General features: G+C 59.7%; 52 protein-coding genes. 29 read left to right on the forward strand and 23 right to left on the reverse strand.

The window, feature by feature from the left end; translation table 11 throughout:
• Positions 1-1,465: 1,465 nt before the first annotated feature.
• The 3 genes from PseuLF5_RS07080 (at position 1,466) to PseuLF5_RS07090 (ending at position 3,160) form a co-directional block, all read left to right on the forward strand.
• On the forward strand, positions 1,466-1,825 hold the full coding sequence (locus PseuLF5_RS07080; protein ID WP_340133285.1) for a DUF6124 family protein: 360 nt from the start codon (positions 1,466-1,468) through the stop codon (positions 1,823-1,825).
• A 260-nt stretch (positions 1,826-2,085) separates the two neighbouring features.
• Positions 2,086-2,724: a DUF6036 family nucleotidyltransferase gene (locus tag PseuLF5_RS07085; RefSeq protein ID WP_177413067.1), complete on the forward strand. Its 639-nt coding sequence runs from the start codon at positions 2,086-2,088 to the stop codon at positions 2,722-2,724.
• Complete coding sequence (locus PseuLF5_RS07090; RefSeq protein ID WP_128615569.1) at positions 2,708-3,160, forward strand: hypothetical protein; 453 nt, start codon at positions 2,708-2,710, stop codon at positions 3,158-3,160. Before PseuLF5_RS07085 ends, PseuLF5_RS07090 begins: the two co-directional genes overlap by 17 nt.
• A 78-nt stretch (positions 3,161-3,238) precedes the next feature.
• Here PseuLF5_RS07090 and nagE read toward each other — a convergent pair whose 3' ends face one another.
• The 7 genes from nagE to PseuLF5_RS07125 form a co-directional block, all read right to left on the reverse strand.
• Complete coding sequence (gene nagE, locus PseuLF5_RS07095; protein WP_123464916.1) at positions 3,239-4,954, reverse strand: N-acetylglucosamine-specific PTS transporter subunit IIBC; 1,716 nt, start codon at positions 4,952-4,954, stop codon at positions 3,239-3,241.
• A gap of 35 nt (positions 4,955-4,989) precedes the next feature.
• A complete protein-coding gene (ptsP, locus tag PseuLF5_RS07100) occupies positions 4,990-7,503 on the reverse strand; it encodes a phosphoenolpyruvate--protein phosphotransferase (RefSeq protein ID WP_340133286.1) in 2,514 nt (837 codons plus the stop codon).
• A 34-nt stretch (positions 7,504-7,537) separates the two neighbouring features.
• Positions 7,538-8,560, reverse strand: coding sequence for an SIS domain-containing protein (locus tag PseuLF5_RS07105; RefSeq protein ID WP_186745025.1), 1,023 nt, complete (start codon positions 8,558-8,560; stop codon positions 7,538-7,540).
• Positions 8,541-9,647 (reverse strand): N-acetylglucosamine-6-phosphate deacetylase, encoded by a 1,107-nt coding sequence (gene nagA, locus PseuLF5_RS07110; protein WP_123464922.1) that lies wholly within the window; start codon positions 9,645-9,647, stop codon positions 8,541-8,543. Before nagA ends, PseuLF5_RS07105 begins: the two co-directional genes overlap by 20 nt.
• Before the next feature lie 56 nt (positions 9,648-9,703).
• A complete protein-coding gene (locus tag PseuLF5_RS07115; protein ID WP_128615566.1) occupies positions 9,704-10,435 on the reverse strand; it encodes a GntR family transcriptional regulator in 732 nt (243 codons plus the stop codon).
• Positions 10,436-10,718: 283 nt separating this feature from the next.
• Positions 10,719-11,234: a L,D-transpeptidase family protein gene (locus PseuLF5_RS07120; protein WP_123464926.1), complete on the reverse strand. Its 516-nt coding sequence runs from the start codon at positions 11,232-11,234 to the stop codon at positions 10,719-10,721.
• A 47-nt stretch (positions 11,235-11,281) separates the two neighbouring features.
• Positions 11,282-11,833, reverse strand: a complete 552-nt coding sequence (locus PseuLF5_RS07125; RefSeq protein WP_123464928.1) for an NUDIX hydrolase — start codon at positions 11,831-11,833, stop codon at positions 11,282-11,284.
• A gap of 147 nt (positions 11,834-11,980) precedes the next feature.
• Here PseuLF5_RS07125 and PseuLF5_RS07130 point away from each other — a divergent pair, with 147 nt between their 5' ends.
• The 5 genes from PseuLF5_RS07130 to purT all read left to right on the forward strand — a co-directional run bounded on the left by PseuLF5_RS07130 (position 11,981) and on the right by purT (position 15,272).
• The gene (locus PseuLF5_RS07130; protein ID WP_123464930.1) at positions 11,981-12,580 is read left to right on the forward strand and encodes a CoA pyrophosphatase; all 600 of its coding nucleotides are present in this window, start codon (positions 11,981-11,983) and stop codon (positions 12,578-12,580) included.
• A gap of 50 nt (positions 12,581-12,630) precedes the next feature.
• Positions 12,631-13,155: a gamma carbonic anhydrase family protein gene (locus PseuLF5_RS07135; RefSeq protein WP_186745029.1), complete on the forward strand. Its 525-nt coding sequence runs from the start codon at positions 12,631-12,633 to the stop codon at positions 13,153-13,155.
• Positions 13,152-13,367: a DUF1289 domain-containing protein gene (locus PseuLF5_RS07140; RefSeq protein WP_123464933.1), complete on the forward strand. Its 216-nt coding sequence runs from the start codon at positions 13,152-13,154 to the stop codon at positions 13,365-13,367. Before PseuLF5_RS07135 ends, PseuLF5_RS07140 begins: the two co-directional genes overlap by 4 nt.
• 155 nt (positions 13,368-13,522) lie before the next feature.
• A complete protein-coding gene (locus PseuLF5_RS07145) occupies positions 13,523-13,990 on the forward strand; it encodes a VUT family protein (RefSeq protein WP_128615564.1) in 468 nt (155 codons plus the stop codon).
• A 100-nt stretch (positions 13,991-14,090) separates the two neighbouring features.
• Positions 14,091-15,272 carry a formate-dependent phosphoribosylglycinamide formyltransferase gene (gene purT / locus PseuLF5_RS07150; RefSeq protein ID WP_102900595.1) on the forward strand — a complete coding sequence of 394 codons (1,182 nt, stop codon included), beginning with the start codon at positions 14,091-14,093 and terminating at the stop codon, positions 15,270-15,272.
• Positions 15,273-15,386: 114 nt separating this feature from the next.
• Here the strand turns inward: purT and PseuLF5_RS07155 are convergent, their stop codons facing one another.
• The 3 genes from PseuLF5_RS07155 to PseuLF5_RS07165 form a co-directional block, all read right to left on the reverse strand.
• On the reverse strand, positions 15,387-16,703 hold the full coding sequence (locus tag PseuLF5_RS07155; protein WP_128615563.1) for an MFS transporter: 1,317 nt from the start codon (positions 16,701-16,703) through the stop codon (positions 15,387-15,389).
• A 291-nt stretch (positions 16,704-16,994) separates the two neighbouring features.
• The gene (locus PseuLF5_RS07160) at positions 16,995-18,227 is read right to left on the reverse strand and encodes a transporter associated domain-containing protein (protein ID WP_123464943.1); all 1,233 of its coding nucleotides are present in this window, start codon (positions 18,225-18,227) and stop codon (positions 16,995-16,997) included.
• 12 nt (positions 18,228-18,239) lie between these two features.
• Positions 18,240-19,052 (reverse strand): cytochrome C assembly family protein, encoded by an 813-nt coding sequence (locus tag PseuLF5_RS07165; protein ID WP_123464945.1) that lies wholly within the window; start codon positions 19,050-19,052, stop codon positions 18,240-18,242.
• Between the two features lie 210 nt (positions 19,053-19,262).
• On the opposite strand from PseuLF5_RS07165, the gene ffh reads away from it, so the two are divergent.
• The 6 genes from ffh to PseuLF5_RS07195 all read left to right on the forward strand — a co-directional run bounded on the left by ffh (position 19,263) and on the right by PseuLF5_RS07195 (position 23,400).
• Positions 19,263-20,639, forward strand: a complete 1,377-nt coding sequence (gene ffh, locus PseuLF5_RS07170; RefSeq protein WP_123464947.1) for a signal recognition particle protein — start codon at positions 19,263-19,265, stop codon at positions 20,637-20,639.
• Positions 20,640-20,950: 311 nt separating this feature from the next.
• The gene (gene rpsP, locus PseuLF5_RS07175; RefSeq protein ID WP_003198088.1) at positions 20,951-21,202 is read left to right on the forward strand and encodes a 30S ribosomal protein S16; all 252 of its coding nucleotides are present in this window, start codon (positions 20,951-20,953) and stop codon (positions 21,200-21,202) included.
• 5 nt (positions 21,203-21,207) lie between these two features.
• Positions 21,208-21,744, forward strand: a complete 537-nt coding sequence (gene rimM / locus PseuLF5_RS07180) for a ribosome maturation factor RimM (protein WP_085688896.1) — start codon at positions 21,208-21,210, stop codon at positions 21,742-21,744.
• A gap of 2 nt (positions 21,745-21,746) precedes the next feature.
• Positions 21,747-22,499 (forward strand): tRNA (guanosine(37)-N1)-methyltransferase TrmD, encoded by a 753-nt coding sequence (gene trmD, locus PseuLF5_RS07185; RefSeq protein ID WP_090281920.1) that lies wholly within the window; start codon positions 21,747-21,749, stop codon positions 22,497-22,499.
• Positions 22,500-22,544: 45 nt separating this feature from the next.
• Complete coding sequence (rplS, locus tag PseuLF5_RS07190) at positions 22,545-22,895, forward strand: 50S ribosomal protein L19 (protein WP_003175895.1); 351 nt, start codon at positions 22,545-22,547, stop codon at positions 22,893-22,895.
• Between the two features lie 91 nt (positions 22,896-22,986).
• On the forward strand, positions 22,987-23,400 hold the full coding sequence (locus PseuLF5_RS07195; protein ID WP_041063151.1) for an acyl-CoA thioesterase: 414 nt from the start codon (positions 22,987-22,989) through the stop codon (positions 23,398-23,400).
• A gap of 118 nt (positions 23,401-23,518) precedes the next feature.
• On the opposite strand, the gene PseuLF5_RS07200 is transcribed toward PseuLF5_RS07195, so the two are convergent.
• Positions 23,519-25,327, reverse strand: a complete 1,809-nt coding sequence (locus tag PseuLF5_RS07200; RefSeq protein WP_340133287.1) for a cation:proton antiporter — start codon at positions 25,325-25,327, stop codon at positions 23,519-23,521.
• A 108-nt stretch (positions 25,328-25,435) separates the two neighbouring features.
• Here PseuLF5_RS07200 and xerD point away from each other — a divergent pair, with 108 nt between their 5' ends.
• From xerD to PseuLF5_RS07235, 7 genes are all read left to right on the forward strand, one after another.
• Positions 25,436-26,332, forward strand: coding sequence for a site-specific tyrosine recombinase XerD (gene xerD / locus PseuLF5_RS07205; protein WP_267799559.1), 897 nt, complete (start codon positions 25,436-25,438; stop codon positions 26,330-26,332).
• A 218-nt stretch (positions 26,333-26,550) separates the two neighbouring features.
• Positions 26,551-27,282 carry a bifunctional protein-disulfide isomerase/oxidoreductase DsbC gene (gene dsbC / locus PseuLF5_RS07210; RefSeq protein WP_064120585.1) on the forward strand — a complete coding sequence of 244 codons (732 nt, stop codon included), beginning with the start codon at positions 26,551-26,553 and terminating at the stop codon, positions 27,280-27,282.
• A gap of 131 nt (positions 27,283-27,413) precedes the next feature.
• Positions 27,414-28,718 carry a homoserine dehydrogenase gene (locus PseuLF5_RS07215; RefSeq protein ID WP_123464955.1) on the forward strand — a complete coding sequence of 435 codons (1,305 nt, stop codon included), beginning with the start codon at positions 27,414-27,416 and terminating at the stop codon, positions 28,716-28,718.
• Between the two features lie 109 nt (positions 28,719-28,827).
• Positions 28,828-30,237: a threonine synthase gene (gene thrC / locus PseuLF5_RS07220; protein ID WP_123464957.1), complete on the forward strand. Its 1,410-nt coding sequence runs from the start codon at positions 28,828-28,830 to the stop codon at positions 30,235-30,237.
• A gap of 120 nt (positions 30,238-30,357) precedes the next feature.
• Complete coding sequence (locus PseuLF5_RS07225) at positions 30,358-31,731, forward strand: transporter substrate-binding domain-containing protein (RefSeq protein WP_186745045.1); 1,374 nt, start codon at positions 30,358-30,360, stop codon at positions 31,729-31,731.
• Between the two features lie 118 nt (positions 31,732-31,849).
• Complete coding sequence (locus PseuLF5_RS07230; RefSeq protein ID WP_340133288.1) at positions 31,850-32,254, forward strand: response regulator; 405 nt, start codon at positions 31,850-31,852, stop codon at positions 32,252-32,254.
• A gap of 167 nt (positions 32,255-32,421) precedes the next feature.
• Complete coding sequence (locus PseuLF5_RS07235; protein WP_123464963.1) at positions 32,422-32,703, forward strand: DUF3509 domain-containing protein; 282 nt, start codon at positions 32,422-32,424, stop codon at positions 32,701-32,703.
• A 175-nt stretch (positions 32,704-32,878) separates the two neighbouring features.
• On the opposite strand, the gene PseuLF5_RS07240 is transcribed toward PseuLF5_RS07235, so the two are convergent.
• Together PseuLF5_RS07240 and PseuLF5_RS07245 are read right to left on the reverse strand one after the other, a co-directional pair.
• Positions 32,879-33,838, reverse strand: a complete 960-nt coding sequence (locus PseuLF5_RS07240) for a TIGR02285 family protein (protein ID WP_411353413.1) — start codon at positions 33,836-33,838, stop codon at positions 32,879-32,881.
• Entirely contained in the window at positions 33,786-34,985 is a 1,200-nt protein-coding gene (locus PseuLF5_RS07245) for a CaiB/BaiF CoA transferase family protein (RefSeq protein WP_340133289.1), read from the reverse strand. The genes PseuLF5_RS07240 and PseuLF5_RS07245 overlap by 53 nt, the downstream gene beginning before the upstream one ends.
• Positions 34,986-35,131: 146 nt before the next feature.
• On the opposite strand from PseuLF5_RS07245, the gene PseuLF5_RS07250 reads away from it, so the two are divergent.
• From PseuLF5_RS07250 to PseuLF5_RS07260, 3 genes are all read left to right on the forward strand, one after another.
• Positions 35,132-35,674: a YaeQ family protein gene (locus tag PseuLF5_RS07250; protein ID WP_340133290.1), complete on the forward strand. Its 543-nt coding sequence runs from the start codon at positions 35,132-35,134 to the stop codon at positions 35,672-35,674.
• Positions 35,675-35,729: 55 nt separating this feature from the next.
• Positions 35,730-37,439 (forward strand): single-stranded-DNA-specific exonuclease RecJ, encoded by a 1,710-nt coding sequence (recJ, locus tag PseuLF5_RS07255; protein ID WP_123464969.1) that lies wholly within the window; start codon positions 35,730-35,732, stop codon positions 37,437-37,439.
• A gap of 256 nt (positions 37,440-37,695) precedes the next feature.
• The gene (locus PseuLF5_RS07260) at positions 37,696-38,802 is read left to right on the forward strand and encodes an NADH:flavin oxidoreductase/NADH oxidase (protein WP_123464971.1); all 1,107 of its coding nucleotides are present in this window, start codon (positions 37,696-37,698) and stop codon (positions 38,800-38,802) included.
• 202 nt (positions 38,803-39,004) lie between these two features.
• Here PseuLF5_RS07260 and PseuLF5_RS07265 read toward each other — a convergent pair whose 3' ends face one another.
• Entirely contained in the window at positions 39,005-40,633 is a 1,629-nt protein-coding gene (locus PseuLF5_RS07265) for a glucan biosynthesis protein D (protein ID WP_322376415.1), read from the reverse strand.
• Between the two features lie 403 nt (positions 40,634-41,036).
• On the opposite strand from PseuLF5_RS07265, the gene PseuLF5_RS07270 reads away from it, so the two are divergent.
• The gene (locus PseuLF5_RS07270; RefSeq protein ID WP_123464975.1) at positions 41,037-41,222 is read left to right on the forward strand and encodes a hypothetical protein; all 186 of its coding nucleotides are present in this window, start codon (positions 41,037-41,039) and stop codon (positions 41,220-41,222) included.
• Positions 41,223-41,272: 50 nt separating this feature from the next.
• Here the strand turns inward: PseuLF5_RS07270 and PseuLF5_RS07275 are convergent, their stop codons facing one another.
• Positions 41,273-41,785: a BRO-N domain-containing protein gene (locus tag PseuLF5_RS07275; RefSeq protein WP_340133291.1), complete on the reverse strand. Its 513-nt coding sequence runs from the start codon at positions 41,783-41,785 to the stop codon at positions 41,273-41,275.
• A 300-nt stretch (positions 41,786-42,085) separates the two neighbouring features.
• Here PseuLF5_RS07275 and PseuLF5_RS07280 point away from each other — a divergent pair, with 300 nt between their 5' ends.
• Both PseuLF5_RS07280 and PseuLF5_RS07285 read left to right on the forward strand, forming a co-directional pair.
• Positions 42,086-43,339, forward strand: a complete 1,254-nt coding sequence (locus PseuLF5_RS07280) for an AAA family ATPase (protein ID WP_340133292.1) — start codon at positions 42,086-42,088, stop codon at positions 43,337-43,339.
• On the forward strand, positions 43,336-43,968 hold the full coding sequence (locus PseuLF5_RS07285) for an RloB family protein (protein WP_123464979.1): 633 nt from the start codon (positions 43,336-43,338) through the stop codon (positions 43,966-43,968). Before PseuLF5_RS07280 ends, PseuLF5_RS07285 begins: the two co-directional genes overlap by 4 nt.
• Positions 43,969-44,012: 44 nt before the next feature.
• Here the strand turns inward: PseuLF5_RS07285 and PseuLF5_RS07290 are convergent, their stop codons facing one another.
• The 8 genes from PseuLF5_RS07290 to PseuLF5_RS07325 all read right to left on the reverse strand — a co-directional run bounded on the left by PseuLF5_RS07290 (position 44,013) and on the right by PseuLF5_RS07325 (position 54,227).
• A complete protein-coding gene (locus PseuLF5_RS07290) occupies positions 44,013-45,494 on the reverse strand; it encodes an APC family permease (RefSeq protein WP_322376418.1) in 1,482 nt (493 codons plus the stop codon).
• A gap of 217 nt (positions 45,495-45,711) precedes the next feature.
• Positions 45,712-47,136 (reverse strand): gamma-aminobutyraldehyde dehydrogenase, encoded by a 1,425-nt coding sequence (locus PseuLF5_RS07295; protein WP_186745061.1) that lies wholly within the window; start codon positions 47,134-47,136, stop codon positions 45,712-45,714.
• Positions 47,137-47,302: 166 nt separating this feature from the next.
• Entirely contained in the window at positions 47,303-48,130 is an 828-nt protein-coding gene (locus PseuLF5_RS07300; protein WP_186745063.1) for an ABC transporter permease, read from the reverse strand.
• Complete coding sequence (locus tag PseuLF5_RS07305; protein ID WP_123464987.1) at positions 48,120-49,055, reverse strand: ABC transporter permease; 936 nt, start codon at positions 49,053-49,055, stop codon at positions 48,120-48,122. Before PseuLF5_RS07305 ends, PseuLF5_RS07300 begins: the two co-directional genes overlap by 11 nt.
• Before the next feature lies 1 nt (position 49,056).
• Entirely contained in the window at positions 49,057-50,094 is a 1,038-nt protein-coding gene (locus PseuLF5_RS07310; protein ID WP_340133293.1) for an ABC transporter ATP-binding protein, read from the reverse strand.
• 395 nt (positions 50,095-50,489) lie between these two features.
• Positions 50,490-51,641: a putative ABC transporter substrate-binding protein YdcS gene (gene ydcS, locus PseuLF5_RS07315; protein WP_186745068.1), complete on the reverse strand. Its 1,152-nt coding sequence runs from the start codon at positions 51,639-51,641 to the stop codon at positions 50,490-50,492.
• An 83-nt stretch (positions 51,642-51,724) separates the two neighbouring features.
• Positions 51,725-53,212, reverse strand: a complete 1,488-nt coding sequence (locus tag PseuLF5_RS07320; protein ID WP_222833580.1) for a gamma-aminobutyraldehyde dehydrogenase — start codon at positions 53,210-53,212, stop codon at positions 51,725-51,727.
• 100 nt (positions 53,213-53,312) lie between these two features.
• The gene (locus PseuLF5_RS07325) at positions 53,313-54,227 is read right to left on the reverse strand and encodes a LysR family transcriptional regulator (protein WP_123464995.1); all 915 of its coding nucleotides are present in this window, start codon (positions 54,225-54,227) and stop codon (positions 53,313-53,315) included.
• A gap of 219 nt (positions 54,228-54,446) precedes the next feature.
• Here PseuLF5_RS07325 and PseuLF5_RS07330 point away from each other — a divergent pair, with 219 nt between their 5' ends.
• Positions 54,447-55,169 (forward strand): tellurite resistance TerB family protein, encoded by a 723-nt coding sequence (locus PseuLF5_RS07330; protein WP_123464997.1) that lies wholly within the window; start codon positions 54,447-54,449, stop codon positions 55,167-55,169.
• Between the two features lie 272 nt (positions 55,170-55,441).
• A complete protein-coding gene (locus PseuLF5_RS07335; RefSeq protein WP_340133294.1) occupies positions 55,442-56,494 on the forward strand; it encodes an acyltransferase family protein in 1,053 nt (350 codons plus the stop codon).
• Positions 56,495-56,539: the final 45 nt, after the last annotated feature.

Genomic DNA, 56,539 nt, shown 5'->3' on the forward strand with positions numbered 1-56,539 from the left:
CACTCGCACACGCAACTGGAAGCTGGCAGATGCCGTTTACTTAAATCCTGAGCGCCCTGAAATTAAGGGCGCAATGGACTAGCAACCGTAAGACCAAGGCGACAGTTACCTTGACACGTACCGGACGCCTAAAAAGTAACCAAAAACGCTTGCCCCAACGTTCGGCCCACTCGCTGAGGCTCGGGGTTCCTTCGCTCCGGGACTCATCCGGGCGCATCGCCTCCGGTTTGCTTCGCTGCACCTCCTCTCGATGTGTTTGGCTGCGCCAAACGGTCGCTGCGCTCCCACCTCCGGATCAATCCCTCCACTCAGCCTGCCGACGGGGCCGGTGGATCAAGATCAAGAGCAGGCGAGCTGACACTCGGCCTATTGAGTGGTGAAGAGCGGGTGTTCGGCGTTGGTTTTGTGGTGGATTCGCCCCTCATCGGAACGCCGCCCGCCCAGCCCTCTCTCGAGGGAGAGGGAGTCGATTTTTGGGCTTTTCAGGATCTGAATTCGACTCGGTATTTCACGTCGGCGTACATCCACCAAACACCTCGGTCAGTCCCCTCTCCTCTGGGTGAGGGGAGGGTGAGGGGCTTTTGATCTGTTTCAGAATCTGAATTCGACTCGGTGTTTCACGTCGGCGTACATCCACCAAACACCTCGGTCAGTCCCTTCTCCTCTGGGTGAGGGGAGGGTGAGGGGCCTTTGATCTGTTTCAGAATCTGAATTCGACTTGGTATTTCACGTCGGCGTACATCCACCAAACACCTCGGTCAGTCCCTTCTCCTCTGGGTGAGGGGAGGGTGAGGGGCTTTTGATCTGTTTCAGAGTCTGAATTCGATTCGGTATTTCACGTCGGCGTACATCCACCAAACACCTCGGTCAGTCCCCTCTCCCTCTGGGAGAGGGCTAGGGTGAGGGGCTTTTGATCTGTTTCAGAATCTGAATTCGACTCGGTATTTCACGTCGGCGTACATCCACCAAACACCTCGGTCAGTCCCTTCTCCTCTGGGTGAGGGGAGGGTGATGGGCTTTTGATCTGTTTCAGAATCTGAATTCGACTCGGTATTTCACGTCGGCGTACATCCACCAAACACCTCGGTCAGTCCCCTCTCCCTCTGGGAGAGGGCTAGGGTGAGGGTTTGTTTTTGTCTGTTTAATGATGTGTCGAATAACCAGAACCTTCCCACAAGGTTTTCAGGTTGTCCGTCGGACGTCGGGTCTCTAGTCTTTGGTTGTCACCGCAAATCGGTGAACGGGTGTGAGAACCCGGTAAGAGGTTTTAATCAAACGTCAGTAGCACCATAATCGCCGCCAGCTGATTTGCTGCCGGTGATGTTCTATGGCGGCTGTGTGCGGGCGGACTTCGGTTCGGCCGGGTTGATCTCTTACCGGTTTCTCACTCCGCACATAGCTGCCACCTCTTCGTCGCGTGAGAAACGACCAGTGATGGCTCAATCATTGATTAGAGATCATTGCAATGACTAAGCCCGTACCCGATCCACCCGAAACCAAAACCCCACTCGAAGAAGCCCTCCGCGCCGAAGACCAGGCCCGAAACCGCGAAGCCATCAAACGCGCCCTCGACTTCTACCTGTGCCCCGAACCCGCAAAGCCCTGCCGACCGAGCACCATGTTCATGGTCTGCCCCCAGGTCGACACCGAAAGCCTGCTCGCCCACGCCTGTGAGTCATTAGCCTCGGCAAGCACCGCCGCCAGCAACTTCGCCAATGAGCTAAGCGGTTCGCAGCGCAGCACGGTATTAGGCATCCAGCAAATCGTCATGCTCGCCGAACTGGCGGTAAACCGAGCGCTGGATCGAGTCGACCCACAAACCTGACGTCCGCGTCATCGTTCATCGCCAGCAGGCTGGCTCCCACAATTGAAACGCACTCCCTTGTGGGAGCTGGCTTGCCAGCGATGAGGCATTAACAGGCGTCAGACGAGCTTCAGAGCGCAATCAAACCGGGGAATTTTCCTACCACTCTTTCAGGTTGTCCCTCGGAAGTCGCATCCATACCTTGATCTGTCTCTGGCAAACAGCGAGCAGGGCAACAAGTTGCGTCGCTTTAGCCATCGACATGACTCTGAGGTTCAAAAATGGAATTGCTGCCCGTAGTCACTCCCCGTATCAACACGAATACTGCATTGGGGAAGGCATTGGTTTCGATGTTCAAATCAGTCGAAGCAGAATTGACGCAGGAAAATGCCGATCCGGGGGCAGTCAAAATCATCGTCTTTGGTGGTTGCGCCGTACATCTCTACACAAATCATCGTATTTCCATGGATGTCGATGCGGAGATTTATGAAGCTTGCCTTCCGCCAGGGTTCGACCTTCAAGCGCTTCTTGCTCAAGTTCCGGAGCCTTTTATCGACGAACGCTCTGCTCGAGTGATGGAGCTGAACTACGACCTTCAATACAACACTAGTTTTGGCCCGATCCATGAAGACTACTGGGTGCGAAGTATTCCCATGACTGAGTTTCCGGAGACGTCCCCGCTCCAGATTCACATCGCTGCTCCGGTGGATATTGCAATTACAAAACTTGGCAGGGCTACCGATCACGACGTTGCGGACATCAAGGCGCTTCTTAGAGCTGGTTTCATTCTGACGAGTGATTTCCGGCGTCTGGCATTGCAAGCAATTGATGTATATGTTGGCAACAAAGAGCAACCTGCCTCAGTGCTCTTCAATATCTTGCAGGACTACCTGGAGGAACCAGATGTCGAACTCTCTTGATGATCATGTCCTTTCTTCGGCATTGGATACGTTGGTCAGAAGACCGCTGGATCAAGCGGATGGGACGGCGCTGGTCGATGCAGCCAAAGAGGTCTGGTATTCAAAATCCGATCTTGAGAGTGAGATATCAACATTTCTCAAGTTTCACAGCGATGAAGTCGAGCTGCGGCGAGCGGCTTATCTGCTGGAGCGATTTACGCGTTTCGCATGTGTATCGGATAGCCGCGTGTTGGAAACGCTCCATGCACTCGAGCTTTTCAACGCCAAAACACCCAAGCAACACGTCGTTTCTCAACCAGCTGTTTTATTACGCAATCGCCGCGACGAGTTGGCGGTTGCTTGGGGTTTGACGGAAAGTCTGGGTTTGAAGATTCAGGCGCTCATGCCGTACCAGACTCGGCATTACGAGGCGGAACAGCGCGCAAGAATGCCCTGAACTTGAGCAGCATGAAAAAACCCGGCCAACGCCGGGTTTTTTGTATCAGTTATTTCGAGTAGAGCCTGATGCAAAGGCTCAGACCTTGGCACTGACCTCGCTGCGATTGACCAACGCCTCCAGCGCTCCACTCAAACTCGCCGCCTTATCCCCCACCAGCAAATGCCAAACCCCACCCTCCAACTGGCTGACACCCTGACAACCCAGCTCTTTCAGCTGCGCCTCGGACAACGCCTTGCCATCCGCCAACAGCAAGCGAATCCGGCTCATGGCAATGCAATCCAGTTGCAGCACGTTGTCACCACCACCCAGCGCATTCAGCCATTGCTGAGCTTCGGTGCCTGCGACCACGACCGCTTTCGGCTCTTCGACAACCGCAACAGGTTCAGCAAGAACCGCACGCCCCAACGCCGGCATCGCCAGGCGAATCTCATCAGCAATGCTGTCGGCCAGCGGACCGACCACCACCTGCAAACTGCCACCCTTGCCCGGACGCACAACGGCCATCGCACCCAATGCTTTCAGGTCTGCATCGGACGCCTTGTTGCGATCCACCATTTCCAGTCGCAACCGCGTAGTGCAGGCGCCGACAGTCACAAGGTTGTCTGCACCACCGAGTGCCTTGATGTAAGCCCCGGCGCGTTCGTTTTCCGCGAAAACCGCTTTTTCAGCCGTCGCCACATCCTCACGACCCGGCGTCTTCAAATTGAAGCGACGAATGCAGAAATCAAACACCGCGTAATACACCACGGCGTAAGCCAGCCCGACCGGAATCACCAACCAGCCATTGGTCGAGCGCCCCCAACCCAGCACCATGTCGATGAAGCCGCCAGAGAAGGTAAAACCCAAATGGATGTTCAGCGCATTGGTGATCGCCATCGACAACCCGGTCAGCAGCGCATGCAGCAGATACAGCAGCGGCGCCAAAAACATGAAGGCGAATTCGATCGGCTCGGTCACCCCGGTCAGGAATGATGTCAGCGCCATCGACAGGAAGATCCCGCCCATGACCTTGCGCCGCTCCGGCAGGGCGTTGCGGTACATCGCCAGACACGCGGCGGGCAGGCCGAAGATCATCATCGGGAACATGCCGGTCATGAACTGGCCGCCCTTCGGGTCGCCGGCGAAGTAGCGCGACAGGTCACCCGTCACCAGAGCACCGGTCGTTGGATCGGTGAAGTTGCCGAACACGAACCACGCCATGTTGTTGAGGATGTGGTGCAGGCCAGTAACGATCAGCAGGCGGTTGAACACGCCAAACACGAACGCGCCGATGCTGCCGCTTTCCATCATCAGCGCACCGAAGGCATTGATGCCGTGCTGGATCGGCGGCCAGATGTAGCCGAACACCACGCCCAAACCGACGGCGGCGAAGCCAGTGACAATCGGCACAAACCGCCGGCCACCGAAGAACGCCAGGTATTCCGGCAGCTTGATGTCCTTGAAGCGGTTGTACAGCGCGCCGGCCATCAGGCCGCTGACGATCCCGGCGAGCATGCCCATGTTGATGCTCGCGTCGAGCACCTTGAGCGTGGAGATCATCACCAGATAACCGATCACCCCGGCCAGACCGGCGGTGCCGTTGTTGTCCTTGGCGAAACCGACGGCGATGCCGATGGCGAAGATCATCGCCAGGTTGGCGAAGATCACTTGCCCGGCGTCGTGGATGATCGCGATGTTCAGCAGGTCGGTGTCACCCAGACGCAGCAGCAGGCCGGCAATCGGCAGGATCGCGATCGGCAGCATCAGCGCACGGCCGAGGCGCTGCAGGCCTTCGATGAAGAGTTGATACATGGTGCTTCTCCCTGCTCTTTATAGAGAGCTTGTTGTTAGTGCAGAGGCCAATGCTGGTGGCAGGCGTGACGCACCGCAGCGGCGCTGTTCAGTTTGAGCAGGTCATGGCTGAGGCGTTGGCATTCGGCCTCGTGCAACTGGCGCACGCGGTCCTTGATTTCACCGATCTGCACCGGGCTGACCGACAGTTCCGTCACGCCCAGGCCGATCAGTACCGGCGTCGCGAGCGGGTCGGAGGCGAGGGCGCCGCACACGCCGACCCAGCGCTTGTGCACTGCCGCGCCTGCGCAGGTCATGGCGATCAGGCGCAGCAGCGCCGGGTGCAAGGCATCGACCCGGGCGGCGAGGCCGGCATGGTCGCGGTCCATGGCCAGGGTGTATTGCGACAGGTCGTTGGTGCCGATCGAGAGGAAGTCGGCGTGCTCGGCGAGTTGTTCGGCTTGCAGCGCGGCGGCGGGGACTTCGATCATCACGCCGATTTCCGGGCGCTGGCTGATGTTCAGTTCCAGGCACAACGCATCGACGCGTTGACGAATTTGCAGCAGTTCGTCGACTTCGGTGACCATCGGCAGCAGGATCCGGCAGCGGCGCAGCGGGCTGACTTGCAGCAGTGCGCGCAGTTGCTGATCGAGGATTTCCGGGCGCGCCTGAGCCAGACGAATGCCACGCAGGCCGAGCACCGGGTTGGCTTCAATTGGCAACGGCAGGTAGTCGAGTTGCTTGTCGCCGCCGACGTCGATGGTGCGGATGATCACCGAGTGTTCGCCCATCGCATCCAATACGCCTTGATAGGCCGCACGCTGTTCTTCGACATCCGGCGCGGTCTGACGATCGACGAACAAAAACTCAGTCCGCAGCAGGCCGACGCCATCGGCTCCGTTTGCAAAGGCATCTGCCGCTTCACCGCTGGAGGCGACATTGGCGACGACTTCGATGTGCACGCCATTCCGGGTTTCGGCAGGCAGGTTAGCCTTGGCTTGTTGCGCGTCGCGACGTTGTTGGCGGTCGATCTGCGCCTGCTGAACTGCAGCCAAGCGTTCAGCGTTGGGGGACAGTTCCAGGCGACCACCGTCGGCATCAAGCACGACCGGTTGACCTTGCGGCTGATCAAGCAGTGCCGAACCCAGAGCCACCATGCATGGCAAACCTTTGCCGCGAGCCAGAATCGCCACGTGCGACGTCGCGCCGCCTGCGGCCATGCACAAACCGGCAACACCCTGGGCGCTGAGTTGCAGCAGATCCGACGGCGTCAGTTCATGCGCAGCGACGATGGCGCCGGCCGGCACCTCGTAATGCCAGGCTTCGCCGAGCAACGCGCGCAGCACGCGTTGCTTGAGGTCGCGCAGGTCATTGGCCCGTTCGGCCAGCAGCGCGCTGCCGGTGCGTTGCAGCACCTCGCACTGGGCATCGATCGACTGGCTCCAGGCGTGAGTCGCCGCTGCGCCTTGAACGATGGAATGCTGCGCAGCGTCGAGCAGGGCCGGGTCTTCGAGCAGCGCCAGATGCGCGGCGAAGATCGCCTCTTCGTCGACATTCTTGTGTTTTTTCGCTTGCGCGAGGGTGGCATGGATTTCGCTGCTAACCTGATTCAACGCCGACTCAAGGGCTTGCTGTTGCTGCAGCGAATCATGATTGCCCGCATCCGCCGGCAAAGTGATCGTGTTCAGGCGAAACAGCGGCCCGCCAACCAGTCCCGGCGCAGCACATACACCGTGCAACACGCCAGCCTCGGGCGGGCGCTTAAGAGTGGCAACACTGACCGGCGCCGCTGCATGATGATCATCCGGCAGCGCTGTGGCCAACGCGCTGAGCAACGCTTGCAACGCCGCTTCGGCATCCGGCCCCTGACAACTGACCTGCACTTCGTCCTGTTCGCCAACCGCCAGGCCCATCAGCCCGATCAGGCTGTTGCACGGCGCCGATTTGCCGGCGAAGTGCAACTGCGAGTGGCTTTTGAAACCTTGCGCAGTCTGCCGAATCAGCGCGGCCGGGCGTGCATGCAAACCGCCACGATGCGCCACCGACACCTGCCCATGCACCTCAGTCCCGCCAGGTTCCTCAACATTCGCTGCCGCACTGTTGCGGGCAATGATGTGCAGCAACGGGTCGCCGACCTTCACCGCTTTGAGGGTGATCGGGCGAACCTCGAAGTCTTGACTGTTGGTCAGGATCAACAGACTGACCAGGCTTTTGCATTGCTGGCCGACCTTGTCCAGGTCGTAGCGCAACAACGGCTGCCCCTTGCTGACACGGGTGCCGTCCTTGACCAGCATCGAGAAGCCTTCGCCGTTCAGTTCAACGGTGTCGAGGCCCAGGTGCAGAAGGATTTCCGCGCCGTTGTCGGCGCGTACTGTCAACGCGTGACCGGTGCGCGCGACATGGATGATCAGCCCGGCGCACGGCGAATACAGAGTGTCGTTCAACGGGTCGATGGCGATGCCGTCACCCATCGCGCCACTGGCGAATACCGTGTCCGGGACTTTGGCGAGCGTGAGCACCGGGCCGCTGAGCGGGGCGCTGAGGGTCAGCTCTTTATTGTTGTTGTGCATGGCTCGGTCTCATCAGGTGTGCAGTCATTCGGACTTAGTGCGTGCGGGTCACTTTGCTCAGATGGCGCGGCTGATCCGGGTCCATGCCGCGGGCCACGGCGAGGCCGGCGGCCATCACGTAGAAACTCTGGATCGCCAGAATCGGATCGAGGGCCGGGTGTTCGGCGCGGCTCAGGGTCAGGTCGCGATCGAGGACGTCGTCCGGCGCGGCGAGCAATACACGGGCGCCGCGCTGGCGCATTTCCGCCGCCAGACTGATCAGACCGGCCTGCTCGGCACCGCGCGGAGCGAAGACCAGCAGCGGGTAGTGTTCGTCGATCAGTGCCATCGGACCGTGACGGACTTCGGCGCTGCTGAACGCTTCGGCCTGAATCGCCGAGGTTTCCTTGAATTTCAGCGCGGCTTCCTGGGCGATGGCAAAACCGGCGCCACGACCGATGACCATCAAACGCTCGCAATCGCGCAGCGCTTCGATGGCCATGCTCCAGTCCTGTTTCGCCGCTTCGCGCAGGCCTTCAGGCAGGGCGTTGCCGGCCTCGAGCAATTCGTTGTCCTCTTTCCAGTGCGCGATCAAACGAGCGCTGGCGCTGAGGGTGGCGATAAAACTTTTGGTCGCGGCGACGCTGCTTTCAGTCCCGGCGAGCAGTGGCACGCTGAATTCACAGGCCGCTTCCAGTGGCGAATCGGCGGCGTTGACCATCGACACGCTTAACGCGCCACGCTTGCGCAACAGACGCAAGCTGTTGACCAGATCCGGGCTCTGCCCCGACTGGGAAAAGGCGAACGCGACCTGACCGCTGACCTTCAGTGGCGCCTGCTGCATGGTCACCACCGACATCGGCAACGACGCCACCGGGACGCCAAGTTGCTGCATGGTCAGGTAGGCGAAGTAGCTCGCCGCGTGGTCGGAGCTGCCGCGCGCGACAGTCATCGCCACTTGCGGCGGCTGACGACGCAGGCGCCCGGCGATCTCGATCATCTGTGGGTCGAGCTGTTGCAGTTGGGCTTGCACGGCCTCGAACGAGGACAGCGCCTCTTCAAGCATTTTTGAAGTCAATGTCTTCTCCTTCGACCATGACGGCGGTCAGTGTGAGTGAGCGATCCAGCCGCACGCAGTCGGCCCAGGCGCCTGGTTCGAGGCGCCCGCGTTCAGTGATGCCGAGATAGTCGGCGGGAAATTGCGACAGGCGCTGCGAGGCCTCGGCGATCGGCAAACCGATCTTCACCAGGTTGCGCAGCGCTTGATCCATGGTCAGGGTGCTGCCGGCCAGCGTGCCGTCGGGCAGGCGCACGCCGCCCAGGCATTTGGTCACGGTGTGGCTGCCGAGCTTGTATTCACCGTCGGGCATGCCGGCGGCAGCGGTCGAATCGGTGACGCAGTACAGGCACGGGATCGAACGCAAGGCCACGCGGATCGCGCCGGGGTGAACGTGCAGCAAGTCCGGGATCAGCTCGGCGAATTTGGCGTGGGCCAATGCGGCGCCGACGATCCCCGGCTCGCGGTGATGCAGCGGGCTCATGGCGTTATACAAATGGGTGAAACTGGTGGCGCCGGCATCGAGGGCGGCGACGCCTTCCTCGTAGCTGCCGAGGGTGTGGCCGATCTGCATGCGGATGCCGCGGCTGCTCAGTTCACGAATCAATCCGTCGTGGCCGGCGATTTCCGGGGCGATGGTGATCACCCGGATTGGCGCCAGCGCCAGGTATTCCTCGACTTCGGCCATCAATGCGGTGTGGGCGAAATTCGGTTGCGCGCCGAGTTTTCCCGGATTGATGTACGGGCCTTCGAGGTGTACGCCGAGGACGCGGGCGGCACCTTTCGGACGTTGTTCGCAGAATGTTCCGACATCCTTGAGGACGCTGGAGATCTCCGCGCTCGGCGCAGTCATGGTGGTGGCCAGCAGCGAAGTGGTGCCGAAGCGCACGTGGGTGCGGGTGATGGTTTCGAAGGCGCTGGCACCTTCCATGATGTCTTTGCCGCCACCGCCGTGAACGTGCAGGTCGATAAAACCCGGCAGCAGATAGGGCAGGTCGTTGTCGGCCGGATCGCAGGGCACGCCTTCGATCGACACGACTTTGCCGTGTTCGTGGATCAGCCGGCCGCGAACCCAGCCGTGAGCGGTGAGGATGTTGTCTTCGGACATTTCGGTTCTCGCTTTGGGCCGCTCTCAGCGGCGCAGCTCTTGATCTACGAAGCTTTTTATCGACGAAGCTCTGCAACAAAGTCGTAGTAGTCGTTGCGGCAATAGGTGTCGGTGACTTCGATCGGCGTGTTGTCTTCGAGGTAGCCGACCCGGGTCATCAACAACATGGCGGTGCCGGGTGCGATGCCGACCAAGGCGGCGAACTCGTCCGAGGCGTTGATCGCCTGGATGTGCTGCAGGGCGCGGACGATCGGTTTGCCAATGCCGTCGAGGTATTCGTAGAGCGAATCGCCGACCAATTGCGGCTTGGGCATGATCGAGGCGGGCAGGGTGCTCATTTCGATGGCCATCACGGTGTCGTCGGCCTTGCGCAGGCGTTTCATGCGCGCCACCTTGTCGTTCGGCGACAGGCTCAGGCGGATCAGTTCTTCGTGGGTCGGCAGGGTGATTTCGCGCTCCAGCCACTGCGAGCTGGGTACAAACCCCTTGAGGCGGAGCATTTCGCTGAAGCCCGAAAGGCGCGACAGCGGCTGTTCGAGGCGCGGCGTGATGAAGGTGCCGGAACCTTGCAGGCGGCGGATCAGACCTTGATCGAGCAGCACTTCCAGCGCCTTGCGGGCGGTGACCCGGGAGATACCGAGCTGCTCGCTGAGGTTGCGCTCTGACGGCATCGCCTGTTCGGCCTTCCACTGCCCGGCATGGATCGCTGCTTCCAGATTGCGCGCCAGCTGCAGGTACAGCGGCGTCGGCTGGGAGTCATTCGGGCGTAGGGCCTGGAGGTCATTCATGCAGGTCATTTCCGGTGCGAGTATTGGATTGTTGTGGCTCGCTTGTGGGGCGGAAATTAATACCACTTGAATACCATGTCAACGCACGGAATTGACCTGTGGCCCAATGAAATGGCGGGTTATGGCTGGGTTGTCTTGAAGTGGTATTAGAGGTGGCGTGCAAAAAGCAAAAGATCGCAGTCTGCGGCAGCGCCTACAGTGGGAAGTGGTATCAACCCTGTACGCGCTGCCGCAGGCTGCGATCTTTTGATTTATTTTTTTGTGGGTGACCAGCGGTCGCTGGTTACGGGCGAATCTCGATCATCGTACCGTCCGGCACCAGGCCCCAGACTTCGCGCATGTCCATGTTGCGCATGGCGATGCAGCCGTCGGTCCAGTCCAGGGTGTGGAACAGGTCTTCGGGGGTTTCTTCCGAATCCGGGGTGCCGTGGATCATGATCATCCCGCCAGGCTCGACACCTTCACGCCGGGCGCGCGCCGAATCGCTGATGTTGGGGTAGGAGATGTGCATCGCCAGGTTGAATTTTTCGCTGACCTTGCGCCAGTCGATCCAATAGAAACCTTCCGGGGTGCGTTTGTCGCCTTCAATCAGCTTCGGACCCTTCTTCGCGCCCTTGCCCAGGGAAATGCGATAGGTCTTGATCGGCTTGCCGTCGGCAATCAGTTGCAGTTGATGCGCCGATTTGAGCACCAGGATTTTTTCGATCATCGGGCTATTCGACGGCGTCACGGTGGTCACGAAAGACGCTTGGGAGACTGAGACGAACGACAGGCAAAACAGAGCAAACAACCAGCGCATTGAAACAATTCCCCAGGGAGTGACGCAGATATTTTATTAATAGAAGCTCAGGTGATCGCAGGCTGAGTCAACGGCGGTATCGATTCGGAACGAACCGGGTAGGTTTCGGCGCGCCGATCAGCGAAGAAGCATTCTAAGGTACGCCCCACCGTGCGGAAAGCCAGCTCGTCCCAGGGAATGTCGGCTTCGTCGAATAGTTGCACTTCGAGGCTCTCGGGGCCGGCGGCGAAGTCCATATCCACCAGTTCGGCGCGAAAGAACACATGCACCTGGCTGATGTGTGGCACGTCGATCAGGGTGTAGATACTCAAGTTGCGTACCCGGGCGCAGGCTTCCTCGGCGGTTTCGCGGATGGCGGCCTGCTCGATGGTCTCGCCGTTTTCCATGAAACCCGCCGGCAACGTCCAGTAGCCGAGGCGCGGCTCGATGGCACGGCGGCAGAGCAGCACTTTCGTGCCCCAGGTCGGTACGCACCCGGCGACGATATTGGGGTTCTGGTAGTGAATGGTCTGACAGCTGTCACAGACAAATCGCAGCCGCGAATCGCCTTCGGGAATGCGCTGGGTGACCGGGTTACCGCACTGGCTGCAAAATTTCATACTCGGGTTCCTGAATGCTGCGCCTATCTTGGCGTGCAGCGAGGCCGGTCGGCAAGTTGTCGTTTCGCGACATGGCGAGATTCGGGGGCTTGGGCACGCGCATTGATTGGTGCATGATGCAGGGTAAGGCACAGATCGAGAACACTCATGCTGGATGAGCTACTGCATAGGGTAAGTAACCACACACCGCGCACGCTGGAGACCGATAAACGTTTCCCCGAGGCCGCCGTGCTGGTGCCGATCACCCGCAGTGACGAGCCGGAACTGGTCCTGACCCTGCGGGCCAGCGGGCTGTCGACCCATGGCGGCGAAGTCGCCTTCCCCGGTGGACGCCGCGATCCGGAGGACCCGGACCTGATCTTTACCGCCCTGCGTGAAGCCGAAGAAGAAATCGGCCTGCCCCCCGGACTGGTCGAAGTCATTGGTCCCCTGAGCCCGCTGATCTCCTTGCATGGCATCAAGGTCACGCCCTATGTCGGCGTAATTCCCGACTATGTCGAGTACCTGGCCAACGACGCCGAGATTGCTGCCGTTTTCACTGTCCCCCTCGAGTTCTTCCGCAAAGACCCCCGCGAGCACACCCATCGCATCGACTACCAGGGGCGCAGCTGGTACGTGCCGAGCTATCGGTTTGGCGAGTACAAGATCTGGGGGCTGACGGCGATCATGATCGTCGAGTTGATCAACCTGCTCTATGACGCCAGGATCAGCCTGCATCAACCGCCCAAAACATTTTTGAATACGTGAAACACCCCTGAAGCCATCGCTCGAATGGCCCGGCCCTGAGGAAAAACACGATGAAATACCGCCTGGGCGACGCCCGTGTCGACACCCATCCACAGAGCTGGGTCGCGCCCAATGCCGTGCTGGTGGGCAAGGTCAGACTGGAAGAGGGCGCCAACGTCTGGTTCAACGCCGTGCTGCGCGGTGATAACGAACTGATCCTGATCGGCAAGAACAGTAACGTTCAGGACGGCACGGTGATGCACACCGACATGGGCTTTCCGCTGACCATCGGCACCGGCGTGACCATCGGTCATAACGCCATGCTGCATGGCTGCACCGTTGGCGATTACAGCCTGATCGGCATTAACGCGGTGATCCTCAACGGCGCAAAGATCGGCAAGAACTGCATCATCGGCGCCAATTCGCTGATCGGCGAAGGCAAGGAAATCCCTGATGGTTCGCTGGTGATGGGCTCGCCGGGCAAGGTGGTGCGTGAGCTGACCGAGCCGCAGAAGAAGATGCTCGAAGCCAGCGCCGCACACTATGTGCACAATGCACAGCGTTACGCGCGTGATCTGGTTGAGCAAGAAGAATGAACACACCCGAAAGACCCGTCGCTTCGCCATGCGTGAATATTTGTGCGCTGGATGAGGACGACATTTGTACTGGCTGCCAGCGTACGGTCGCGGAGATCACTCGCTGGGGGCGCATGACCAATGACGAGCGCCGCGTGGTGCTGGGGTTGTGTCATGAGCGGGCGAAGGCGAGTGGCTTGATCTGGATGATTCCTGGAAAATCAGGCGCCTGACCGGCCGCCTTCGCGAGCAAGCTCGCTCCCACATTTGAAATGCATTCCACTGTGGGAGCGAGCTTGCTCGCGAAGAGGCCCGCACAGCCGCTACTTCTTATTGGCCCACAACAATCTCTGAAGTAACCTGTGCGCCAATCTGACAGGTCGCCCCCATGATTTTCCTCATCGCCTACATCAGCAGCGTCGTGCTGATCAATTTCGCCTTCTCCACCGCGCCGCACCTGGACATCATCTGGTCGGCCTGGGGTGGCCTGGTGTTCGTGTTGCGCGACATGGTGCAGGCCCGTTTCGGCCACGGCGCCCTCGTGGCGATGCTGGCGGCGCTGGTGCTGTCTTACGTGACGTCCGATCCATCCATTGCCCTGGCCAGCGCCACCGCGTTCGCGGTGTCCGAAATCATCGACTGGCTGGTGTTCAGCATCACCAAACGCCCGCTGCGCGACCGCTTGTGGATCAGCTCGGCGTTGAGCATTCCCCTCGATACTTTCATCTTCTTCGGCATGATCGACCTGATGACTCCGCCGGTGATCATCACCGCGCTGGCCTCGAAGTTCGCCGGTGTCACCGCCGTTTGGCTGATCATGGCCTGGCGCGAGCGCAAACAGGCTGTCGCCAGCTGAAGCCAAACCCTCGGGTTCATGTAAAATGCCGCGCTTTCTCCCCATGGAAAGCGCGTCTGGCGTTGCTTTCCTCGATGATCCGCTTCTTTGAGGACCTGAGATGACCCGTATCGGAACTCCATTGTCGCCGACCGCGACCCGCGTATTGCTGTGTGGCTGTGGTGAGTTGGGCAAGGAAGTGGTGATCGAGCTGCAACGCCTGGGCGTTGAAGTGATTGCCGTCGACCGTTACGCCAACGCGCCGGCCATGCAGGTTGCCCACCGCAGCCACGTGATCAACATGCTCGACGGTGCTGCCCTGCGTGCGGTGATCGAGGCCGAGAAGCCGCACTTCATCGTGCCGGAAATCGAAGCCATCGCCACCGCCACCCTGGTCGAACTGGAAGCCGAAGGCTTCACCGTGATCCCGACCGCCCGTGCCGCGCAACTGACCATGAACCGCGAAGGTATCCGTCGTCTGGCCGCTGAAGAGCTGGACCTGCCGACCTCGCCGTACCACTTTGCCGACACCTTTGAGGATTACAGCAAGGCCGTTGAGGACCTGGGCTTCCCGTGCGTGGTCAAGCCAGTGATGAGTTCTTCGGGCAAAGGCCAGAGCCTGCTGCGCAGCGCCGATGATGTGCAGAAAGCCTGGGATTACGCGCAAGAAGGCGGCCGGGCCGGCAAGGGCCGGGTGATCATTGAAGGCTTCATCGATTTCGACTACGAAATCACCCTGCTGACCGTGCGCCACATCGGTGGCACCACGTTCTGTGCACCTGTCGGTCACCGTCAGGAGAAGGGCGACTATCAGGAGTCCTGGCAGCCGCAGGCGATGAGCCCGATTGCCCTGGCCGAGTCCGAGCGCGTTGCCAAAGCGGTCACCGAAGCACTGGGTGGTCGTGGTCTGTTCGGCGTCGAGTTGTTCATCAAGGGCGATCAGGTGTGGTTCAGCGAAGTTTCGCCGCGCCCGCATGACACCGGTCTGGTGACCCTGATTTCCCAGGACCTGTCGCAGTTTGCGCTGCACGCACGCGCCATTCTCGGCCTGCCGGTGCCGCTGATCCGTCAGTTCGGCCCTTCGGCTTCGGCGGTGATTCTGGTGGAAGGGCAGTCGACCCAGACTGCCTTCGCCAACCTCGGCGCCGCGCTGAGCGAGCCGGATACGGCGCTGCGTCTGTTCGGCAAGCCAGAAGTCAATGGTCAGCGTCGCATGGGCGTGGCCTTGGCGCGGGATGAGTCGATCGAGGCTGCGCGAGCCAAGGCGACCCGCGCTGCTCAGGCTGTTGTGGTAGAGCTGTAAACCGAGGCGCGTCTATCGCGGGCAAGCCCGCTCCCACAGGTTTTTTGGTTGTGCACGAAATGTGCGATCAACGGAGAACCCTGTGGGAGCGGGCTTGCCCGCGATAGCGATCTGTCAGGCAACCTGATTCAGATCGTTGCCACGCGTTTCCTTCAGGCACAGCACCGCTATCAGGCTAAGCACTGCCGCCGCCGATACATACCCGCCGACATAACTCAAACCGCCCATCGCCACCAGTTTCTGCGCGAAGAACGGTGCCGCCGAGGCGCCGACGATTCCGCCCAGGTTGTAAGCGGCCGATGCGCCGGTATAACGCACGTGAGTCGGAAACAGCTCGGGCAACAGCGCCCCCATTGGCGCAAACGTCACGCCCATCAAGAACAACTCGATGCACAGGAACAGCGCCACCCCCCAGGTCGAGCCCTGAGTCAGCAGCGGCTCCATCAGGAAGCCAGACAGGATCGCCAGCACGCCACCAATGATCAGCACCGGTTTGCGCCCGTAACGGTCGCTGGCCCAGGCGGACAGCGGCGTTGCTGCGGCCATGAACAGCACGGCAAAGCACAGCAATCCTAGGAACGTCTCGCGGCTGTAGCCAAGGGTGGACACGCCGTAGCTCAGGGAAAATACGGTCGAGATGTAAAACAGCGCGTAGCACACCACCATGGCCGCCGCACCGAGCAGGGTCGGCGCCCAATACTGGCTGAACAGCTCGACCAGCGGCACTTTCACCCGTTCCTGACGGGCAATGGCGTTGGCGAACACCGGGGTTTCGTGGAGCTTGAGGCGCACGTACAGGCCGACCATCACCAGCGCCGCACTGAGCAGAAACGGAATCCGCCAGCCCCAACTGCGGAACTGCTCATCGCTGAGGGTCATGGCCAGTGTCAGAAACAAGCCGTTGGCGGCAAGGAAACCAATCGACGGGCCGAGCTGCGGGAACATGCCGAACCACGCCCGTTTGCCTTTCGGTGCGTTTTCCGTCGCCAGCAGCGCCGCCCCACCCCATTCGCCGCCCAGGCCCAGGCCCTGACCGAAACGCAGCACGCACAGCAGAATCGGCGCCCAGGCCCCGATGCTGGCGTAACCCGGCAGCACGCCGATCAGCGTCGTACAGACACCCATCAGCAGCAAAGAAGCGACCAGCGTCGATTTGCGCCCGATACGGTCACCGAAATGGCCGAACAGCGCTGAGCCCAGGGGGCGGGCGAGGAAGGCGATGCCGAACGTGAGAAACGCCGAGAGCATCTGCGCGGTGCCGGACGTCTGTGGAAAGAACACCGGCCCGATCACCAGCGCGGCAGCGGTGGCGTAAACGTAGAAGTCATAGAACTCGATGGCCGTGCCGATAAAACTCGCCGTGGCCACGCGGGTGGCGGAGTTGGTCGGTTGGGCAGGCGCGGTGGCGCTGTAAGCGGTGCTGGTTGTCATGCGGTGATCCCTGACAGTCATGAGCTCCATTGGAGCGAATTATTATGGTCGAGCACCCAGGGATGTGGGATGAGGCGCGGTCGCTGTTTCAGGTAGGAACAGTCGCCGGAATGCAGAGGAAATGGCCGAAACCTTTCGGGTGCGGGGTAAGCACGAGGTTTGGCGGTGCTTGGGTAAGCGGCTTGATTATAGGAAGCGGGCTAACGATCAAACAAGAGGGATAAAAAATCACCGCAATCTGCAGTCCAGTGATTCTGTGGCGAGGTCGCAAGCGCCCTCGCCAAAAAAGCTTTAAACCTTGGCCGGCACCAGGCTCGTATGCCAGATCAACACCTTGCTCACCCGGTTCTCTTCGGTCTCGAGAATCTCCAGGCGATAACGTCCGATCTTCAAGCAAACCGCGCTCTCGGGAATCGTCTCCAACGCCTCGGTCACCAGACCATTCAGCGTCTTCGGTCCATCGCTCGGCAAATGCCAGCCCAGGCATTTGTTCAGCTCACGGATCGACGCGGTGCCGTCGATCACCATCCGCCCATCCGCCTGCGGATGAATGTGCGGGTTGTCGAGACTGTGCTCGCTTTCGAATTCGCCGACGATCTCTTCGAGAATGTCTTCCAGGGTGACGATGCCCAGCACTTCACCGTATTCGTCCACCACCATGCCCAGACGCCGCTGCTGCTTGTGGAAGTTCAATAATTGCAGTTGCAGTGGCGTGCTTTCCGGCACGAAGTACGGTTCGTAACTGGCGGCCAGCAGCGCTTCGCGGGTCAGATCACCGTTGTTCAGCAGATGCCGGATCTGCCGGGTATTGAGCACCGCTTCGACCTGATTGATGTCGCTATGGAACACCGGCAGGCGCGTGCGCTTGTTATGCCGCAGTTGTTCGATGATTTCTTCGATCGAGTCGTCGAGGTTGATGCCGTCGACGTCACTGCGTGGCACCAGAATGTCGTTGACCGTGATGTTGTCCAGCGCATGAATACCCGCAACCGGGTGTGCCCGGACCGGGTGTTCCGGATCGTCATAACGGTCGGCCGGCACTTCATCTTCACTCTGTTGCACCACCTGGGCCTTGCGCACAAACGGCGTCATCAACAGGCCGCTGAGGCGGCTGAACAGCCAGGCGAACGGATAAACGATCTTCAGCGGAACGCCTAACAGGGTATTGCCGAAGGCGAGCACGGCATCGGGGTAGCGTTGGGCAACCGTACGCGGGAAGTAATCGGCAAACACCAGCAGGATGGCACCGGCACCGAGGCACGCCGCCCAAGGGCCGTTTTCTTCACAGAGAAAAATTGCCAGCAACGTGGCAATGACCATCGCGAGGGCGCGGCACAGGGTGTTGCAGAGGATCAGGCTGTCGAGCGGGAAGCTCAGCTTCGCCAGTGGCTTATCGCTGGCACGCGAGGCGGCGCGTTGCGCGAGCAGGTGTTGCTGCGCGATTTCGACGGCGGTAAACAGCCCCGACCACAAAACCAGCAGAACAAATACCGCAAGCATCGGCCCTATGGGCAAACCGTCCATTTATGCCGCCCGTCAGATGTGCAGGATGTATTCACGAACCAGTTTGCTGCCGAAGTACGCCAACATCAGCAGGCAGAAACCGGCGAGCGTCCAGCGAATCGCCTTGTGGCCACGCCAGCCGAGACGGTTGCGGCCCCACAACAGCACGCTGAACACCACCCAGGCCAGGCACGCCAGCAGGGTCTTGTGCACCAGATGCTGGGCGAACAGGTTCTCGACGAACAGCCAGCCGGAAATCAGCGACAGCGACAGCAGCGTCCAGCCTGCCCAGAGGAAGCCGAACAGCAGGCTTTCCATGGTTTGCAGCGGCGGGAAATTCTTGATCAGCCCGGACGGGTGCTTGTGCTTGAGCTGGTGATCTTGCACCAGCAGCAACAAGGCCTGAAACACCGCGATGGTGAACATGCCGTAGGCGAGGATCGACAACAGAATGTGCGCGAGGATGCCCGGCTCTTCATCAATGATCTGCACGGTGCCGGCCGGCGCGAACTGCGCCAGCAGCACGGTCACCGCGCCCAGCGGGAACAGCAGCACCAGCAGGTTTTCCACCGGTATGCGCGAGCAGGCGAGCAGGGTCAGGGCAATCACCGCCGCTGCAATCAGGCTGGAGGCACTGAAGAAATCCAGGCCCAGGCCGATCGGGGTCAGCAGGTGCGTGAGCAGGCTGGCGCTATGGGCGACCACGGCGAGTACGCCGAGGCTAACGAGCAGGCGCTTGTTCGCCTTGGCGCCGGTGGCCAGACGGGTGCTCTGATAAAGGGTCGCAGCGGCATATAGAAGGGCGGCGGCGAGGGTGGTCAGCAAACTGGGTGACAAGGGGAGCATAAATCCTGTTAGGCAAGCCCGAAAGGCGCTGAGTTTGGCATAGAACCGCCATGGCACGAAAGACTCAGGAAGCTGACAGCGAGGTGTCCGCCGGCCGCAGTCTTCGCTATAATCCGCGACCTGCCCACGCCGCAGGCTCGCCGAGCACAAGTTGAATCCGGTCTGGGCCGCCATTATCCCGGTCTACACAGGGCCTGAAAGGATCGCGCAATGTTTGAAAACTTAACCGACCGTCTCTCGCAGACGCTGCGCCATGTCACCGGCAAGGCGAAGCTGACCGAGGACAACATCAAAGACACCCTGCGCGAAGTGCGCATGGCGTTGCTCGAAGCCGACGTCGCCCTGCCGGTGGTCAAGGACTTCGTCAATTCGGTCAAGGAGCGCGCTGTCGGCACCGAGGTGTCGCGCAGCCTGACGCCGGGTCAGGCGTTCGTGAAAATCGTCCAGGCCGAACTCGAAAGCCTGATGGGTGCGGCCAACGAAGACTTGAACCTGAGCGCCGTGCCGCCAGCCGTTATTCTGATGGCCGGTCTGCAGGGTGCCGGTAAAACCACCACCGCCGGCAAACTCGCGCGCTTCCTCAAAGAGCGCAAGAAGAAGTCGGTGATGGTCGTGTCGGCGGACGTTTATCGTCCTGCGGCTATTAAACAGCTGGAAACCCTGGCCAACGACATCGGCGTGACGTTCTTCCCGTCCGATCTGAGCCAGAAGCCGGTCGACATCGCCAGCGCGGCTATTAAAGAAGCCAAGCTGAAATTCATCGACGTGGTCATCGTCGACACCGCCGGTCGCCTGCACATCGACGAAGAGATGATGGGCGAGATCAAGGCGTTGCATGCCGCGATCAACCCGGTCGAAACCCTGTTCGTGGTCGATGCCATGACCGGTCAGGATGCCGCCAACACGGCGAAGGCCTTCGGTGATGCGCTGCCGCTGACCGGCGTGATCCTGACCAAGGTCGACGGCGACGCCCGTGGCGGTGCCGCCCTGTCGGTGCGCGCCATCACCGGCAAGCCGATCAAGTTCATCGGTATGGGCGAGAAGAGCGAAGCGCTCGATCCGTTCCACCCCGAGCGTATCGCTTCGCGGATTCTCGGCATGGGCGACGTGCTCAGCCTGATCGAGCAGGCTGAAGCGACGCTCGACAAGGACAAGGCCGACAAGCTGGCCAAGAAGCTGAAGAAGGGCAAGGGCTTCGACCTCGAAGACTTCCGCGATCAGCTGCAACAGATGAAGAACATGGGCGGCCTCGGCGGCCTCATGGACAAACTGCCGAGCATCGGCGGTGTCAACCTGTCGCAGATGGGCAATGCCCAGAATGCTGCAGAGAAGCAGTTCAAACAGATGGAAGCCATCATCAATTCCATGACCCCGGCCGAGCGCCGTGACCCTGAGCTGATCAGCGGTTCGCGCAAACGCCGGATCGCCATGGGTTCCGGCACCCAGGTGCAGGACATCGGCCGCTTGATCAAGCAGCACAAGCAGATGCAGAAGATGATGAAAAAATTCACCGCCAAAGGCGGTATGGCAAAAATGATGCGCGGTATGGGCGGTATGTTGCCCGGCGGCGGCATGCCAAAAATGTAAGGTGCCCCGTCTCACCCATTCTGCTCGCTTATGGCGAGTGAAATGGGTGAGACAGGACACTAAGACTTCGCCGGTCGTCGCACCGGCGCAGACCCTGCAAGGACGCAGGATCAACAGCAAACCCGCACTCGGCGGGAGCTGACTGGCCGTTTTCATCGACGGCTCTCTATGCAAATCTGCACGGCATGCCATAGGCGCCGGAAAAAGTCATTTGCAAAAGTCCGGATATTCCTTAGAATATGCGGCCTTTCGGGCACCCATGCCCGCTGTGCATTTAGATTTGCAGCACCGACTACAGGAACGATGTTCACATGCTAACAATCCGTCTTGCCCTTGGCGGCTCCAAAAAGCGCCCGTTTTACCACCTGACCGTAACCGACTCGCGTAACCCGCGTGACGGCTCCCACAAAGAACAGGTTGGCTTCTTCAACCCTGTTGCCCGTGGTCAGGAAGTCCGTCTGTCCGTGAACCAAGAGCGCGTTGCCTACTGGCTGAGCGTTGGTGCACAACCTTCTGAGCGCGTTGCTCAGTTGTTGAAGGAATCTGCCAAGGCTGCGGCCTGAGCAATATGAACGCGACGCCTGCTGTTGCCGATGATTTGATCGTTATTGGCAAAATTTATTCTGTTCACGGCGTTCGCGGCGAAGTGAAGGTTTATTCCTTTACTGATCCGACTGAAAACCTGTTGCAGTACAAAACCTGGACGCTCAAGCGCGAAGGCAATGTCAAACAGGTCGAGCTGGTCAGTGGACGCGGGAGCGATAAGTTCCTGGTCGCAAAGCTCAAGGGTCTCGATGATCGTGAAGAAGCTCGTCTTCTGGCCGGTTATGAGATCTGCGTGCCGCGCAACCTGTTCGCTGAATTGACCGAAGGCGAGTACTACTGGTACCAGCTGGAAGGTCTGAAGGTCATCGACACCCTCGGGCAATTGCTGGGGAAAATCGATCATCTTCTGGAAACCGGCGCCAATGATGTAATGGTAGTCAAGCCTTGCGCTGGCAGCCTGGATGATCGTGAACGCCTGTTGCCCTATACGGAGCAATGCGTGTTGGCTGTCGACCTAGCAGCGGGCGAGATGAAGGTGGATTGGGATGCGGACTTCTAAACGTGGCTAATTTGCGCGTAGAAGTGATCAGTTTGTTTCCCGAGATGTTTTCCGCCATTGGCGACTACGGCATCACCAGTCGTGCGGTCAAACAGGGGCTCTTGCAGCTGACCTGTTGGAATCCGCGAGATTACACGACGGATCGGCATCACACTGTGGACGATCGCCCGTTTGGCGGTGGTCCGGGCATGGTGATGAAGATCAAGCCCCTGGAAGATGCTCTGGTTCAGGCCAAGGCAGCAGCCGGGGAGGCGGCGAAGGTGATTTACCTGTCCCCCCAAGGCCGTCAACTGACTCAGTCGGCGGTACGCGAGCTGGCACAATCGGATGCACTGATCCTGATTGCCGGCCGCTATGAAGGCATTGACGAGCGCTTTATTGAGGCTCATGTCGATGAAGAGTGGTCGATTGGCGACTATGTACTGTCTGGCGGCGAGCTGCCGGCCATGGTCCTGATCGATGCGGTTACACGACTGCTGCCTGGAGCTTTAGGGCATGCGGATTCCGCTGAGGAAGATTCCTTTACGGATGGTCTGCTGGATTGCCCGCACTACACCCGACCTGAGGTGTATGCGGATCAGCGTGTTCCCGACGTGTTGCTGAGTGGCAATCACGCGCATATCCGGCGTTGGCGTTTACAGCAGTCCCTTGGTAGGACCTATGAACGACGCGCCGATCTTCTGGAAAGCCGCTCGCTTTCTGGAGAAGAGAAGAAGCTGCTCGAGGAATACATCCGCGAGCGGGACGATAGTTAACAACGTATCGATGGTAGATCCGACGATTTACCTTAGGAGCACAGCATGACCAACAAAATCATCCTTGCACTCGAAGCAGAGCAGATGACCAAAGAAATCCCTACCTTTGCCCCGGGCGACACCATTGTCGTTCAGGTGAAAGTGAAGGAAGGCGATCGTTCCCGTCTGCAAGCGTTCGAAGGCGTTGTAATCGCCAAGCGTAACCGCGGCGTGAACAGTGCGTTCACCGTGCGTAAAATCTCCAACGGTGTTGGCGTAGAACGTACTTTCCAGACCTACTCCCCGCAGATCGACAGCATGGCTGTTAAACGTCGCGGTGACGTACGTAAAGCCAAGCTGTACTACCTGCGCGACCTGTCGGGTAAAGCAGCTCGCATCAAGGAAAAACTGGCTTAAGTCCAGCTTCCGATGCAGAAAAAAGCAGCCTACGGGCTGCTTTTTTGTTGCCCGTAATTTATCCACAGCTTTTTTGTTTCAGGCCAGAACCATGACCACCCGTGACCAGGAAATCCAGCGCCGCACCGAACTTTCGGTAACCCGCGTGACCAAGGCTGTCTTCCCGCCGACCACCAACCACCACAACACCCTGTTCGGCGGCACGGCGCTCGCCTGGATGGATGAGGTGTCGTTCATCACCGCCACGCGCTTCTGCCGGTTGCCGCTGGTGACCGTGTCCACCGACCGCATCGACTTCAACCACGCGATCCCGGCCGGCTCCATCGTCGAGTTGGTAGGACGGGTGATCAAAGTCGGCAATACCAGCCTCAAGGTCGAGGTGGAAGTGTTCGTCGAGAGCATGAGCTGTGATGGCCGCGAGAAGGCAATCCACGGACAGTTCAGCTTTGTCGCCATTGATGATGACAAGCGGCCGGTGCCAGTGCTGCCCGGGTTTGCTGCCTGACCCAGATTAGAGTCGAGCCGTTCGCGAGCAAGCTCGCTCCCACAGGAAGTGTGTCGTTCACAGTTTTTATGTTCGACACGAACCCTGTGGGAGCGAGCTTGTTCGCGAAGGCGTCAGGTCAGGCGCCGCTGGCCTCAGGCTGAATCAACGCGAGCAGCGTCCACCCGGATCCTGGTTTCAAAGCAGTCTCCGGCGTCACCACATGCACCCAGCCGCTGTCATCGCGCATAAACAGCAAAGTCGCACGATTCCCATGCAGCGCCCGGTAATCCTCCCAGCCGAAACCATCGGTCAACGTCGTGCTGTACAGCTCGGCCCCCTGGCCCATCTGGCTGGCCAGTTTCGCGTAGGTCAACGCCTCGCTGCCCAGTTGATTGCCACGATGTTCCAGACTCGCTCGGTGTTTGTCGCTGCGACGGCTTTCATGGCCGCTGGCCAGGCCAAACAGCCGCTGATGGCCGAAGTCGTGGCGAAAGCGCATCGCCGCCAGGGTGTTGAGTTCACCGGAGGGCGACAGCGCCAGCAAATGCCCCAGCCCGACCAGATCCAGATGTGCGTCGGCGTGCTGCGAGGCCGGATTGCCGAAGTAGGTCGGCAGACCTTCCATGCGCGCCGCACGAATGTTTTCCCAGCTCGAATCGGTCAGCAGCACGCGGCTACCCAGTTGCTGCAGTGATTTGCCCAGCGCCCGCGCCGGGCTGTTGGCGCCGACGATCAGGAAACCACTCGGCGCCGGTTCTGCCACCTTCAGCAGGCGGGCCAGTGGCCGAGCGGTGGCGCTCTGCAGAACCACGGTGCCGATGATCACCGCAAACGTCAGTGGTACCAGCAGCAGCGCACCCTCGTGCCCGGCTTCGTCCAGGCGAATCGCGAAAATTGCCGACACCGCCGCCGCCACGATCCCGCGCGGAGCGATCCAGCACAGCAAGGCGCGCTCGCGCCAGTTCAGGCTGGAGCCAGCGGTACTCAGCAGTACGTTCAGCGGGCGCGCGATCAGTTGAATCACCAGCAGAAGGATCAGCACCAAAGGGCCGAGGCCGATCAGTGCATTCAGATCCAGACGGGCCGCCAACAAGATGAACAGCCCGGAAATCAACAGCACACTGAGGTTTTCCTTGAAGTGCAGAATGTGCCGCACATCCACGCCCTTCATGTTGGCCAGCCACATGCCCATCAGCGTCACCGCCAGCAGGCCGGACTCGTGCATCACTTGGTTGGCTGCAATGAAAATCCCCAGCACTGCCGCCAGCGACGCGAGGTTATGCAGATACTCCGGCAGCCACTGGCGACGGATGATGGTGCCGAGCACCCAGCCACCGACAATCCCGAACACGCTGCCGCAGAGAATCACGCCGCCGAAAGTCAGCAGGCTCTGCTTGAGCCCCTGGCCCTCGCCGCTGGCAATGATGAAGCTGTAGACCACCACGGCGAGCAGGGCGCCGATCGGGTCGATGACGATACCTTCCCAGCGCAGAATGTTGGCGATCGACGCTTTGGGGCGCACCACCCGCAACATCGGCACGATCACCGTCGGGCCGGTCACCAGTGTCAGGCTGCCGAAAAGGATGGCGAGCAGCCAGTCGAAACCGAGTAGAAAATGCGTGGCGACGGCGATCACTACCCAGGTGGCGAGGGCGCCGATGGTCACCAGACGATGCACGACGCTGCCGATCTCGCGCCATTCAGACAGATGCAGGGTCAGGCTGCCCTCGAACAGGATCAATGCCACCGCCAGCGACACCAGAGGCATCAGCAGCGGTCCGAACATTTCCTGCGGATCGAGCCAGCCGAGTACCGGTCCCGCGAGAATCCCGGTCAGCAACAGAAACAGAATCGCCGGCAGCTTCAAGCGCCACGCCAGCCACTGACAGCCCAGCGCAGCAGCGCCAATCCCGCCGAATGCCAAGAGAATTTGCTGCTCGTTCATTGAAGCTCCCTGTTCCTTGAAATAGCGGGCTATGAAAGACTAGCGCCCATTCCTACAGTTCACTCTACATTTGCGCGCAATCCCCGAGGTTGCGTGTCTTGAGCGCCCATGCCTGCTATTGACCATCCGCTGATTGACCAATTCCTCGACGCTTTATGGCTGGAGAAGGGCCTGTCGGAAAACACCCGCGGCGCCTACCGCAGCGACCTGGCGCTGTTCAATGGCTGGCTGCAGGCGAAAAACCTCGAGCTGATCAACGCCGGTCGTGAATTGATCCTCGACCACTTGGCCTGGCGTCTGGAGCAGAACTACAAACCACGTTCCACCGCGAGATTTCTCTCCGGTGTGCGTGGCTTTTATCGTTATTTGCTGCGGGAAAAGCTGATCAGTGTCGATCCGACATTGCGCGTCGACATGCCACAACTTGGCCGACCGCTGCCCAAATCCCTGTCCGAAGCCGACGTGGAAGCCTTGCTGAAGGCGCCGGATCTGAGCGAAGCCATCGGCCAGCGTGATCGCGCCATGCTTGAAGTGCTCTACGCCTGCGGGCTGCGGGTGACCGAACTGGTGAGCCTGACGCTGGAGCAGGTCAACCTGCGCCAGGGCGTGTTGCGGGTGATGGGCAAGGGCAGCAAGGAACGGCTGGTGCCGATGGGCGAGGAGGCGATCGTCTGGGTCGAGCGTTACATGCGCGATGGCCGTAGCGAGCTGCTCGGTGGCCGGCCCAGCGATGTGCTGTTCCCCAGCCAGCGCGGCGAACAGATGACCCGCCAGACCTTCTGGCATCGCATCAAGCATTGGGCCAAGGTCGCCGGGATTGGCAAGTCGCTGTCGCCGCACACCTTGCGTCACGCATTTGCCACGCACCTGCTCAATCACGGCGCGGATTTGCGCGTGGTGCAGATGTTGCTCGGGCACAGCGACCTTTCCACTACGCAGATCTACACTCACGTTGCCCGCGCCCGCCTGCAGGACCTGCACGCCAAACACCACCCGCGCGGCTGATGAAATCTCCAATGGTGGAGTGTGTACCTGTGGTGAGGGGATAAATCCCCTCGCCACAATAATGTGTGTCAGTTGGCCTTGAGTGTCTTGTGTCAGGCGCATTCGGCCACCGTGACCTTATGTGTTAGGCTTTGCCGGTTTGCACGATGGACGGTTATGACCCGGTGTTCCGGCACGGGCGTTCTGACCGCTTCATTTGTCCGCCTTCAGGAGTTCTCATGCGTCTGACCCAGATTTTCGCCGCCGCAGCCATTGCGTTGGTCAGCACCTTTGCCGTCGCCGATGACGCGGCCGACAAAGCCATTCGTCAAAGCCTGGAAAAACTCGAACTCGAGGTTCCGGTAGAAAGCATCAGCGCCAGCCCGTTGCCGGGCATGTATGAAGTCAAGCTCAAGGGCAGCCGCGTGCTATACGCCAGCGCCGATGGCCAGTACATCGTTCAGGGCTATCTGTTCCAGCTCAAGGACGGCAAACCGGTCAACCTGACCGAGAAGACCGAACGCCTGGGCATCTCCAAACTGGTCAACGCCATCCCGGTGGCCGAGACTGTGGTGTACCCGGCCGTGGGCGAGACCAAATCGCACATCACCGTGTTCACCGACACCACCTGCCCGTACTGCCACAAGCTGCACGCCGAAGTGCCCGAGCTGAACAAGCGCGGCATCGAAGTGCGTTATGTGGCCTTCCCGCGTCAGGGCCTCGGCTCACCGGGTGACGAGCAGTTGCAAGCCGTGTGGTGCTCGAAAGACAAGAAAGCCGCCATGGACAAAATGGTCGATGGCAAGGAAATCAAGGCCGCCAAGTGCGAGAACCCGGTTTCGAAGCAGTTCGCCCTCGGTCAGTCGATCGGCGTGAACGGCACACCGGCCATCGTTTTGGCCGACGGACAAGTCATTCCGGGCTACCAGCCGGCGCCACAAGTCGCCAAACTGGCCTTGGGCGCGAAGTAATTCGCATCGTCACGGTCAGCCGTTGACGATCATGGTCCGGCAGCAGCATCGCCGGGCCATCAATAGAGGGCCGCGAGCACGCGGTTGTTTTCCGGCCGACCCAGCGTCGGCCGTTTTATGGGGAGTTCACAGTGAATCCGGTCAAAGTAGGCATCTGTGGGTTAGGGACCGTCGGTGGCGGTACCTTCAACGTACTTCAGCGCAACGCCGAGGAAATTGCTCGTCGTGCCGGGCGTGGGATCGAAGTGGCACAAATTGCCATGCGCACGCCAAAGCCTCAGTTCCAGACGACCGGTATTGCGATTACCACCGATGTCTTCGAAGTGGCCACGAACCCTGAGATCGACATCGTCATAGAGCTGATGGGCGGCTACACCGTTGCCCGCGAGCTGGTACTCAAGGCCATCGAGAATGGCAAGCATGTGGTCACCGCGAACAAGGCTCTGATTGCCGTTCACGGTAATGAAATTTTCGCCAAGGCACGCGAGAAAGGCGTGATCGTCGCGTTCGAAGCGGCGGTGGCCGGTGGCATTCCGGTGATCAAGGCGATCCGCGAAGGCCTGTCCGCCAACCGCATCAACTGGGTTGCCGGGATCATCAACGGCACCGGCAACTTCATCCTCACCGAAATGCGCGAGAAGGGCCGTACCTTCGAAGACGTGCTGGTCGAAGCGCAGGCGCTGGGTTATGCCGAAGCCGATCCGACCTTCGACGTCGAAGGCATCGACGCCGCGCACAAGCTGACGATTCTGGCGTCGATCGCGTTCGGTATTCCGCTGCAATTCGACAAGGCTTACACCGAAGGCATCACCAAACTGACCACCGCTGACGTGAACTACGCCGAAGCGCTGGGCTACCGCATCAAGCACCTCGGTGTGGCTCGCAGCACTGCGGCCGGTATCGAGCTGCGCGTACACCCGACGCTGATCCCGGCCGATCGTCTGATCGCCAACGTCAACGGTGTGATGAACGCGGTGATGGTCAACGGTGATGCCGCCGGCTCGACCCTGTTCTACGGCGCTGGCGCCGGCATGGAGCCAACCGCGTCGTCGGTGATCGCCGACCTGGTCGACGTGGTTCGCGCCATGACCTCCGACCCGGAAAACCGCGTGCCGCACCTGGCCTTCCAGCCGGACTCGCTGTCGGCCCATCCGATCCTGCCGATCGAAGCCTGCGAAAGCGCGTATTACCTGCGCATTCAGGCCAAGGACCATCCGGGCGTACTGGCTCAGGTGGCGAGCATCCTCTCGGAGCGCGGCATCAACATCGAGTCGATCATGCAGAAGGAAGTCGAAGAGCAAGACGGTCTGGTGCCGATGATCCTGCTGACCCACCGCGTGGTCGAGCAGCGTATCAACGATGCGATCGCCGCCCTCGAGGCGCTGGCCGGCGTGAATGGTCCGGTTGTACGGATCCGCGTCGAGCACCTGAACTAAACAGAAGCAGCTGCAAGCTTCGAGCTGCAAGTGGCAAGAGAAAAGCGGTCTGGCTTTTACTTGCAGCTTGTAGCTCGCAGCTTGAAGCTCAAACCGAAGGTTTGAAAACATGCGTTATATCAGTACCCGCGGCCAGGCACCGGCCCTGAATTTCGAAGACGTCCTGCTGGCCGGTCTGGCCACCGATGGCGGTCTGTACGTCCCGGAAAACCTGCCACGTTTCACCCAGGAAGAAATCGCTTCCTGGGCCGGCCTGCCGTATCACGAGCTGGCTTTCCGCGTCATGCGCCCGTTTGTCACCGGCAGCATTCCTGACGCCGATTTCAAAAAGATTCTCGAAGAAACCTACGGCGTGTTCTCGCACAGCGCCGTCGCGCCGCTGCGTCAACTGAACGGCAACGAATGGGTGCTGGAGCTGTTCCACGGCCCGACTCTGGCGTTCAAGGACTTCGCCCTGCAACTGCTCGGCCGCCTGCTCGACTATGTGCTGGAAAAACGCGGCGAGCGCGTTGTGATTGTCGGCGCCACCTCCGGTGATACCGGTTCGGCTGCCATCGAAGGCTGCAAGCACTGCGAAAATGTCGACATCTTCATCCTGCACCCGCACAACCGCGTGTCCGAAGTGCAGCGTCGGCAGATGACGACGATTTTCGGTGAGAACATCCACAACATCGCCATCGAAGGCAACTTCGATGACTGCCAGGAAATGGTCAAGAACAGCTTCGCTGACCAGAGCTTCCTCAAAGGCACGCGTCTGGTGGCGGTGAACTCGATCAACTGGGCGCGGATCATGGCCCAGATCGTCTACTACTTCCACGCCGCCCTGCAGTTGGGCGGCCCGGCGCGTTCGGTGGCGTTCTCGGTGCCGACCGGTAACTTCGGCGACATCTTCGCCGGTTACCTGGCGCGCAACATGGGCCTGCCGATCAACCAGTTGATCGTCGCCACCAACCGCAACGACATCCTGCACCGCTTCATGAGCGGCAATCAGTACGTCAAGGAAACCCTGCACGCCACGCTGTCGCCGTCGATGGACATCATGGTCTCGTCGAACTTCGAGCGCCTGCTGTTCGACCTGCACGGTCGCAACGGTGCAGCGATCGCCGGGCTGATGGATTCGTTCAAGCAGGGTGGTGGTTTCAGCGTCGAGCAAGAGCGCTGGACTGAAGCCCGCAAGCTGTTCGACTCGCTCGCCGTGGATGACGCGCAGACCTGCGAAACCATCGCTGAAGTCTACGAGCAGTGCGGCGAAGTGCTGGACCCGCACACCGCGATCGGCGTCAAGGCCGCCCGCGAATGCCGCCGCAGCCTGGACATTCCGATGGTGATTCTGGGCACCGCTCACCCGGTGAAGTTCCCGGATGCGGTAGAGAAAGCCGGTGTAGGAAAAGCGCTCGAACTGCCTGCACATCTTTCTGATTTGTTTGAGCGAAATGAACGCTGCACCGTTCTGCCAAACGAGCTGAAAGCCGTACAGGCCTTTGTCAGCCAGCATGGCAACCGCGGCAAGCCGCTTTAAGCCAGTAAAAGCTGTCACATTTTGAAGCCCGTCTCCTGACGGGCTTTTTTGTTTCTGCTGCCACACTGTTCGGGTTTTCACCCACGAAGGACGGGTGAGTCGATCACGAAGGAAGTGGCAATGCTGTTTTATAGAGGTTTGAAACCGGCACTGGGCTGGATGTTGTTGTTTGGATTACTGGGGTTGATGCGTTGCAGTCTGGCGGCGCAGTTGGCGCTGCACGAAGAGGTCGCGGCATTCAATGTTCAACCTGTGGAACTGGATGCCCGCGAGCGCCAATGGATTCACGAAAACCCTCGGGTAACGGTGGCATCGGTGCAATATCCGTTGTACCTGTTTCAGGATGAACACGGGCAATGGAGCGGTTTGAACAACGACGTGCTCAAACGCGTCAGTGCGATGACCGGGCTGCAGTTTGTGCATCAGGAGTCGTTCTCCACCGACCACCTGCTTGAGCGACTGGAGAGCGGGGCGGCGGACATCAGCACGACGTTGGCCATGAGCGACGAGCGCAAGGTGTTTCTGGATTTCAGCCATGCCTTCGGTGGCGCAGGCTGGGTGTTCGTCGGCCACATCGGCGCGCCGCGGGTGGAATCGTTCGAGCAGTTGGCCGGACGTGTCGTTGTGCTGCCGGCCCGGCATGCTCTGGAAGACCTGATTCGGCGTGATTTCCCGCTGATCACAGTGCGTTCGGTCAAGACGTACGCCGAAGCCCGCGCACTGGTCGAGAGCGGCGAAGCCTATGCCACCATCGAAAATGAAATCGGGGCGCAGCTCTATCCCTTGGGATTGCTCAGGGTGGGCGGGCTGCTGGAAGGCAAGTGGGAAGCTGATCATCTGGCGGTGCGCAAGGGCATGCCGGAGCTACTGAGTATTCTCAATAAGGCACTTGAGGCGTTTCCCGCGACCGAGTTACGGGCCATTCGCCTGAAATGGCTGGAGGGCGTTGCACCTGTCCCGGAGCAGTCGATCTGGCAGCGGATGATCGAATGGGGCTGCTGGGTGATGGGCGGGTGGAGTATTTTCGGTCTGTTGTCGCTGGTGTGGAACCGGCGCCTGACGGCGGTGATCAAGTTGCGCCGCGAGGCCGAGAAGGATCTGGGCGATCAACTGGCGTTTCAACACGCGCTGATCGACTCCATGCCTGACCCGATGTTCGTCCGCGATCTGCAAGGGCGTCTGATCATGTGCAACCGCAGCTATGAAGAAGCGCTTTCGGTTCGCCAGGATCAAGTGCAGGGCCGCTTGCTGTTCGAAGTCGATGCGTTGCCCGAAGCGACGGCCTCGATGCTGCACGACGAGTTCATGGTGCAATTGCGCACGCGCAAGTCACGTTTCAGCAAACGGCAATTGCAATTCAAAAATGGCCCGCGTGAGGTCTATCAGTGGACTGTGCCGTTCTACAGTGCCGACGGCCAGTTGCGCGGTCTGTTGGGCGGCTGGACCGATATCACCCAGCGTAGGACGGAAAGCGGATGCCGATGTCCGCACTGAGGATTAGGAAATGTCCTATAGGACGCGACTACTTTTCCGATGGGAGGCTTAAGACGACTGCCCTAGAGTGAACGACAACTGCGGTGAGAGTCCGCGATTGTCGCTTTAGAGGTCGCCTATGCGCTCGCTTAAAATCCTGATTCTTGAACCCAATCCGTTTCAACTGATGGCGTTGCATCAAATGCTCAACGTCATCGGCATCTATGACGTTCTGACCGCGCCGTCGCTGGCATCGGCCTTGTGTTCCCTGGGGCATCGCGGCGCGGTCGATATCGCCATCTGCGATCCGCAGCTCAAGGGTGGCGATGGCCTGGCCCTGATCCATCATCTGGCGCAACAGGATCAAGCTCGGGCTTTGATCCTGCTGGGGGCGGTCGCATCGAGTGTGTTGGGCGATCTTGAACGCTTGCTGTGCGAGCATCGCCTGCGAATGCTGGGGTGCCTGCAAACACCGGTCTCGGCGGTGCTGATGAGAGGTTTGCTGGACCGTTATCTGCTCGCGCCCATGGCGGCGCGGGCCTGAAGCGTACGGTTATTTTTCTGTCATCTTCACCGTGCATGCTCTGACAGACCGGTAACGCTTCCAGGGATGGAGCAACCGGCAGGCAGAACTTTCTTCTCGGGCCGGTGGTCATTTACTGTGGACATGCCCCAGACACAATGTTTTCGGACTATTGAGTGGAGATCGAGATGGAAAGTATCAGTCTATTGCTCGGTGAGGCTCTGAGCCCGTATCAGGTTTCGTTGTCTGCAAGCGGCGCCCGTGGCGAATGCCGGGTGACCTTGAAGAACAGCAACGGCGCAATTGTGGTGGAACGCGAATTCAATCAGGCGCAGTTGAGCGACAAGCGCCTGCTGACGGATGTGGTCGATGGTCTGCACCGTGACGTTCTGATCGCCGAAGGGCGCCTGGAACCCTGTGTCATCGCGGCATTGCGCAACGCAGCACTGGACAAGCGTCCGGCACTCTGAAGATGAAATATTTTTTGTGGGAACCTTCCTGCATCCCTGTCAGTCAGACCCCATAACAGCAGGATCAAGCATTGTGCTCCGGTGCTTGTCGCTTGCTGCTACGGGTCCTTTGTAGACCACGTTTAACCCCGAGTCGTCTCCCCACTTCTCGGGGTTTCTTTTGTCCGGCGTTTGCCTAATGGGTCGCCTGCTGCTCGAAAAAGACACGGGCCTGCTCCAGATAATCAGCCTGTCGCTCGGGATCGAGCCACGCCGCGTAGAGCTGATTCAGATGCGCGTGGGGCAGGGTGCGCAACAGTTGGTTGATTTCACTGATCGCCTGACGTCCCTGAGTCGTGTCGGAACAGGCGACGTAACCCGAGAGATATTTCCCGGTGCCCTGGATGGGGTAGAACGCCAGATCGTCCTCGGCGATCTTCGCCTGTTTCGCCTGATAGCGGATTTCCGGCCAGTAACCCAGCACCACCTGCAATCGGCCCAGACGCTGCATCGACAGCAGATTGCTCAGCGCCTCGTTACCGTAATGGGGGGTCAGCGCACCGCTGTGGGCTTGATGGAGTATGTTGTCGATGAACTCGCCGTAGCTGCGTTCAGCGACCACGCCGACCTTTCTGTCGGTGGCGGCCAACAGCGCCGACAGGTCGACCTCGCCGCCCACCAGATAGGGTTCGAGCAGCGAACGGTCTTGCTGACGAACCACCAGACCATTGCTCACCACGCGTATCGCCGGGATCGAATACACGACCCATTGCGCGCGGTCCTTGTTCCACAACAGCGCGGGGTCACAGGCAAAAGGGTTTTCGTGCAGCATCTGCAGGCCACGGGCGCGATTGACCCGCATCAGCGTGTGTTCGTATTGCGGCAGGCCGGCGATCAGCAGCGGCATCAATTGATCGATCACGCCCTGGTCCTTTTTCGGGCCTTCTAATATCGTCAGGGGCGGCAGGTCGCGCAACAACCAGATCAGCGTCGGTTTGGCCTGCGCTGCGGTCGACACGGCCAGCAGAAACAGCAGGCCGAACAGGCGCCACGTCCACCAGTGATGGGCGCGGTTGGCCTCAGATGTCTGCTGGCGTTTCAGCTTAAATGGCTCCGTCTTCGCGCAACCGGGCGATCTGTTGCTCGTCGTAGCCAAGGTCGTGGAGTACCTGCGCGTTGTGTTCACCGAGCTGTGGCCCGACCCATTCGGAAGAGCCCGGTGTCTCAGAGAGTTTCGGCACGATGCCCGGCATCTTGAAGTCCTTGCCGTCCGGCAGCTTGGCGTGCAGGAACATTTCCCGCGCCAGGTACTGCGGATCGTTGAACATGTCTTCGGCGCTGAAGATCCGGCTCGCGGGCACCTCGGCCTGATTGAGCAGGTCGAGCACCGTTTGCAGCGGTAACGAATTGACCCAGCGATCGATCACCCCATACAACTCGTCGCGACGATTGTCGCGTCCGTCGTTGCTCGCCAGTGACGGGTCATTGGCCAGATCGTCCCGGCCAATGATCATCATGAAGCGCTTGAAAATGGCATCGCCGTTGGCGCCGATCTGCACATGCTTGCCGTCGGCACTGGTGTGAATCGACGACGGTGTAATGCCCGGCATGATGTTGCCGGTGCGCTCACGGATGAAACCGAACACATCGAACTCCGGGACCATGCTTTCCATCATGGCGAAGATCGCTTCATATAGCGCCACATCAACCACCTGGCCGAGGCCACCGTTGACCTCGCGATGACGCAGCGCCATCAGTGCGCCGATCACACCCCACAGCGCGGCAATCGAATCGCCGATGGAAATCCCGGTGCGCACCGGTGGCCGGTCCTCGAAACCGGTGATGTAGCGCAACCCGCCCATGGACTCACCGACTGCGCCGAACCCCGGCTGATCCTTCATCGGTCCGGTCTGACCGAAACCCGAGAGGCGCACCATCACCAGTTTCGGGTTCAGCGCGTGCAGGGTTTCCCAACCCAGCCCCAGTTTCTCCAGAACGCCGGGGCGGAAATTCTCGATGAGAATGTCGGCTTCGCCGAGCAATTTCTTCAGGATGGCCAGGCCGTCGGGATGCTTGAGGTTCAGCGTCAGCGACTTTTTATTGCGCGCCTGCACGAACCACCACAGCGACGTGCCTTCGTACAACTTGCGCCATTTGCGCAAGGGATCACCGCCGTCCGGCGACTCGATCTTGATCACGTCGGCGCCGAATTCGCCGCAAATGCGCGAGGCAAACGGCCCGGCAATCAACGTACCCAATTCAATGACTCTCACACCGCTGAGCGGTTTGTTGGCGAACGGCATACAGAATCCTGTAGGACAAGGCTGAGCAGATACAGCGTTTTAACATAGCCGGCTGTCAGACGCCGCAGCTTGATCGCCATCAATTCGATGATTGCCTACCGCATCGGTTAGACTTGCCGACTTTCCTCGTATCAAGAAGCCCGTTCATGGCCCAGCCTTCGACCACGTACAAGTTTGAACTGAACCTCACCGACCTCGACCGCAACATCTACGAGAGCGTCAAGCAGACCATCGCCCGTCACCCTTCGGAGACCGAAGAGCGCATGACCGTGCGGCTGCTGGCCTACGCCCTCTGGTACAACGAGCAGTTGTCGTTCGGTCGTGGTCTGTCGGACGTGGATGAACCTGCGTTGTGGGAAAAGAGCCTGGACGACCGTGTCCTGCACTGGATCGAAGTCGGCCAGCCGGATGCCGATCGTCTGACCTGGTGCTCGCGTCGCACCGAACGCACCAGCCTGCTGGCGTACGGCAGCCTGCGCGTCTGGGAAACCAAGGTGATCCCGGCGATCAAGAACCTGAAAAACGTCAACATCGCCGCCGTGCCGCAAGAGGTGCTGGAGACCCTGGCCAAGGACATGCCCCGCGTCATCAAGTGGGACGTGATGATCAGCGAAGGGACGATCTTCGTCACCGACGACCGTGGTCAGCACGAAGTCCAGTTGCAATGGCTGCAAGGTGAGCGCGGCTGATCCTGCGCCGCCACCGGATTAAACCCACGTATTCAAGAGAAGTTTCTGTCACCCCATGCGTATCGAACCTCGTCAGCTGCCCGCCACTCTGCCTTTTCTCGGTGATATTCCACCGCTGTTGACCCGCCTGTACGCCGCGCGGGGCGTGCAGTCCGAGGCCGAACTGGATAAGAGCCTGGCGCGCTTGATCCCGTTCCAGCAACTCAAGGGCATTGATGCGGCGGTCGACTTGCTGGTGACGGCACTGGAGCAGCGCCAGCGCATTCTGATCGTTGGCGACTTCGATGCGGACGGTGCGACCGCCAGTACCGTGGGCATGCTCGGGTTGCGCCTGTTGGGCGCGGCGCATGTCGATTATCTGGTGCCGAACCGCTTCGAATACGGCTATGGCCTGACCCCGGAAATCGTCGAAGTCGCCCTGACCCGCGAGCCGCAGTTGCTGATTACCGTCGACAACGGCATCTCCAGTGTCGAAGGCGTGGCCGCTGCGAAAAAGGCCGGGCTCAAGGTCTTGATCACTGACCACCACTTGCCCGGCGATGAACTGCCGCAGGCCGATGCGCTGGTCAACCCGAACCAGCCGGGCTGCGAATTTCCGAGCAAGGCGCTGGCCGGCGTGGGCGTGATTTTCTATGTCCTGATGGCCTTGCGTGCGCGCCTGCGCAGCCTCGGCTGGTACGAGAGCCAACCACAACCGAATATCGGCGAACTGCTCGATCTGGTGGCGCTGGGCAGCGTTGCCGACGTGGTGCCGCTGGATGCCAACAACCGGATTCTGGTGCATCAGGGCCTGGAGCGGATTCGCGCCGGGCGCGCACGGCCGGGGATCAAGGCGATCCTTGAAGTGGCCAAGCGCGACGCTGCACGTATTACGTCCACCGACCTCGGTTTTATCGTCGGCCCGCGCCTGAACGCGGCGGGGCGCCTGGACGACATGAGTCTGGGTATCGAATGCCTGCTGACCGCCGACGCCAACCGCGCTCGGGAAATGGCCGCGCAACTGGACGGCATGAACCAGGATCGCAAATCCATCGAGCAGGGCATGCAGCGCGAGGCGCTGGCCCAACTCAAGGACTTGCCGGTGGAGTCGATGCCGTTCGGTCTGTGCCTGTTCGATCCCGAGTGGCACCAGGGCGTCATCGGTATTCTCGCGTCGCGGATGAAAGAGCGTTATTTCCGTCCGACCATTGCCTTCGCTGATGCCGGTGACGGTCTGCTCAAGGGCTCCGGGCGTTCTGTGCAGGGCTTCCATATTCGCGACGCCCTGAGCGTGGTGGCGGCGCAGCATCCGAACCTGATTGCCAAATACGGTGGTCACGCCATGGCGGCCGGCCTGACCTTGCCACAGGAGAATTTTGCGCTGTTCGCCGAGGCATTCGATGCTGAAGTGCGTCGGCAACTTCGCGAAGAAGACCTGACCGGGCGCATGCTGTCGGACGGAACACTGGCGGTTGAGGAATTCCACCTCGAACTGGCCCGTGCCTTGCGCCATGCCGGGCCTTGGGGCCAGCACTTCCCGGAGCCGCTGTTCCACGGCGTATTTCAGCTGGTCGAGCAGCGTGTGGTGGGTGAGCGGCATCTGAAAGTTGTGCTGAAAAGCGAGTGCGGTTCGGTGAAGCTCGACGGCATTGCCTTTGGTATCGACCGCGATGTCTGGCCGAATCCGACCATTCAATGGGTTGAACTGGCCTACAAGCTCGACGTCAACGAGTTTCGTGGCAACGAGACCGTGCAACTGATGATTGCCCACATCGAACCGCGCTGACGCCATTCGCGAGCAAGCCCGCTCCCAGCTGGTGTAGGAGCGGGCTTGCTCGCGAAGGCCGACTTTCACACACAGAATTACTCTGAACCCTGCCTCCTCCTCAGTTGTCGACTAGGCTCTAAGCACTGCTTGATTGGCCTTGTGACGTCTTGTCGAATGTTTTGCCCGCGGGGGCGGGTGTTGTACCTTTTTCCTGTCACTCGTCGACTATTCAAACAGAACCCTGGAGCCTGCCCACTGATTCGAGAGGTGCCCCATGAGTCTGCTGCTTGAACCCTTCACCCTTCGCCAACTGACCCTGCCCAATCGCATCGCCGTGTCGCCGATGTGCCAGTATTCCAGCGTCGACGGCCTGGCCAACGACTGGCATCTGGTGCACCTCGGCAGTCGCGCCGTTGGCGGCGCCGGCCTGGTCTTCACCGAAGCCACGGCGGTCACCGCCGACGGGCGGATTACCGCTGAAGACCTCGGTCTGTGGAACGACGAACAGATTGCACCGCTGCAACGCATTACCCGATTTATTACGTCCCAAGGCGCGGTCGCCGGCATCCAACTGGCCCATGCCGGGCGCAAGGCCAGCACCCATCGGCCGTGGATCGGCAAGCATGGCAGCGTCAAACCCGATGATGGCGGCTGGACCCCGGTCGGGCCTTCGCCGATTGCTTTCGACCCGCAACACACGCAACCGAAACAGCTGGATGAAGGGCAGATCGCTGATGTCATTCAGGCCTTTGTCGAGGCTGCCAAACGAGCGTTGACGGCGGGTTTCAGTGTGGTTGAGGTGCATGCCGCGCACGGTTATCTATTGCATCAGTTTCTTTCGCCACTGAGCAATCAGCGCCGCGATCAATATGGTGGTTCGTTTGAAAACCGCATTCGCTTGGTGCTGCAAGTCACCGAGGCGGTGAGGGCCGTATGGCCGGAAGAACTGCCAGTGTTTGTCCGTGTCTCGGCGACCGATTGGGTGGAGGATGGCTGGAACCCGGATGAAACCGTGGAGCTGGCGCGACGGCTGCACACGCTTGGCGCGGATCTCATTGATGTGTCTTCGGGTGGCACCGCAGCGAATGCCGAGATTCCAGTGGGGCCGGGTTATCAGACGCGCTTCGCCGAACGCGTACGCAAGGAATCAGGCATCGCCACCGGCACCGTGGGCATGATTACCGAGCCGGCGCAGGCCGAGCACATTCTGCGCACCTGTCAGGCCGACATCATCTTCCTCGCCCGTGAGCTGCTGCGTGATCCGTACTGGCCGCTGCACGCCGACGATGATCTGGGCGGGCGCAAAGCGGTGTGGCCGGCGCAATATCAGCGCGCCACTCATCGTGATCAGCCGATTCACGAGTCAGACTTGCGCGATTGAGTGAGTCGCAATAAAGCAAAAAGCCCCGGTCAGTGATGGCCGGGGCTTTGTTTTGTCTGTTTGTCTTTCGCTGCGATGCTGCCGCCATCGCTGGCAAGCCAGCTCCCACAGATTTGGTGGCGTACGCAAAATCTGTGATCAACACCCATCACTGTGGGAGCTGGCTTGCCAGCGATGAGGCCCGTGCAGGCGCCTCAAATCATCAAGGGTACTTGCGCTTGTCTGGCGCCGGCGGGAAGTACTGGTACAACCAGGTCTCGCTCAGCGTGCGGTCATTGGTGCGAATGAACAAACGCAGTTCCACCGGCTCCACGCTGTCATTGGTCGGGTACCAGTCGAACAGGATCCGGTAACCCTTGATGTCATCCAGCACCAGCACGCTGAAATCCTGCACCTTGCCGTTCGAGCACGTGACTACCGGTTCGATCCCGGTGCCCTGCGGCAAGCGCTCGAGACCGCCGCCAGTGAAGTCCACGGCAAAACGGCGGGCCCACACCGGCGGGTAGTGCTCGCCCGGTGCCCAGCCTTCAGTGAAGCCGCCCATGCCGGAACGGGTTGCATGCACCCGCGCCAATGGCGTGCCGACCGGCGGCAGTGCGCTCCAGTAGAGCTTGTAGCCGTAATTCAGCGAGTCGCCGGCCGCCACCGGTTTCTTCGGCGTCCAGAACGCGACGATGTTGTCCATGGTTTCGCCGGTTGTAGGAATTTCCAGCAGATCAATAGAGCCTTCGCCCCATGCTGTGGTCGGTTCGACCCACAGGCTTGGGCGCTTGCTGTACCAGTCGACGGTGTCCTGATAGTTGGCGAACTCATGGTCGGTCTGCACCAGACCGAAGCCTTTCGGATCCTTGTCGGCAAAAGCGTTGAACTGCAGGGTCGCCGGGTTGTTCAGCGGGCGGCAGATCCACTCGCCGTTGCCGCGCCACATCGCCAGGCGATCGGAGTCGTGGATTTGCGGGTGGATGGTGTCGCACATGCGGCGTTCGTGAGTGCCGCAACTGAACATGCTGGTCATCGGTGAAATGCCCAGTTGTTCGATGGCGGTGCGCGCGTTGATGTGGGCGTCGACTTCCATCACCACGCGTTCGGCCTGGCAGTCGATGTCGAAGCGGTAGGCGCCGGTCGCACTCGGCGAATCGAGCAGCGCGTAGACCACAAAACGCGTGGCGTTCTGATCCGGCGTCTCGAACCAGAATTTGGTGAAGTCAGGGAATTCTTCGCGCTTCTTGGCGTAAGTGTCGATCGCCAGGCCGCGAGCGGAGAGGCCATATTGGCCAGTCGCATCCACCGCACGGAAATAGCTGGCGCCGAGGAACGACACCACGTCATGGCGATCCAGTTCCGGGGCCTTGAACAGTTTGAAACCGGCAAAACCCAGGTCGCCCTTGAGCTGCTGGGTGTCGACCGAGGTGTTCTCGTAGTTGAACAGTGTCGGACGGAAATGCACCTCGCGGGCGGTACGGGTCTTGGGATCGACGCTGTACATGCGCACCGGCTGACGGAAACCCATGCCGACGTGGAAGAACTGCACGTCCAACTGACCCTTGTTCTCTTTCCACAACGAATGGTCGCCGTCGTAGCGGATCGCGTTGAAGTTTTGCGGGGTCATGGTCGCCAGTGTCGGCGGCAGCACCTGTTTGGTGTCCTGATAAGCGTTGCCGGCCAGTTGCTTGGCCTGGCGCTTCAGCGCTTCGAAGTCGAACGCCTGCGCCTCGCCATCGGCGGCGCCGCCATTGGCCGCCCACGCACGGGTGGCCAGCAGGCCGGTGGCCGAAAGACCGGTGTAAGCCGCAATGGCCATGGACGCTTTGAGCAAATTCCTGCGGTGCATAAATACAACCTGTCGTGTGCAATCCCGCGCCTTTCCTGGCACGTGCTGGATCAGAAATAACGGTTCGGACAAGCCTTCGGCCAAACGCAACGGACTATAAACAGATGCCGGCTAGCTTAAACGGTTCGCTCGCCGAGCAAAATTCGTTGATTCACTACGCCAGTGTGTCAATGAAACAAGACATGTCGGTTAAAAGTCTGACAGGGCGTTCTGATTTACACGGCATATCTGCTTTTTTCGACTAATTACTCTAAAAACTGCTTTTCAGCGCCGATTTAATTTCTATTCTATGGGCATGACCGGTGTGACCAGAAGAACCGGTGAGGCACACGACACTGCTGTAAGGGGCAGGGCGATGTGGTGGTTTAGCAGTTCTTTGACGTATTAGAGAAGGACATCGTCCATGGCAAAAATACAAGGCATCACCGAAATGTTGGGCATCTTTCCCTGCCTCGGCAGCGGCCGCAAAAGACGTCGGTTGAGCTCCGACGAACTGAAACTGGTGGAGCGTTATCGAGAGCTATCAGAAGGGGATCGGATTGCGATGCGCTATCTGGTGGATGCGATGCGGAGTGTTTCGCGGTTTTGAGTGGAAATAAACAGGGGCGGACTGAAAGGTCCGCCCCTTTTTTATTTGGATCAGCTACACGTTCCCAGTACTGGATACGGCCGCTGGCCGTGCATCAACTCCGGCACATCCCGCCATTTGACCCACGCCTGCTGTTGCCAGTGCAGCAACGGCACCGTGACGCCTGCCCAATGCATTGAGCTCAGGCTCGGGTGGTTTTCCACAGGGCTTGATTGGGTTTCGCGCAGCATCGGGATGACTTCATGGCTCAGCCATTGGCGCAGGTGACGGTTTTCCGGGACGAAGTGATGGACGAGCAGGGCAAACAGGCCGGACTCGCTGACCATCGCGCAATCGACGATTTCGCCGTCCCGACGTAGGAGGACATGGCGACGTTGGTCGGGATCGAGTTTCAGGGTGAGGCGTTCGTTCAGGGGGTAACCCATCAAGCGACCGAGATCTTGCACGCAGAACCAGGCTTCGTGGTCTTGCATGAAGGCGTGGAGGAAACGGTTGTGGCGGGTGAAGATTGTGGTGGTGAAGAAATCAGAACTTTCAGAAAGACTCTGGACGTGTTTAGGCATTTGTCGACTCCAATATTGAGAATAGAGCCGCCACTCAAATGAGCGCGGTTGCGCCATGTTGATTTTGTTCCGGCTTCGACACCGGGCTGCTGATTTCACAGCCGGAAAGAAGACTATCTGCCGTGTGTTCTACGCGCCAAGTCTGCTCTATCGACAAAAACTGTAGGAAACGGGTTTTTTTCAGGAAGGCTATGTCTGTAGGAAATGCCTGTTTTTGCACTCGTTGCAGTCTGTCTGCATCTGAAGCCTGTTTTTTCGTTTATTCATGGAAACCCAAGCAATGAACTGCAGGTTTTCTCCATGTTGATCGAATTCTCGGTATCCAATTACCGCTCATTTCGGGACAGGCAAACCCTGTCCATGGCGGCGAGCCCTCGTCTGAGCAAAACGCGCAATACGTTCAAAGCCTCCACGAGCGCAGAAAAGCTTCCGGAGCTGTTGAAGGTTGCAGCTATTTACGGTCCGAACGCCTCCGGAAAGTCTTCACTGATCCGCGCAATGGGCATCGTCGGACGCTTGCTAGCGACACCTCATGGTTCAAATGACGAAGCACTGCCCGTTTCACCTTTTCGATTTGATGGCACTCTGAGCGATGCGCCCAGTGTCTTTGAGTACGACTTTATTCAGGGCGGACTGCGCTATCGGTTTGTCCTCGGGTTGACTGCACAGAGGATTGTTCAGGAACAACTGACTGCTTACCCGAAAGGTAAGGAAACACTGCTTTATGACCGCCGGTTTGATGCTGAAGGTGAGCATTACCTGTTTGGTAAAACCCTTGAGGGCGGCAAGGAAGTGCATTGCGCCTGGCGCCGATTGACCAGTCCGACGATGCTGTTTATTGCACAAGCCGTTACTCATAGCAGCGAAGAGTTGAGTCAACTGCGCACTCCATTTAATTGGTTTCAAACCGGACTGCTAGTCATAGAACAGAACAACATGCTTGGCTTATCCACAGCCTCGATTCGCTTTCTGCAAATGGTCAAAAATCATACGAGCAACCTGCGCGATTTTCTCAGTGCGCTGGATATTCCTGTGTCTGCGATACAGCTCGACCCGGATGACGCTTCTGCAGACTTGAGCAACAGAAAACTGACCTTGAAGGAGTTCTTCGCGGCGGCTCAAAAGGACAAACTGACCCTCACGCACTCCAGCATTTCAGGCGATGCGCAGTTCGACTTCTCGGAGGAGTCTTGCGGAACCAAGAACCTGATTGGTTTCTGGTTGCCCTGGTTCATGATGAATCAGGCTGGTGGCAGTGGGATCCTCTGTGTCGACGAACTGAATAGCAGTCTTCATCCCGAAATCGTCGCTGACTTGATCGCAAAGCATCTGGACAGTGGCTTGGATACCCAACTGATTTTCACGACACACGATACCCATCTGATGAATGAAAAGATTCTGCGGCGTGACCAGTTCTGGATTACAGAGCGTGATGCGCATGGCGCCACGAGCCTGTTTTCCGTACACGATTTTGGAGGCCGGGAAAGCGAGGATGTCGAGAAGCGTTACTTCGAAGGGCGTTATCGCGGGCTGCCGCTGATAAGGCGGGGGTGAGGGTAGTGAGTTCGTTCAAATCGTTTGATCGCAAGGCTCCCCGCTTCAAACCGCAGCCTAAGGTGCTGGTGTTGTGTGAAGACAGTAAGTCAGGGAAACGTTATCTGGAGGAAGCCGCGTTTTACTTTCGGGCCAAGGCTCAGGTTGAGATCGTCCACTGCGGTGTTACACATCCAAGCGGCATTGTTGAGCGAGCAGTCGTAAGGCAAAAAAGCTTCGATAAGGTGTTCTGTGTTTTGGATCGAGACACCCACGTGTGCTTCGAGCGAGCGTTGAATGCGGCGAAGTCTTATCCAAAAATCCAAGTCATCGCATCTTATCCGTGCTTCGAGTTTTGGCTGCTACTGCACTTTGGCTACAGCCGAAAACCGTTCAGCACAGTCGGAAAAAACTCTCCAGCTGATTTGGTGGCCAAGAGCCTCAGAGCAAAACCCAGCATGGCTGACTATCAGAAAGGCAAAGACGTCAGCTACTTCGCTCAACTACTCGGAAAGCCATTTCAGCAGGCAAGAGCGCTGGCCCCCAAAGTTCTTGAGGATGTCGCCCTCAGTGGCGAACACAACCCAAGCACTGAAATTCACTTATTGATCGATGAGTTCGAAACCCTTTCAAAGCCTCAACTGATCTAGCATCACAAACCGTGCCCGCATTACTGCGGGCAGGTTACTTCTCTCTAGCGACTCACCTTCCAAGCATCCCCAGCCGGCGCCTTGCCATGGTCATACGGCTTGCCAATCCACATATAAACCAGCCCCAAGCCAATCACGATCGCGGTGCTCAACACCATCGCATAGTTCACGTACCACGCCGCATCCGGCGTACGTGGCCAGGCCATGTTGATGATCGCGCCGACGCCGTACACCAGCGCGCCGATGTTCACCGGCCAGCCCCAGGCGCCGAGGGTGAATTTGCCGCTCGGTTTCCAGCCTTTGCTGCGGGCGTACAGCGCGGCCAGGACGATCATCTGGAACGCGAGGTAGATGCCGATGGCGGCGAAGCTGACGATGGTGGCCACGGCGTCTTGCAGGAAGAAGCCGAGGGCGATAATCAGCGCGGGCAGGACGCCGGACACGAACAGCGCGGCAACCGGCACTTGAGTCGTAGGAGAAATCTTCTTCAGCAGGCGGCTGCCGATGACCATTTCGTCGCGAGCGTAGGAGTACAGCAGACGGCTCGCGGCGGCCTGCAGGCTGATGACGCAGGAGATGAAGGAAATCATCACCACGCCCATCACCACTTTCGAGCCGATTGGGCCGAAGGCGTTGTTGAGGATGGTGGTGACCGGGTCCTTGTCGGTGCCGTTGATCACTGCTTGCATGTCCGGCACGGCGAGGATCAGCGCGAGGCAGGCGAACATCGCCGCGATGCCGCCGATGTAGATGGTCATGCGCATCGCCACCGGGATTTTTGCGCTGGGGTTCGGGGTTTCTTCGGCGACGTCGCCACAGGCCTCGAAGCCGTAGTACAGGAACATCCCCGCCAGCGAAGCGGTGAGGAATGCCGGCAGGTACGAGCCGTCGACGCTGATGTCGAAGGTGTTGAACAGTACGCTCAGCGGTTGGTGACGTTCGAAGATCAGCAGGTAAACGCCGACGATCACTGCGCCGACCAGTTCGCAGAGGAAGCCGAACATGGCGATCCGCGCCAGTGCTTTGGTGCCGCTCAGATTGACCAGCGTGGCGAACAGGGTCAGCACCAGAGCGATGACGATGTTGGTGTTATTGCTTGGCTCAAAACCCATCATTGCCGCCAGGTACGGGCCGGCACCGACGGCCACGGCGGCGATGGTTACACACAGGGCGATGGAGTAGATCCAGCCGACCATCCACGCCCATTTCTTGCCCACTAAACGGCGCGCCCAAGGGTAAACGCCACCGGAAATCGGGAACTGCGAAACCACTTCGCCGAAGATCAGGCACACCAGTAACTGGCCGCAACCGACCAGCAAGTAAGCCCAGAACATCGGTGGGCCGCCGGCGGCGAGGCACAGGCCGAACAGGGTATAAACCCCTACAACCGGTGACAGATAAGTGAAGCCCAAAGCGAAGTTTTCCCACAGGCTCATGCTGCGGTTGAAGTTCGAGGTGTAGCCCAGCTGGCGCAGTTGTTCGGCATCGCTGTCGGCAACGGCGGCGAGATCGGGTGAGGCACTCATGTGTGTTTGCTCCGTGAAATCGGCAGATTTCGGATGGCCGAGGCCGTGGCGGGGCTTTGCGAGCGCCGCCCGGGTCGGTAGTTATTGTCAGGTGTTGAATCCTGGTGGTGCGCAGAGCCGGTTTCTGCCTTGAAGCCGGGGTGACGCCATCGCGAGCAGGCTCACTCCTACAATTTGGAATGCGATCCCTGTAGGAGCCAGCCTGCTGGCGATGCTTTTAGTGCTTGAACATCACATGCCGAACCGTGGTGTAGTCCTCCAGCCCATACATGGACATGTCCTTGCCGTAGCCGGACAATTTCTGACCGCCATGGGGCATTTCGCTGACCAGCATGAAGTGCGTGTTGACCCAGGTGCAGCCGTACTGCAAACGGGCGGACAAGCGATGTGCGCGTCCTACATCCGCCGTCCACACCGAGGAGGCGAGGCCGTAGTCCGAATCGTTGGCCCACTCCAGCGCCTGCGCTTCATCGGTGAATTTGGTCACCGAGACCACCGGCCCGAACACTTCGCGGCGGACGATTTCGTCATCCTGTTGCGCGTCGGCCAGCACCGTCGGTTCGAAGAAGAAACCGTTGCCCTCAACAGCCTTGCCACCGGTGATCAAACGGATGTGCGGCTGCGCCACGGCACGTTCGACAAACCCGGCGACGCGGTCGCGATGCTGCGCGGTGATCAGCGGTCCCAGCTCGGTGGACGGATCATCCTGTAAGCCGTATTTGATGCTGCTGACCGCTGCGCCGAGCTTCTCGACGAACTGTTCGTAGATGCCTTGCTGTGCGTAGATCCGGCACGCAGCGGTGCAATCCTGCCCGGCGTTGTAGAAACCAAAGGTACGGATGCCTTCAACCGCAGCGTCGATGTCGGCGTCATCGAAGATGATCACTGGCGCCTTGCCGCCCAGTTCCATGTGCATGCGTTTGACGCTGTCGGCGGTGCTGGAAATGATGTTCGAACCGGTGGCGATCGAGCCGGTCAGCGAGACCATGCGCACTTTCGGATGCGTGACCAGCGGACTGCCCACGGTAGGACCACGACCGAACACCAGATTGAGCACACCGGCCGGGAAGATGTCCGACGCCAGTTCGGCCAGACGCAACGCGGTCAGCGGGGTTTGTTCCGACGGCTTGAGCACCACGGTATTACCGGCAGCGAGGGCCGGGGCGATTTTCCAGGCGACCATCATCAGCGGGTAGTTCCACGGTGCGATGGAGGCGATCACGCCCACCGGGTCGCGGCGGATCATCGAGGTGTGGCCGGGCAGGTATTCGCCAGCCGCCGAACCGCTCATGCAACGGCTGGCGCCGGCGAAGAAGCGGAACACGTCGGCGATTGCCGGGATCTCGTCATTCAGCGCCGCGCTGTAGGGTTTGCCGCAGTTGGCAGATTCGAGTTTCGCCAGTTCCTCGCCGTGGGCTTCGATGGCGTCGGCGAGTCTGAGCAGCAGCAGCGAGCGATCTTTCGGCGTGGTTTGCGACCAGTCGGCAAAAGCGCTGTCGGCGGCGCGTACGGCGGCATCGACCTGAGCCTCGGAGGCTTCATTGATTTCCACCAATACTTCACCGAGGGAAGGGTTGAGCACCGCCTGCGCCGGGCCTTCGCCGTTGACCAGTTGGCCGTTGATCAAGAGTCTGGTTTGCATGATTTTGTCCTCACTAACACTTTTATTGTTCTGGCCGAATCGAGAGCCCTGGGGGAGCGAGCTTGCTCGCGAAAGCGGTGTATCAGTCGACATCAATGTCGGGTGTGGCGGCCTCTTCGCGAGCCGGCTCGCTCCCACAGGGGGATTTTGGGTGTCTGTTGGATGTTTATTTACCGCCACTGCCGGCGACGCTCTCGCCACCGCGCGTCAGGTAATACGCGCCGAGGATCGGCAACATGGTCACCATCATCACCAGCATGGCGACGACGTTGGTCACCGGCACATCCCGTGGCCGGCTCAGCTGATTGAGCAGCCACAACGGCAACGTGCGTTCATGCCCGGCGGTAAACGTGGTGACGATGATTTCGTCGAACGACAGCGCGAACGCCAGCATGCCGCCCGCCAGTAACGCAGAACCGAGGTTCGGCAGGATGATGTAGCGGAAGGTCTGCCAGCCATCGGCGCCGAGGTCCATCGAGGCCTCGATCAAACTGTGCGAAGTCCGGCGCAGACGGGCGATGACGTTGTTGTAGACGATCACCACGCAGAAGGTCGCGTGGCCGACGATGATGGTGAACATCCCCGGCTCGATCCCCAGCGTCTTGAACGTCGCCAGCAAGGCAATCCCGGTGATGATCCCGGGCAGCGCAATCGGCAGGATCAGCATCAGCGAAATGCCCTGCTTGCCGAAGAAATCCCGGCGGTACAGCGCTGCCGAAGCCAAGGTGCCGAGCACCATCGCAATCAACGTGGCAATGGCTGCGATCTGCAATGAAAGCTTGATCGCCTCCAAAACGTCCGGCCGCGAAAACGCCACGCTGAACCAGTGCAACGTGAAGCCCTTCGGCGGAAAACTGAACGCGGCCTCTTCGGTGTTGAAGGCATAGAGGAAGATGATCAGGATCGGGAAGTGCAGAAACACCAACCCGCCCCAGGCCGCGATTTTCAGGCCTGGAGAGGCTTTGTCCCCCTGCTTTTCTGAATTAGAGCGCATCGAAGGCCCCCAGACGTTTGACGATGGACAGGTAAACCGCGATCAACACAATCGGCACCAGCGTGAACGCCGCCGCCATTGGCATGTTGCCGATCGCACCTTGCTGCGCGTAGACCATGCTGCCGACGAAGTAGCCGGGCGGCCCGACCAATTGCGGCACGATGAAGTCGCCCAGGGTCAGCGAAAAAGTGAAGATCGAACCCGCCGCAATCCCGGGAATGGACAGCGGCAAAATCACCTGCATGAACGTCTGGCGCGGCTTGGCGCCGAGGTCGGCGGAAGCCTGCAACAGCGACGGCGGCAAGCGCTCCAGCGACGCCTGAATCGGCAGAATCATGAACGGCAGCCAGATGTAGACGAACACCATGAACCGCCCCAGATGCGAGGTCGACAAGGTGCTGCCGCCCACGCCGGGAATGCCGAGGATGAACTGCAACACCGGCTCCAGCCCCAGGTGCTGCACGAACCACTGCGCCACGCCGCCCTTGGCCAACAGCAACGTCCAGGCGTAAGCCTTGACGATGTAACTGGCCCACATCGGCATCATCACCGCGATGTAGAAAAACGCCTTGGTCTTGCCGGTGGTGTAGCGCGCCATGTAGTAGGCAATCGGGAACGCGACGATGGCGCTGGCGATTGACACAACGATGGCCATGCTCAGCGTGCGCAGGATGATGTCGAAGTTCGACGGCTGAAACAGCGCGGCAAAATTGGCCAGTGTCAGGTCAGGGGTGACCGCCATGGTGAAGTCGTCGAAGGTGTAGAAACCCTGCCACAAAAGCACCAGCAGTGAACCGAGGTAGATCGCGCCGAACCACAGCAACGGCGGCACCAGCAGCAGCGACAAATACAGGTTCGGCTTGCGATAGAGCAGGTTGGAAAACCGGCGCAAGGGCGGCGATTGAGTCATCGCGAGCGTGCTCATCTCACACCTCGCCGGCAATAGTGTCGTGCAGCGCAACCATGGCTTCCCGCGCCCAGCGTGCACTGAGGCGCTGGCCGGTCTGATGCTGCGCGCTGCTGTCGAGCCACTGATTGTTGGCGTGGCTGATGCTCAGGGTCTGGCCGTTTTCCAGCTTCAGTTCATAGCGCGTGGCACTGCCCTGATACTGGATGTCGTGGAGCAGGCCGCTGACTTCGATCTCGTGGGCGGCCAGCGGGCCTTCGGCGAAACGCACATGCTCCGGGCGGATCGAAAACGGCTGCGGATGGCCGCTGAGCTGGCGTGCCAGGTCGCCACGAATCACGTTCGAGGTGCCGACGAATTCGGCGACGAACGTGGTGGTCGGTTTCATGTACAGATTGCGCGGGGTGTCGACCTGTTCGATGCGGCCCTTGTTGAATACCGCGACGCGATCGGACATCGACAGCGCTTCGGTCTGGTCGTGAGTGACGAAGATGAAGGTGATGCCGAGTTGGCGCTGCAGTTTCTTCAGTTCGCTTTGCATTTGCTCGCGCAGCTTGAGGTCGAGAGCACCAAGGGGTTCATCCAGCAACAGCACGCGCGGACGATTGACCAGCGCGCGGGCGAGGGCGACACGTTGGCGCTGACCGCCGGACAACTGCACTGGCTTGCGTGCCCCGTAACCGCCGAGGGCGACCATGTCCAACGCCTCTTCAGCGCGTTTATGGCGCTCGGTTCTGCTCACGCCTTTGACCTTCAAACCGTAGGCGACGTTGTCCAGTACGTTCATGTGCGGGAACAGCGCGTAATCCTGGAATACGGTGTTGACGTCACGTTGGTACGGCGGCAGGCCAGCCGCCTCGGCGCCGTGGATGCGGATCGAGCCGGCGCTCGGTTGTTCGAAACCGGCAATCAGGCGCAGGCACGTGGTTTTGCCCGAGCCGGATGGGCCGAGCATGGAAAAGAACTCGCCGTCCTGGATGTCGATGGAAACCCGGTCAACGGCCTTCACTTCGCCGAACTGCCGGGAAACGTTGGTGAACTGGACTGCAAGCGTCATGGTGCGGTGCTCCAAAAAGGCGCGGGCCGTCGCAGCGGCCCTGCCTGGACTTCTGAAAAATCTGAAACATCTAACGGTGAATGCGATCCGCTCTTAGCGCCCTCATTCGGCGGGCGAGATACGATCCGCTCTTAGCGCCCTCATTCGGCGGGCGAGATGCGATCCGCTCTTAGCGCCCTCATTCGGCGAGCGAGATGCGATCCGCTCTTAACGCCCTCATTCGGCGGGCGAGATGCGATCCGCTCTTAGCTCCCTCTCCCTCCGGGAGAGGGCGGGGGGTGAGGGTGGCTTTATTGGCCATTGCCCTTCAATCAAGAGCAAAGTCAAAAGCTACCCCCTCACCCCAGCCCTCTCCCCCAAGGGGGAAAGGAAGCTCGACCGAGGTGCTCCCGGGCTTAGCGCCCGCCCATGATCGCGATGTAGTCCTGAGTCCAGCGGCTATAAGGCACAAACTTGCCACCCTCAGCCTGTGGGGTTTTCCAGAAGGCGATCTTGTCGAACTGGTCGAAACCGTTGGTTTTACAACCTTCAGCGCCGAGCAATTCGCTCTCCTTGCACGCCGCTGGCACCGCTGGCAACGAACCAAACCACGCCGCCACATCACCCTGGACTTTCGGTTTCAACGACCAGTCCATCCACTTGTAGGCGCAGTTCGGGTGCTTGGCTTCGGCGTGCAGCATGGTGGTGTCGGCCCAGCCGGTGGCGCCTTCTTTCGGGATGGTCGAGGCGATCGGCTGCTTCTCGTTGATCAGACCGTTGACCTGATACGGCCAGGCGCTGGACGCCACCACGCCTTCGTTCTTGAAGTCGCTCATCTGCACCGTGGTGTCATGCCAGTAGCGGTGGATCAGCGGCTGCTGCTGGCGCAACAGTTCAAGCACGGCTTTGTACTGATCTTCGGTGAGTTGATACGGGTCCTTGATCCCCAGTTCAGGCTTGGCGGTCTTCAGGTACAGCGCCGCGTCGGCAATGTAGATCGGTCCGTCATACGCCTGCACACGGCCCTTGTTTGGCTTGCCGTCGGGGAAGTTCTGCGCGTCGAACAGCACGTTCCAACTGGTCGGCGGTGTCTTGAACACGTTGCTGTTGTACATCAGCACGTTCGGGCCCCACTGGTACGGGGTGCCGTAGGTCTGCTTGTTGACCACGTACCACGGCGCATCTTTCAGGCGCGGGTCGAGGGTGTTCCAGTTCGGGATCAACGCAGTGTTGATCGGTTGCACGCGCTTGCCGACGATCAACCGCAGCGACGCATCGCCCGACGCAGTCACCAGGTCGTAACCGCCCTTGGCCATCAGGCTGACCATTTCGTCAGAAGTGGCGGCGGTCTTCACGTTGACCTTGCAGCCGGTTTCCTGCTCGAAACCGGTCACCCAGTCGTAGGCCTTGTCGCTTTCGCCACGTTCGATGTAACCCGGCCACGCCACGATATCCAGCTGACCTTCGCCGGCGCCGACGGCCTTCAGCGGCTCGGCGGCTTGCAGGCTGGCGCTGGCCAGCAAAGCCGTGGTGATTGCACTGAACAGTGCGGTTTTGTGCACGAACATGGTTGAACCCTCTTCTTTAAATTATGGTCGGGGCAGTTGTGAACGCGGTGCAGCATGCCGTTGGCGGCTTGTTATTAGCGTAGTCAGAGATGCTGGCCGTGGCGGGCCATGATGTGCCGCACCACGCTGTAGTCCTGCAGCGAGTCGCTGGACAAGTCTTTGCCGTAACCCGAACGTTTCAGTCCGCCGTGGGGCATCTCGCTGACCAGCATGAAATGGCTGTTGATCCACGTGCAGCCATACTGCAAGCGGGCGGCGACCTGCATCGCCTTGTCCAGATTCTGCGTCCACACCGACGAAGCGAGGCCGTATTCCGAATCGTTGGCCCAGTCGACGGCCTGCGAAAGCTCGTCGAAACGGGTCACGGTGACCACCGGGCCGAACACTTCGCGCTGGACGATTTCGTCAGTCTGTTTGCAACCGGCGAGCAAGGTCGGTTGATAGTAGAAGCCGGCACCGGAATGCACCGCCGCACCGGTCACGCGCTCGATGTGCGGCTGACCGAGGGCGCGCTCGACGAAGCTGGCAACGCGGTCGCGCTGGCGGGTGCTGATCAGCGGGCCGATCTCGTTGTCGGCATCGCGTTTGCCGGCGAAGCGCAGGCTACCGACGGCGGCGCCGAGTTCGGCGACCAGTTTGTCGTGAATCCCGGCCTGCGCGTAGATCCGGCAGGCGGCAGTGCAGTCCTGGCCGGCGTTGTAGTAACCGTAGGTGCGCACGCCGTCGACCACCGCTTGAATGTCGGCGTCATTGCAGACAATCACCGGCGCTTTGCCGCCGAGTTCCAGATGCGTGCGTTTCAGGGTTTTCGCCGCAGCCTGCAGGATCTTCTGGCCGGTGACGATATCGCCGGTCAGCGAGACCATGCGCACCTTCGCGTGGCCGACCAAATGGCTGCCGACGCCTTCGCCACCGCCGCAGATGATGTTGATCACTCCACGCGGCAGGATCTCGGCCAGTGCTGGCGCCAGGGCGAGGATCGACAACGGCGTGTGTTCGGACGGTTTGAACACCAGCGTGTTGCCGGCGGCGAGGGCCGGGGCGATCTTCCACGCGGCCATCATGATCGGGTAGTTCCACGGCGCAATCGAGGCGACCACACCAATCGGATCACGGCGCACCATGCTGGTGTAGCCCGGCAGGTATTCGCCGCTGAGCTGACCGGTCTGGCAGCGCACGGCGCCGGCGAAGAAGCGAAACACATCGACAGTGGCGGTCAGATCGTCCTGACGCGCCAGGTGCAACGGCTTGCCGCAGTTCAACGATTCGAGACGGGCGAGGTGGTCGGCGTGTTTTTCAACGGCGTTGGCGATATCGAGCAACAGGTTCGAGCGTTGCTGCGGTGTGGTGCGCGACCATTCGGCGAAGGCGCGATGGGCGGCGAGGATGGCGGCTTCGACCTGCTCAGTGCTGGCCTCGGCGATGTGCGTAAGGATTTCTCCGGTGGCCGGGTTGAGGATCGGTTCGACAAAACCCTGCCCGGCGACCAGTTCGCCGTCGATCAACAACGCGGTACACATCGGGGTTTGCGCGCCAGCCATTTTCCGCGATCTCTTTTCTTGTGTGGCCATTGTTGCTCCCGTACCCGGGAGCCGACCGTCTTATAGATGCAGCAAGACTAGTGCGCGGCTCCGAGGTCGACAAATTCTAAATACTGAAGGTGGCATTCGATTAAATAGATGGCTTGCGTCCACCGTGGGGTTGTTCGCGGGCGACGGTGAGGAAGGGGTCTACCAGTGCCGGCCGCGCGGTGCCGCGACGCCAGGCCAGCCCGACGTCAAGGGTCTGGTTAAGGTCGGCGATTGGTCGCGCTTCGATGATGTCGCCCTCCAGTGACCATGGGCGATAGGTCATGTCCGGCTGAATCGACACACCCAAACCGGCGGCGACCAGACTCCGCACGGCCTCTGTGGACGCGGTTCTCAGGGTGATCTTGGGTTGCAGCCCGGCGCCACGCCATAGACGTTGGGCATTGCGATCCATCTCGTCGACGTTGAGCTGAATCAGCGGCTCGCCGGCGACGTCGGCGAGGTTGATGCTGTCGTGTTCCAGCAGCGGATGCTGGGCCGGTAGCCACAAACGATGCGGTGAATGAGTCAGCACTTCCGTCTGCAAGGCATGGCGGTCTTCAAGGTTGGAGAGGATCAGCACGCCGACATCTATCTCGCCGCTGACCAGCAAATGCTCGATGTAGGGGCGTTCATCTTCCATCACCCGAATCTCCACGTTGGGATAGGCACGTTGGAAACGGGTGAGCAAATCCGCCAGGTAATAACCGGCGACCAGACTGGTCACACCGACGATCAACTGTCCGGCGACCTGATCGGTGCTCTGTTGCAGGCTGCGCTTGGCATTATCGACAGTGGCCAGAATCAGGTGCGCCTGGCGCAGGAATTGATGACCTTGATGTGTAAGGGTCATGCCCTTGGCGTGCCGGCTGAACAGGCTGACACCGATTTCCTCCTCCAGTTGCTGGATCGCTAACGTCAGGGTCGATTGGGAAATGAACGCGGTTTGCGCAGCGGCGGAGATCGAGCCGGTTTCGGCCACGGCGATGAAGTGACGGATCTGACGCAGGGTCATCATGAGAAGGGTACCCAGTGGGCGGTTTTTATAGATTGGCCCGAGTGTATATCTGTTTTTTAGATGCAGAGAGGGGCTGCTTCGCCGCCCGGCGGGAACAAGTTCCCTCGCCACAGAGGCGTTGAGCAACATCTGGAAGCACACTCGAACGCCGGGCGGAGGCACTTTCGATCTAGGCTGAGGGCCTTGTAGATCCGGATAACCCCTGTTTGGAGGCGGAACATGAACACCCGTGGATTACTCGATCAATTGCTCAAGTCTGGCCAGGATCTGTTGCAGAACAAGGCCGGCGCGGCGCAGAACAAATCGGCTGCCGGCGGTCTGGGCGGTTTGCTTGGCGGTTCTTCAGGCTCCGGCGGCCTCGGTGGCTTGCTCTCCGGCGCGGGCGGTGGTGCCTTGGCGGCGGGTGCCATGGGCTTGTTGATCGGTAGCAAAAAGGCCCGCAAGGTCGGTGGCAAAGTCGCGGTTTACGGTGGTCTCGCTGCGTTGGGTGTGCTCGCCTACAAAGCCTACGGCAACTGGAACGCGCAGAAAGGCCTGACCCCGCAACGTGAGCCGCAGACCCTCGATCGCCTCCCTGCGGCGCAAGCCGAGCAACACAGTCAGGCCATCCTCAAAGCCCTGGTCGCCGCCGCCAAGGCCGACGGCCACATCGACGATCGTGAACGTCAACTGATCGAAGGTGAATTCACCAAGCTCGACAACGACCAGGAACTGCAGCACTGGCTGCACGCCGAGCTCAACAAACCCCTCGACCCGACGGATGTCGCTCGCGCTGCCAGCACGCCGGAAATGGCCGCTGAAATGTACATCGCCAGCGTGATGCTGGTGGACGAGGAAAACTTCATGGAGAAATCCTATCTCGATGAATTGGCGCGCCAACTCAAACTTGAACCGGGGTTGAAAACCGAGCTTGAAAAGCAGGTGCGACAAGCGACCCAGTAACCTTTCAGGTTTCATCGCGTTGAGGTCAATGCCGACCAGTCATTGACCTTCGCGAACGGGGGCTTGTTGGCTCAGCCTTTGTGATCCTCATCGCAGGATTGACCCCAGGCATCCGTTGGCGTCTTGCACTAAAAACCAGAAACCAGAAAACCGAGGCCATGAAGTGAGTCCTCGGATAAACGTCCGTCGCTTTTTTGGGGTTCTTCCGAATACAAGTTCGGGAAACTCGCTCAACGGAGCAACATCCACTGAAGAAGGAATCTTCAAGCAAAATGGTCAGCACCCATCGTTTGACTTACCTCGATTCTGTCAGAGCTCTGGCAGCATTGGCGGTGGTCATTTCTCACTATATTGAAAGAACACCGCTGTTCAATTGGGCGATTTTCGATTACTCCCGTCCCGGTCAGTTCGGCGTGGTGGTTTTTTTCATGGTCAGTGGTTTCGTGATCCCGTTCAGTTTCAAGGACGGTCCGGGCAAAACCAGGCGTTTCATACTTTCAAGATTTTTCAGGCTGTACCCTGCCTATTGGCTTTCAATAGTGCTGGCCTGTGTTGCCATTGCTTTTTTTGTTTCGGGCGAACTTGATCGGGCGAGAGTGCTGGCGAATGTCACCATGCTTCAAACGATGATCGGATACTCCAACTTGTTCGGCGTGTATTGGACTTTATTTGTCGAGTTGGTCTTTTATGGACTGTGTATTGCACTGAGCCTGGTCGGGTTGCTGGGGCATCTCAAAGCACGCTTCTGGTTGGCGATAGCGTTGCTGATGCTCTCGCTGGCGGGGGCAGCAGGTCGCTATTATTATGCGCTCCCGGCCCCCGTCGGAATCTTGTCATCGCTGTCGTTGATGTTGTTTGGGGGATTGTGGCGTAACTTTCAGATTGATCGGGATCCCAAGGCAAAACGCTACAGTTTCATCTGGATTGCTGTGTTCGTTATCGCCTTTCCGATCATTGCACTGTTGGCCTACGATGTTGATCAAGGGCTGCGAGAAAGTGCCTGGAATTTTATCGGCAGTTATTGGGCTGCGCTGCTGTTCTTTATGTTAACTACCACGGTATTGAAGTTGGAAAACCGGATACTCGCCTTTATCGGGGCGATCAGTTATTCGGTGTACCTGATACACCCATTTTTTCTGGAGTGGGCGGCGTACGCGACAGACATGCGAGCCCAATTCAATGTGGGGGTTTTTCTGAGCTACCTGGTAGCGACGCTGGTGCTGGCCAGTTTCAGTTATGCCTTGCTGGAAAGGCCAAGTATCGGCATGGCAAGAGCGATCAATGCGAGATTGCAGGGAAGCTTCAGGCAAAGAGCGCAGGCCTGAGACAAACTGCAATTCCCGGTAAAAGTGGGCCTCGGTTTTTGTTTA

Source organism: Pseudomonas sp. LF-5, from assembly GCF_037626295.1.
GTDB lineage: Bacteria > Pseudomonadota > Gammaproteobacteria > Pseudomonadales > Pseudomonadaceae > Aquipseudomonas > Aquipseudomonas monsensis.

What these genes read in the sequence shown, in the direction of transcription:
- PseuLF5_RS07140 (WP_123464933.1), top strand. Translation starts at nt 13,152, where the DNA reads ATGAACACACCCGAAAGACCCGTCGCTTCGCCATGCGTGAATATTTGT.
- PseuLF5_RS07335 (WP_340133294.1), top strand. Translation starts at nt 55,442, where the DNA reads ATGGTCAGCACCCATCGTTTGACTTACCTCGATTCTGTCAGAGCTCTG.
- PseuLF5_RS07305 (WP_123464987.1), bottom strand. Translation starts at nt 49,055, where the DNA reads ATGAGCACGCTCGCGATGACTCAATCGCCGCCCTTGCGCCGGTTTTCC.
- PseuLF5_RS07270 (WP_123464975.1), top strand. Translation starts at nt 41,037, where the DNA reads ATGGCAAAAATACAAGGCATCACCGAAATGTTGGGCATCTTTCCCTGC.
- PseuLF5_RS07085 (WP_177413067.1), top strand. Translation starts at nt 2,086, where the DNA reads ATGGAATTGCTGCCCGTAGTCACTCCCCGTATCAACACGAATACTGCA.
- PseuLF5_RS07320 (WP_222833580.1), bottom strand. Translation starts at nt 53,212, where the DNA reads ATGGCCACACAAGAAAAGAGATCGCGGAAAATGGCTGGCGCGCAAACC.
- ydcS (WP_186745068.1), bottom strand. Translation starts at nt 51,641, where the DNA reads ATGTTCGTGCACAAAACCGCACTGTTCAGTGCAATCACCACGGCTTTG.
- PseuLF5_RS07115 (WP_128615566.1), bottom strand. Translation starts at nt 10,435, where the DNA reads ATGAATGACCTCCAGGCCCTACGCCCGAATGACTCCCAGCCGACGCCG.
- PseuLF5_RS07275 (WP_340133291.1), bottom strand. Translation starts at nt 41,785, where the DNA reads ATGCCTAAACACGTCCAGAGTCTTTCTGAAAGTTCTGATTTCTTCACC.
- rplS (WP_003175895.1), top strand. Translation starts at nt 22,545, where the DNA reads ATGACCAACAAAATCATCCTTGCACTCGAAGCAGAGCAGATGACCAAA.
- PseuLF5_RS07145 (WP_128615564.1), top strand. Translation starts at nt 13,523, where the DNA reads ATGATTTTCCTCATCGCCTACATCAGCAGCGTCGTGCTGATCAATTTC.
- recJ (WP_123464969.1), top strand. Translation starts at nt 35,730, where the DNA reads ATGCGTATCGAACCTCGTCAGCTGCCCGCCACTCTGCCTTTTCTCGGT.
- thrC (WP_123464957.1), top strand. Translation starts at nt 28,828, where the DNA reads ATGCGTTATATCAGTACCCGCGGCCAGGCACCGGCCCTGAATTTCGAA.
- PseuLF5_RS07130 (WP_123464930.1), top strand. Translation starts at nt 11,981, where the DNA reads ATGCTGGATGAGCTACTGCATAGGGTAAGTAACCACACACCGCGCACG.
- PseuLF5_RS07310 (WP_340133293.1), bottom strand. Translation starts at nt 50,094, where the DNA reads ATGACGCTTGCAGTCCAGTTCACCAACGTTTCCCGGCAGTTCGGCGAA.
- PseuLF5_RS07080 (WP_340133285.1), top strand. Translation starts at nt 1,466, where the DNA reads ATGACTAAGCCCGTACCCGATCCACCCGAAACCAAAACCCCACTCGAA.
- PseuLF5_RS07225 (WP_186745045.1), top strand. Translation starts at nt 30,358, where the DNA reads ATGCTGTTTTATAGAGGTTTGAAACCGGCACTGGGCTGGATGTTGTTG.
- PseuLF5_RS07325 (WP_123464995.1), bottom strand. Translation starts at nt 54,227, where the DNA reads ATGATGACCCTGCGTCAGATCCGTCACTTCATCGCCGTGGCCGAAACC.
- PseuLF5_RS07300 (WP_186745063.1), bottom strand. Translation starts at nt 48,130, where the DNA reads ATGCGCTCTAATTCAGAAAAGCAGGGGGACAAAGCCTCTCCAGGCCTG.
- PseuLF5_RS07260 (WP_123464971.1), top strand. Translation starts at nt 37,696, where the DNA reads ATGAGTCTGCTGCTTGAACCCTTCACCCTTCGCCAACTGACCCTGCCC.
- PseuLF5_RS07200 (WP_340133287.1), bottom strand. Translation starts at nt 25,327, where the DNA reads ATGAACGAGCAGCAAATTCTCTTGGCATTCGGCGGGATTGGCGCTGCT.
- PseuLF5_RS07165 (WP_123464945.1), bottom strand. Translation starts at nt 19,052, where the DNA reads ATGCTCCCCTTGTCACCCAGTTTGCTGACCACCCTCGCCGCCGCCCTT.
- PseuLF5_RS07120 (WP_123464926.1), bottom strand. Translation starts at nt 11,234, where the DNA reads ATGCGCTGGTTGTTTGCTCTGTTTTGCCTGTCGTTCGTCTCAGTCTCC.
- PseuLF5_RS07330 (WP_123464997.1), top strand. Translation starts at nt 54,447, where the DNA reads ATGAACACCCGTGGATTACTCGATCAATTGCTCAAGTCTGGCCAGGAT.
- PseuLF5_RS07125 (WP_123464928.1), bottom strand. Translation starts at nt 11,833, where the DNA reads ATGAAATTTTGCAGCCAGTGCGGTAACCCGGTCACCCAGCGCATTCCC.
- ptsP (WP_340133286.1), bottom strand. Translation starts at nt 7,503, where the DNA reads ATGCACAACAACAATAAAGAGCTGACCCTCAGCGCCCCGCTCAGCGGC.
- PseuLF5_RS07290 (WP_322376418.1), bottom strand. Translation starts at nt 45,494, where the DNA reads ATGAGTGCCTCACCCGATCTCGCCGCCGTTGCCGACAGCGATGCCGAA.
- nagA (WP_123464922.1), bottom strand. Translation starts at nt 9,647, where the DNA reads ATGTCCGAAGACAACATCCTCACCGCTCACGGCTGGGTTCGCGGCCGG.
- purT (WP_102900595.1), top strand. Translation starts at nt 14,091, where the DNA reads ATGACCCGTATCGGAACTCCATTGTCGCCGACCGCGACCCGCGTATTG.
- PseuLF5_RS07245 (WP_340133289.1), bottom strand. Translation starts at nt 34,985, where the DNA reads ATGCCGTTCGCCAACAAACCGCTCAGCGGTGTGAGAGTCATTGAATTG.
- PseuLF5_RS07195 (WP_041063151.1), top strand. Translation starts at nt 22,987, where the DNA reads ATGACCACCCGTGACCAGGAAATCCAGCGCCGCACCGAACTTTCGGTA.
- PseuLF5_RS07250 (WP_340133290.1), top strand. Translation starts at nt 35,132, where the DNA reads ATGGCCCAGCCTTCGACCACGTACAAGTTTGAACTGAACCTCACCGAC.
- ffh (WP_123464947.1), top strand. Translation starts at nt 19,263, where the DNA reads ATGTTTGAAAACTTAACCGACCGTCTCTCGCAGACGCTGCGCCATGTC.
- rimM (WP_085688896.1), top strand. Translation starts at nt 21,208, where the DNA reads ATGAACGCGACGCCTGCTGTTGCCGATGATTTGATCGTTATTGGCAAA.
- PseuLF5_RS07135 (WP_186745029.1), top strand. Translation starts at nt 12,631, where the DNA reads ATGAAATACCGCCTGGGCGACGCCCGTGTCGACACCCATCCACAGAGC.
- xerD (WP_267799559.1), top strand. Translation starts at nt 25,436, where the DNA reads ATGCCTGCTATTGACCATCCGCTGATTGACCAATTCCTCGACGCTTTA.
- PseuLF5_RS07280 (WP_340133292.1), top strand. Translation starts at nt 42,086, where the DNA reads ATGTTGATCGAATTCTCGGTATCCAATTACCGCTCATTTCGGGACAGG.
- PseuLF5_RS07230 (WP_340133288.1), top strand. Translation starts at nt 31,850, where the DNA reads ATGCGCTCGCTTAAAATCCTGATTCTTGAACCCAATCCGTTTCAACTG.
- PseuLF5_RS07160 (WP_123464943.1), bottom strand. Translation starts at nt 18,227, where the DNA reads ATGGACGGTTTGCCCATAGGGCCGATGCTTGCGGTATTTGTTCTGCTG.
- PseuLF5_RS07235 (WP_123464963.1), top strand. Translation starts at nt 32,422, where the DNA reads ATGGAAAGTATCAGTCTATTGCTCGGTGAGGCTCTGAGCCCGTATCAG.
- PseuLF5_RS07265 (WP_322376415.1), bottom strand. Translation starts at nt 40,633, where the DNA reads ATGCACCGCAGGAATTTGCTCAAAGCGTCCATGGCCATTGCGGCTTAC.
- PseuLF5_RS07295 (WP_186745061.1), bottom strand. Translation starts at nt 47,136, where the DNA reads ATGCAAACCAGACTCTTGATCAACGGCCAACTGGTCAACGGCGAAGGC.
- nagE (WP_123464916.1), bottom strand. Translation starts at nt 4,954, where the DNA reads ATGTATCAACTCTTCATCGAAGGCCTGCAGCGCCTCGGCCGTGCGCTG.
- rpsP (WP_003198088.1), top strand. Translation starts at nt 20,951, where the DNA reads ATGCTAACAATCCGTCTTGCCCTTGGCGGCTCCAAAAAGCGCCCGTTT.
- PseuLF5_RS07090 (WP_128615569.1), top strand. Translation starts at nt 2,708, where the DNA reads ATGTCGAACTCTCTTGATGATCATGTCCTTTCTTCGGCATTGGATACG.
- dsbC (WP_064120585.1), top strand. Translation starts at nt 26,551, where the DNA reads ATGCGTCTGACCCAGATTTTCGCCGCCGCAGCCATTGCGTTGGTCAGC.
- PseuLF5_RS07155 (WP_128615563.1), bottom strand. Translation starts at nt 16,703, where the DNA reads ATGACAACCAGCACCGCTTACAGCGCCACCGCGCCTGCCCAACCGACC.